At 60.2% G+C, this 40,492-nt stretch carries 32 protein-coding genes, 3 pseudogenes and 1 riboswitch; of the genes and pseudogenes, 16 read left to right on the forward strand and 19 right to left on the reverse strand.

Annotation, left to right across the window (positions count from 1 at the left end; genetic code table 11):
- Nucleotides 1–96: 96 nt before the first annotated feature.
- The 3 genes from FHS09_RS20620 to FHS09_RS20630 form a co-directional block, all read right to left on the reverse strand.
- Nucleotides 97–1,164 carry a saccharopine dehydrogenase family protein gene (locus tag FHS09_RS20620; RefSeq protein WP_343057536.1) on the reverse strand — a complete coding sequence of 356 codons (1,068 nt, stop codon included), beginning with the start codon at nt 1,162–1,164 and terminating at the stop codon, nt 97–99.
- A 66-nt stretch (nt 1,165–1,230) separates the two neighbouring features.
- A complete protein-coding gene (locus FHS09_RS20625; RefSeq protein WP_183463474.1) occupies nt 1,231–1,443 on the reverse strand; it encodes a DUF1653 domain-containing protein in 213 nt (70 codons plus the stop codon).
- An 11-nt stretch (nt 1,444–1,454) separates the two neighbouring features.
- Complete coding sequence (locus FHS09_RS20630) at nt 1,455–1,817, reverse strand: DUF3301 domain-containing protein (protein WP_343057537.1); 363 nt, start codon at nt 1,815–1,817, stop codon at nt 1,455–1,457.
- A 13-nt stretch (nt 1,818–1,830) separates the two neighbouring features.
- Here FHS09_RS20630 and FHS09_RS20635 point away from each other — a divergent pair, with 13 nt between their 5' ends.
- From FHS09_RS20635 to FHS09_RS20650, 5 genes and pseudogenes are all read left to right on the forward strand, one after another.
- Nucleotides 1,831–2,526: an SDR family oxidoreductase gene (locus tag FHS09_RS20635; protein ID WP_183463475.1), complete on the forward strand. Its 696-nt coding sequence runs from the start codon at nt 1,831–1,833 to the stop codon at nt 2,524–2,526.
- 466 nt (nt 2,527–2,992) lie between these two features.
- Nucleotides 2,993–3,325, forward strand: a pseudogene (locus tag FHS09_RS23455) (IucA/IucC family C-terminal-domain containing protein); the annotation flags it as partial.
- A gap of 37 nt (nt 3,326–3,362) precedes the next feature.
- Nucleotides 3,363–3,620 carry an aldolase/citrate lyase/malate synthase family protein gene (locus FHS09_RS22975; protein ID WP_246395180.1) on the forward strand — a complete coding sequence of 86 codons (258 nt, stop codon included), beginning with the start codon at nt 3,363–3,365 and terminating at the stop codon, nt 3,618–3,620.
- Between the two features lie 407 nt (nt 3,621–4,027).
- Nucleotides 4,028–4,933 carry a hypothetical protein gene (locus tag FHS09_RS20645; RefSeq protein WP_183463479.1) on the forward strand — a complete coding sequence of 302 codons (906 nt, stop codon included), beginning with the start codon at nt 4,028–4,030 and terminating at the stop codon, nt 4,931–4,933.
- Between the two features lie 108 nt (nt 4,934–5,041).
- On the forward strand, nt 5,042–5,923 hold the full coding sequence (locus FHS09_RS20650; protein WP_183463481.1) for a hypothetical protein: 882 nt from the start codon (nt 5,042–5,044) through the stop codon (nt 5,921–5,923).
- 91 nt (nt 5,924–6,014) lie between these two features.
- On the opposite strand, the gene FHS09_RS20655 is transcribed toward FHS09_RS20650, so the two are convergent.
- The 3 genes from FHS09_RS20655 to FHS09_RS20665 form a co-directional block, all read right to left on the reverse strand.
- Nucleotides 6,015–8,843, reverse strand: a complete 2,829-nt coding sequence (locus tag FHS09_RS20655; protein ID WP_183463482.1) for a serine/threonine-protein kinase — start codon at nt 8,841–8,843, stop codon at nt 6,015–6,017.
- The gene (locus FHS09_RS20660; RefSeq protein ID WP_183463484.1) at nt 8,840–9,412 is read right to left on the reverse strand and encodes an ECF-type sigma factor; all 573 of its coding nucleotides are present in this window, start codon (nt 9,410–9,412) and stop codon (nt 8,840–8,842) included. Before FHS09_RS20660 ends, FHS09_RS20655 begins: the two co-directional genes overlap by 4 nt.
- Before the next feature lie 485 nt (nt 9,413–9,897).
- The gene (locus FHS09_RS20665) at nt 9,898–10,656 is read right to left on the reverse strand and encodes an SDR family NAD(P)-dependent oxidoreductase (RefSeq protein WP_183463486.1); all 759 of its coding nucleotides are present in this window, start codon (nt 10,654–10,656) and stop codon (nt 9,898–9,900) included.
- A gap of 111 nt (nt 10,657–10,767) precedes the next feature.
- On the opposite strand from FHS09_RS20665, the gene FHS09_RS20670 reads away from it, so the two are divergent.
- A complete protein-coding gene (locus FHS09_RS20670) occupies nt 10,768–11,685 on the forward strand; it encodes a LysR family transcriptional regulator (protein ID WP_183463488.1) in 918 nt (305 codons plus the stop codon).
- 181 nt (nt 11,686–11,866) lie between these two features.
- Here FHS09_RS20670 and FHS09_RS20675 read toward each other — a convergent pair whose 3' ends face one another.
- Nucleotides 11,867–12,157: a GIY-YIG nuclease family protein gene (locus FHS09_RS20675; RefSeq protein ID WP_183463490.1), complete on the reverse strand. Its 291-nt coding sequence runs from the start codon at nt 12,155–12,157 to the stop codon at nt 11,867–11,869.
- 111 nt (nt 12,158–12,268) lie between these two features.
- Complete coding sequence (locus FHS09_RS20680) at nt 12,269–13,357, reverse strand: PA0069 family radical SAM protein (RefSeq protein ID WP_183463492.1); 1,089 nt, start codon at nt 13,355–13,357, stop codon at nt 12,269–12,271.
- Nucleotides 13,358–13,478: 121 nt separating this feature from the next.
- Between FHS09_RS20680 and FHS09_RS20685 the strand changes: the two genes are divergently transcribed.
- On the forward strand, nt 13,479–14,693 hold the full coding sequence (locus FHS09_RS20685) for a cation:proton antiporter (protein ID WP_183463494.1): 1,215 nt from the start codon (nt 13,479–13,481) through the stop codon (nt 14,691–14,693).
- Between the two features lie 71 nt (nt 14,694–14,764).
- On the opposite strand, the gene sodC is transcribed toward FHS09_RS20685, so the two are convergent.
- The 8 genes from sodC to FHS09_RS20725 all read right to left on the reverse strand — a co-directional run bounded on the left by sodC (nt 14,765) and on the right by FHS09_RS20725 (nt 23,425).
- Nucleotides 14,765–15,298 carry a superoxide dismutase family protein gene (gene sodC / locus FHS09_RS20690; RefSeq protein WP_183463496.1) on the reverse strand — a complete coding sequence of 178 codons (534 nt, stop codon included), beginning with the start codon at nt 15,296–15,298 and terminating at the stop codon, nt 14,765–14,767.
- 364 nt (nt 15,299–15,662) lie between these two features.
- Nucleotides 15,663–16,307: a GNAT family N-acetyltransferase gene (locus tag FHS09_RS20695; protein WP_183463498.1), complete on the reverse strand. Its 645-nt coding sequence runs from the start codon at nt 16,305–16,307 to the stop codon at nt 15,663–15,665.
- 33 nt (nt 16,308–16,340) lie between these two features.
- Nucleotides 16,341–17,072, reverse strand: coding sequence for an alpha/beta fold hydrolase (locus FHS09_RS20700; RefSeq protein ID WP_183463500.1), 732 nt, complete (start codon nt 17,070–17,072; stop codon nt 16,341–16,343).
- A gap of 145 nt (nt 17,073–17,217) precedes the next feature.
- Nucleotides 17,218–18,243 carry an L-threonine 3-dehydrogenase gene (tdh, locus tag FHS09_RS20705; protein ID WP_183463502.1) on the reverse strand — a complete coding sequence of 342 codons (1,026 nt, stop codon included), beginning with the start codon at nt 18,241–18,243 and terminating at the stop codon, nt 17,218–17,220.
- A gap of 101 nt (nt 18,244–18,344) precedes the next feature.
- Complete coding sequence (locus FHS09_RS20710) at nt 18,345–19,544, reverse strand: glycine C-acetyltransferase (RefSeq protein WP_183463504.1); 1,200 nt, start codon at nt 19,542–19,544, stop codon at nt 18,345–18,347.
- A 141-nt stretch (nt 19,545–19,685) separates the two neighbouring features.
- A complete protein-coding gene (locus tag FHS09_RS20715) occupies nt 19,686–19,901 on the reverse strand; it encodes a hypothetical protein (protein WP_183463506.1) in 216 nt (71 codons plus the stop codon).
- A 71-nt stretch (nt 19,902–19,972) separates the two neighbouring features.
- Nucleotides 19,973–20,109, reverse strand: a riboswitch (SAM-I-IV-variant riboswitch).
- A gap of 65 nt (nt 20,110–20,174) precedes the next feature.
- Nucleotides 20,175–21,608, reverse strand: a complete 1,434-nt coding sequence (locus FHS09_RS20720) for an aldehyde dehydrogenase family protein (RefSeq protein WP_183463508.1) — start codon at nt 21,606–21,608, stop codon at nt 20,175–20,177.
- Nucleotides 21,609–21,820: 212 nt separating this feature from the next.
- Nucleotides 21,821–23,425, reverse strand: coding sequence for a 5-guanidino-2-oxopentanoate decarboxylase (locus FHS09_RS20725; protein WP_183463510.1), 1,605 nt, complete (start codon nt 23,423–23,425; stop codon nt 21,821–21,823).
- Between the two features lie 221 nt (nt 23,426–23,646).
- On the opposite strand from FHS09_RS20725, the gene pdxH reads away from it, so the two are divergent.
- The 5 genes from pdxH (at nt 23,647) to FHS09_RS22980 (ending at nt 31,122) form a co-directional block, all read left to right on the forward strand.
- On the forward strand, nt 23,647–24,285 hold the full coding sequence (gene pdxH / locus FHS09_RS20730; protein WP_183463512.1) for a pyridoxamine 5'-phosphate oxidase: 639 nt from the start codon (nt 23,647–23,649) through the stop codon (nt 24,283–24,285).
- Nucleotides 24,286–24,521: 236 nt separating this feature from the next.
- Nucleotides 24,522–26,213, forward strand: a complete 1,692-nt coding sequence (locus FHS09_RS20735) for a molecular chaperone HscC (RefSeq protein ID WP_183463514.1) — start codon at nt 24,522–24,524, stop codon at nt 26,211–26,213.
- Nucleotides 26,213–27,466 (forward strand): RDD family protein, encoded by a 1,254-nt coding sequence (locus FHS09_RS20740; RefSeq protein WP_183463516.1) that lies wholly within the window; start codon nt 26,213–26,215, stop codon nt 27,464–27,466. The genes FHS09_RS20735 and FHS09_RS20740 overlap by 1 nt, the downstream gene beginning before the upstream one ends.
- Before the next feature lie 302 nt (nt 27,467–27,768).
- Entirely contained in the window at nt 27,769–30,006 is a 2,238-nt protein-coding gene (locus FHS09_RS20745) for a TonB-dependent receptor (protein WP_183463518.1), read from the forward strand.
- A 132-nt stretch (nt 30,007–30,138) separates the two neighbouring features.
- Nucleotides 30,139–31,122 (forward strand): NAD(P)H-quinone oxidoreductase, encoded by a 984-nt coding sequence (locus tag FHS09_RS22980; protein WP_246395181.1) that lies wholly within the window; start codon nt 30,139–30,141, stop codon nt 31,120–31,122.
- Between the two features lie 217 nt (nt 31,123–31,339).
- On the opposite strand, the pseudogene FHS09_RS20750 reads toward FHS09_RS22980, so the two are convergent.
- Both FHS09_RS20750 and xseA read right to left on the reverse strand, forming a co-directional pair.
- Nucleotides 31,340–33,286: pseudogene (locus tag FHS09_RS20750) on the reverse strand (transporter substrate-binding domain-containing protein); the annotation flags it as partial.
- Between the two features lie 148 nt (nt 33,287–33,434).
- Nucleotides 33,435–34,784 (reverse strand): exodeoxyribonuclease VII large subunit, encoded by a 1,350-nt coding sequence (gene xseA / locus FHS09_RS20755; protein WP_183463523.1) that lies wholly within the window; start codon nt 34,782–34,784, stop codon nt 33,435–33,437.
- A 160-nt stretch (nt 34,785–34,944) separates the two neighbouring features.
- On the opposite strand from xseA, the gene guaB reads away from it, so the two are divergent.
- The 4 genes and pseudogenes from guaB to FHS09_RS20775 all read left to right on the forward strand — a co-directional run.
- Nucleotides 34,945–36,432, forward strand: a complete 1,488-nt coding sequence (gene guaB, locus FHS09_RS20760; protein ID WP_183463525.1) for an IMP dehydrogenase — start codon at nt 34,945–34,947, stop codon at nt 36,430–36,432.
- A gap of 300 nt (nt 36,433–36,732) precedes the next feature.
- Nucleotides 36,733–38,310: a glutamine-hydrolyzing GMP synthase gene (gene guaA, locus FHS09_RS20765; protein WP_183463527.1), complete on the forward strand. Its 1,578-nt coding sequence runs from the start codon at nt 36,733–36,735 to the stop codon at nt 38,308–38,310.
- Between the two features lie 376 nt (nt 38,311–38,686).
- Nucleotides 38,687–39,529 (forward strand): YihY/virulence factor BrkB family protein, encoded by an 843-nt coding sequence (locus tag FHS09_RS20770; protein WP_183463529.1) that lies wholly within the window; start codon nt 38,687–38,689, stop codon nt 39,527–39,529.
- A 62-nt stretch (nt 39,530–39,591) separates the two neighbouring features.
- Nucleotides 39,592–39,753 (forward strand): annotated as a pseudogene (locus FHS09_RS20775) (glutamine amidotransferase-related protein); the annotation flags it as partial.
- A gap of 366 nt (nt 39,754–40,119) precedes the next feature.
- On the opposite strand, the gene FHS09_RS20785 reads toward FHS09_RS20775, so the two are convergent.
- Nucleotides 40,120–40,344 (reverse strand): helix-turn-helix domain-containing protein, encoded by a 225-nt coding sequence (locus FHS09_RS20785; protein ID WP_183463531.1) that lies wholly within the window; start codon nt 40,342–40,344, stop codon nt 40,120–40,122.
- Nucleotides 40,345–40,492: the final 148 nt, after the last annotated feature.

A 40,492-nucleotide genomic window follows, 5' to 3' on the forward strand; every position in this document is an offset into this window, starting at 1 on the left:
GCCGGCGGGGGGGGCGCGGGGGGGGGGGGGGGGGGCGGGGGGGGGGGGCCCCCCCCCCCCCCCGCCCCCCCCCCCCCACCGGCCGCTCCTACAGGGTCAGTCGATACCGATCTTAATCTGTCCGGAACCGGGCAGTCGCTCCACCAGTTCGTAACCGCAGAGTTTCGACGGCGTAAAGTAGCCACCGGGCCCCTTGTAGTCGAGCAGGAATTCCATCACCGCCAGGGAGCCGTGCACCGTGACATCGTAACCGTTGGCGGTGACCACCCGGCCGATCTTGCGCTCGCCGCGGCGGTCGTGGCGTATTTCGCCCCAGATCCAGGTCTGCTGTTCCGCGCGCTTTTCCTCGCCGGGCCCGCGTACAGATTTGTCCACCTTGCGCTTGAGCCAGTCCTGCACCCACTGCTTGCGCAGCAGCCAGCGGAATCTATTCATGCGCCGCATTTTTTTTGCGCGCCGCGGGCTCATGGGAATATATACGGCGATATTGGGAATTCCGGTGGAATAGTAGGCGGTGGCCACGTCGCCCCAGGGAATGGCGACGGCGAATTTTTCCCCGCGACCGAAATCGATGGTGCGGCTGAATTCGGCGTGGCCGGTAATCTCGATCTCGCCGTTGCGCCTTATTGCGCTGCCCACGCCCAGGCTCTCGATAGAGGTCTTGGCGGTACCGGGGCTGAGGGGGGAGTCGGAATCGAAACCCAGGCTCAAGTGGGTGGCGGTGGGAATCGCCTTGTGCAGCGCCGCCGCCAGGCAGTCCGTGGGAATCACGTCGAAGCCGGTTCCCGGGCAGAGCACCACGCCCGCGGCTTTGGCTTCCGCATTCATGCTGTGGGCCAGTTGGTAGACCGACATTTCGCCCGTGATGTCCTGGTAGTGGGTGCGACTGGCGATACAGGCGAGCATCATGGGTTCGGCGGTGGCGGAGAAGGGCCCCGCGCAGTGGATCACCACGTCGATATCCCGCAGGGTACGCTCCAGAGTTTCGCTGGAGTCGAGACAGACCGCCATGGCCGGCAGTCCCAATTCTTCCGCCAGCGGCTGCAGTTTTTGCGAACTGCGCCCCGCCAGCAGCGGGCGGTAGCCTTTGGCCACGGCTTCGCGGGCGATCAGCTCGCCGGTATAGCCGTAGGCGCCGTAGATCATTATTTTTTTATTGTTCACCGATGAGAGGCCTTATCTGTTGGATCGGTTGACGGGGTGCGGCAACATTAATGGCGCCCGGTCGCGCTAGTCAAATTCCTGTAACAGTTGGAAACGCGGCACCAGTTCGCCGTCCCTTTCCACTTTTTCCGCAAACATTTCCAGCGGTCGCACCCAGACGCCGTAGTCGCCGTAAAGTGCGCGGTAGACCACCAGCCGCTCTCCGGTTTCGCTGTGAGTGGCCACTTCCATTACCTCGTAGCGCTCGCCTTTGTAGTGGCGATAGATTCCGCGTTTCATCTGTGCTCCGTTCAGGCGAGGTGGTGGGGGGAAAGTTGTATCTGCGTTATGCGCCGCCCGTGCAGCACGGCGAGCCCGGCGTAGCGGTGCTCGCCGGTGGAGGTGAACTCGAATTCGTAGCTGCGCTGCAGGCGCACCTGACCGCGGCTGTCGCGCTTGAGGCGGGTGCGCATCAGGGCCACGGTGTCGTCCAGCAACTGTACGCCCAGTTGCGCGCAGTGGCTGGCGGCGGCCCGGCGCACCTGTTCCTTGGCCGCCATGCCGGCCCACAGGTACCAGCCGGCGAGGACGAACAGGAATAGCCAGAAGAGATCGCTCAGTGAGTAGTACATTGACAGGTAGTTGCTATCATCGGGACGGTGCAAGAATACCACTGAAGGAGTCTTTATGCCCGGTACTATCCTTATCACCGGCTGCAACCGCGGCCTGGGCCTGGAACTGTCCCGCCAGTTTGCCGCCGACGGTTGGCGGGTGTTGGCCACCTGCCGCGACCCGGGTTCTGCGGAAACACTGCAGGCTTTGCGGGAGCAGTATCCGCTGCTGGAGATTTTTCCGCTGGATGTCACCGACTCCCGGCAGATGGCGGAACTGGGCCGCGAGTTACAAGGCAGGCCCATCGACATACTGCTCAGCAATGCCGGTTACTACGGCCCCAATGGCGTAGCTTTCGGCCACGTGAATCTGGACGAGTGGCGCAAGGTGCTGGAGATCAACACGCTCGCGCCCTACAGGCTGGCGGAAACCTTTTGTGACAATGTGGCCGCGAGCGGGCGCAAGGTTATTGCAGTGATCAGCAGCAAGGTGGGCAGTATCGCCGACAACGGTTCCGGTGGCGGCTACCTTTACCGCTCCTCCAAGACCGCGGTGAACCAGGTGGTAAAGAGCCTGTCCGTCGACCTGCGCGAGCGGGGCATCATTGCCCTCGCGCTGCATCCGGGCTGGGTGCAGACGGATATGGGTGGGCCCAATGCGCTGATCTCCGCGGAGGAGAGCGTTGCCGGTTTGAAGAAAACCCTGCTCGCTGCCGACCTGGACGGGAGCGGCCATTTTTTCAATTACGACGGCAGCGAGATTCCCTGGTAGCCGCCCGGCTTCGAGTAATCGGCGGGAGAGAGTGGTTTCCCCGCTCAATTTTCTGGCAGATATCCAGTGCCCCTCCATCCGGTATCGGTCCTCCGATACCGTTCCACTTTTCCCTGATCTATTCCCTCTGAAGCTCCCGTGGGCTTGATAGTGGTTTTTGTTGTAAATGAGAATTATTGGCGTGTAGAATGCGCGGCAATCGTTAATGAGAATGTTTTTCTTTTGGTAATGTTTCTCAAGTTAACGTGAAGCCGCCTGGCAGGAAGGGTACTGACAGTGCCGAGTCCGAAAGGCTGTAAAACCAATAACTCCCCATTATCAAGCGTTCGGAGGGATTCATGGCGCCATCGACAGCCGATTTACGGAATTCCGCGCCCAGCTGGCCGGCACCCTGTTTGCCGAGGACGTGCACGGGTATTCGAACACTGCACCGCTGGTGCGCGCTTTCCGGCGGCGGCACCCGGACATGGACGAGGCGACCGCTGCCATCCGCTGGTTCGGGGATTACGTCCGGCAGTTGCTGCCGCCGGTGTTGCACACATTCTTTGAATACGGCGTGGCGTTCGAACCCCATCTGCAGAACGTGCTGGTAAAACTCGACGGCTGTTCCGTTGCGGGCATTATCCTGCGCGATATGGAGGGCACCAAGCTCGATCGCTCGCGCTGGTCCGACTCTCTCCGGCCTGACTCTCGTTGGCCTGAAGAGGCGCTGCCCTCTATAAGTGCAAGGGCACGCGAGAGCATGCTGTACGAACGCGATACCGCCTGGCGGCGCGTGGTCTATTGCCTGTTCGTGAATAACCTGTGCCAGGCCGGCCATTTCCGCACTGGTCCGCGTGCCGCTCGAGCGCGCGGACCTGTCCGCGGCGCTGGGCCTGCCCTGGCAGACGCGCCACCCCACGGTTATCGAGGGAATAGAGCGTATCGCCGCAGCCGCGGCGGCGGGCATCGCCTTCTGCGCGATTCCGAGAGAGGGCGCGGATTACCGGAAATGGCTGGATCAAAAGGTGTCGCTGGTCGTGCTGGGCACGGATCGGGGCGTTATTCGCAAGGGCCTGGCGGCGCACCTGGAAAAGTACGCCGGTCCCCGCTGATTCGCAAAGCCGCTGCGCAGCGGCCGTTGGCGCAGCGAGCGACCTGCAGGAACATGCCTCCCGATGCCTCGATACGCTGCCCATTGATCCAGCGATTCTCCTCCGACAGCAGTAAGGCGATAACGCCGCCGATATCCTCAGTTGCAGTACGGCGGTGCGGGCGCAGCGCTTTCGGCTACGCGCTGTGCTGCTGTTCGACAATTTGATAGAGAAGGCGGGTACAGCCGCCGAGAGTAGTGTCCAAACCCATCTTGCCCCCTCGGTTCTTTGGTCGTTTTTTGACCATTCAAAAATTTTCTTAGATCTTTGTCCGGATTTCCCTCCGATTTCTGTATACCCGAGTGGGCAAGGCGAGCCGGAGAGCCTGGACCCACAACTTTTTTAGTACAGAAAACAAAGGAATATTTATGAAGATCGCAATTGGACAAGGCCTGATGATACTGGGCTTAATGCTTGCCGGCCCCGCCCTTGGGTCGGAACTACTCTGGGACAATGGTGCGCCCAATGGCAGCGGCGGCCTCAACAGTCAGTATGAAACCGTCCTGGACGACTTCTACGTGCCCGGCGGGGGCTGGTTTATTAGCGGTGCCGAAACCGTGGGCATTTTCCTCAATCCGGGCAGGGTGGTCACCACTGTGGATGTCACGATTTGGGGACACGACTATGACACTGGTAAACCCAACGGAAGCGATACAGTCAACCTCAATGTCACCAACTTTACCGCCACGCCCACGGGAGAGCTCTGGTATGGCTATGAGAAAATTGAGATAGCGGTTGAATTCGACCTGACATTTCTAAAGGGCCAGGAGTACTACTGGATTGAGTTCGACGTGTCTGACCAGTACGGCGAGCGCATTATATTCCTGGATCGGGCGCCGGTTGCCTACCAGCCCGCCCATGCACGCTCCAATCCATATCCCTTCTCCCTGGAATACAAGGACCTTTCCTATTCGTTACACGGGACCAAAGTAGTGGTATTGAATCTGCCAGGGGCGAATGACTTCACCTTTAAGGGTTTCGACCAGGGCCGGGAAGCGCACACCATTTTCATTCCCTCGCAACTGGGAATCTTCCAGCGCGGTATCTACCAAATGCAATTGATCGACCGCCAGCCACAACTATTTCGGTTTGACCGCGACGGACGCAGCCGGATTGACTTCCCCCTACAAAAGCGAAGCGCCGACCCGGATGCTCAACCGTTCAGTACGCCTCTGGGTGATGATATGTGTAAAGACGCCCCCGACCTTATCCACGGGTTCTGCCAGAGCTTTGTGGCTTGCGCTGCCTATGAATTGTTTTGCCCTGGTTTTTAAACAGCCCCGGGCATAGGCAACCGTGTAATAGGGTGGCGTAGGCTGCCCTTAATTTGTCACAATCGGCGCTTCCCGCAACGGGAAAACTTAAGCAAAGGAAAGAAGCAAATGAAAGGAAGAGAAGTAATTCGCATGAGCTCGAAACACCGGTTATATCCGGGCGCGCACCTAGTGGCAAGCCTCACGCTCTGGGCCGCCCTCGTAGTACCCGGACTTGCCCAATCGTCCGGTTATTGGTCCGCGGTGCCCAACGTACAGCTTGCAGATACCCTGACAATAAATGCGGTAACTGCTTTAAACGACTTTGGTATTTGTGAGAAAGGCCACGAGAAACTCCCGGGGGTGAACTTTTGCATCGAAGCTTATTCACAAATTGCCATCGAAGATGGTCACTACTTGGTGAGCTCCCAGCATAACCAACACTGTGCGGCCGGCTTCGCTTATCCCTACGCCGGTTCCACGATCTGTGTCGCCGAAAATCTCGCCTTGGCACTTGTGGACGGGCAGTTAACCCTGGTTGAACAGCAATGCCCCTCCGGCTTTGTGGCGTTTGGCAATAAATCCGGCTGTACCCCAGCCGGCCAGGCGCCGGACGAAACCCAATTGTCCGACAACCCCGCTCGGTGCCGGCTGGGTTACATGCAGGTGGATGGCTATTCGATCTGCGTCGCCAACACCATCGCCTTGCGGACCAGTAGCGAGCAAAGCTTCGGTATCGACCCCAGCGCGGAGGTTTGCCGGCGCGGCCGGGAACGGGTGCAGCGAGGTGGTTTTTGCGTACCGATTCACAACGCCGTCCAGTGTGAACCGCGCCGTGATTCCACAACCGCCCATCTCCAGGCTGTTTGCTTCGTCAACAGTGAAGACCGGGAATGCAATTTGGAAAATGTGTACACGGAAGAACAATTGATACTGGACAGCGGCGACCTGGGGTTGAAGGCTGTAGACATTTTTATGTGTTCCCTGGGCCCCGGCCGTATCATACCGTAGGGCCTTTTTAACGCCCCAGAAGAAGTTTTTCCTTATATTTCAGCAAGGCTAGGTTTATGGATGGGAATTGGCGGGTGCAAGTATGCATCCGTTAGTTCGGCCTCGGCTTGTTCAAGGTGGTACTGACTGGTCTCCCAGGGCCCGCCTGCGCCAACGCCAGCAGCTTTTGCCGGCTTCCGAATTGGCTGGTGGCATAGCCCCTTAAAATCGGCAGACTTTCATTCAGGAGCGCCCGGCCCTGGGAATTCCCATTTTGCCGTGATAGGGCAATACCCAGTAGTACCTTGGCTTCCACCACTTTATTATGAGTTTCCGGGAAAAACCGCCGATGGACCGCCAGGGCTTCACGTACGGCGATCTCGGCCTCATCATACCGGTTCAACTCGAGCAGCGTTAGCGCATAACCCATTTGTGTATCGGCGGCATGTTTGGCGGTACGGGGCATTTGCTGCAAGGCCTCGCGAAACAGTGCCAAAGCTTCCTGGTGATCGCCTTGTAGGTAGCTGAGTTTCGCCAGTTGGCTGATCCCCCGGCCGAGGGTTTCACCGTTGTCCGTCAAGCTTTGAAACGTTCGTAACATACGATCGAAGCTGGCCCTGGCTTCTGAGAATTTTCCCGCATCCTGTAGAATTACGCCTTGCCATAGCAGGCTGGCCGCGCCCGACATATTCGATAGCTGTTGCAAGCCGGTCCTCAGCGCCAGATCCTCGGCTATGAGTCGCTCAGCGGCGGGGAGGTTGCCGGCGTAATAATTAAGAATCGCGAGGCTCCGCAGCGTATTGGCCACATAGAAGTGACGTTCGCCAAGCAGTTCCACTTGCAGCTGCAAGGCCTCCTCCGCCATCTTTCTCGCTTCGGCGTAATACTCCATGTCGGTTAAAACAACAGCACCATTGGACAGGGATACCGTATAGAAGGAATGGGTCTCGCCCAGGACCACCTTTTGAATAGCGATCGCCTGTTCGATATTGGCCCGGGCGGCGGCAAAGTCGCCCTGGGCATGCTGTATGGAAGCCAGGTTATTGAGTGCGGTGGCAAGCTCCTCGCTGTGGCCTTGATCAATGGGCCACGCCAGTTCAATCGCTTGGTCGATGTGGCGGCGAGCCGAGTCCAGCTCACCCTGCAATCGCAATAGTTGGCCGTAGGCGGCCAGCGCCTGGACCTGATAGCGCCGTTGTCTTTCATCGGTTTGAGTTAAGGTTGAATACAGGATTAGCGACTCCTTGAAGTAAGCCTCGGCTTTGGAGTATTTTCCCTCGTAGGTATAGGCGAAGGCCAAATGGGAGAGGGTGTTCGCCATGCCGGCCGGATCGTAAACTTGCCCCTGCTTGCGTTTTTGCAACGATGTTTCCAGTGCATCCGAGGCCAGGCGCCAGGATCCCTGACTTATGTAAATTTCTCCCAGAACAGTCAACAGGTGAGACTGGATCCCGGGCACGGTTTCGAGATCAAGCAGGATCCGCCGGTAGTTATCGTCGAGCAGCTGCTTTGCGGAAATGTCGTCCAACCCGGCAACATTGGGATCCGCAGCTTTGAATACATTGGCCAGCACAGTGGATACCTGCTCGGCCTTGCTCCTTTCAATCTCACTTTGTTGGAGTGCGCGCTCGATTCGCTTCGCCTGCCAAGTGACAGTACCGGCATAACCCACAACAAATACCAGAAAAAAACCGGCAATACTGACGGCTTGCCAATGTTGACGAAAAAATTTAGCCATTCGATAAGAAGATGTCTGAATCCTGGCTTGTACCGGCCGATTGCGGAAATAGGCATTGATATCCCGGGCCAGGGCTTCCATGGATGAATAGCGCTGCTCGGGCCTGCTCTGGAGCATTTTGATGACTATCGCATCCAGGTCACCGCTCAGGGCCTTGCGCCTGCGTTTTCGTTGCTCCGGACTTAAATCACCGAAGTTCGTGCCGGTTGGGTTTCCGCGAGTGCCGGGCGGCCCGGCCAGGACTTCACTGGGCGGTGGGGGTTCGCTGTGACATATCGCATTAACCAGATCTACCAGCGAGCCGGATTTCTGTTCGTAGGGTTTTTGGTCCGTCAATAATTCGTAGGTGACCAGCCCCAATTGATAGATGTCCGTGGCCACTGTCACGTTGTTGTTCTGCAATTGCTCTGGTGTGGCATAGCCGGGCGTCAACAGCCGGTCTCCTGTCCGGGTAAGATTCATCCGGTCCGGCTCATCAAGCAATTTGGCAATTCCAAAGTCCAACAGCTTGATGTCCCCAGAGGTGGTGACGAGAATATTGGATGGTTTAATGTCGCGGTGCACAATCAGATTTTTGTGCGCGAAGCTCAATGTGTTGGCCACCTGCAAAATCAGCCGCAGCCGCGATCGGACGCCAAGATTTTTTTCCTGACAGTATTTGTCAATGTGCTGGCCGTCAACAAGTTCCATAATGAAATAGGCCAGTCCTTCTTCCGATACGCCGCCGTCGTACAGCCGGGCGATATTGGAGTGCTCCAAGGACGCCAGCAGGCGCCGCTCCTGATAAAATCGTTCCTGCGCAATGTCCTGCCCCGGCTTGTCTGACAGTACCTTGATGGCGACTTGTTGCGTAAAGTCCCCCTTGGTTCGCTCGGCGCGATAGACGGCGCCCATTCCGCCGCGGCCAATCTCCTCGCGGAGTTCGTAGGGGCCTATCTGCAAGTGCGCGAATTTCGCGCCCGGGGCACTGTCCACGGCCGCTTCATAAGGCCTGTGTGCGCCGGCCAGGTGCATGGCGTTCCTGTCCAAAAAATTCGGCGATTCGGCGGCTAGCAGCAATGTTTCAACCTGTGCGGCCAGTTCGCCGTCGTCTTGGCACCGGTTACGGATATAAGAAATCCGCTCCACTTCCGGCAAATCCAGTACCGCATCCAGAATTGCCTCGACGAGCTTCCACTTTTCCCTGTCAAATTCGATGCTCATCCCCGGCCCTCGATGTTTAGTGCTTTACTGATCAAAGCTTTGGCTTTTAACCAGTTTCGACGCACAGTCCTTTCGCTAAGCCCTTGCACCTTGGCAATTTCACCCTCGGTCATGCCGGCGAAGAACCGCATTTCCACCAGTTCCGCCAAGCGCCGATCGATCTGAGTGATCGCTTCCAACGCGCTGTTAACAGATAACAGGGTATCCCAATGATGGTCGGAGTGGAGCAGTATTTCGTCGAAGGTGACCTGCTGCCAAGCTCCTCCTCTTTTCAAGGCCTGCTGCTGTTCCGCGTAGTTAATAATGATCTGACGCATGGCTTTGGCGGCAATTGCAAAGAAGTGGGCCCGGTTGGTGATTCGGCTATGACTGCCTTGAGCCAGTTTTAGCCAAACCTCGTTTACCAGGGAAGTTGTGCACAAGGTGCGCGAATCCCAAGCCTGTTTTAGCTGATTGCGCGCAATACGACGCAGCTCGTTATAGACCACCGGAAACAATCGATGCATCAGCTCCGCGGGACTGAGTTGGTGATCGTTCAGGATGTGTGTGATGTGGTTGTTGTCAGGCATTTAGGTGGCCTCGGAGTACAGGAAGAATAAACACCCTCTTTGTCCGGGTCTAGCGGTGATTTGCCGCCAACTGCCCGCTGTTTGTCCGTCTGCCGCGGTCTATTCATGGGTACGTCGGAGCAAACGCTAATCTGATGAAGATTATCTGTGCGGCGGCATCGATGCGAAGAGATGGCTGCCCAGGCCGATTACCACGGCGAGAGCACTGAACGCTTCAAGCAGTGCAATGAACATCGCAAGTTGCGGCGCCAACGGGAGATGCCGGACTCCTGTCATTGTGGTCATGCTGCACGAGTGCGAGGCCGATAGGCGTCGTGTGGTCTACCGCCTGTTGGTCAATAACCTGTGCCAGGCGGCGCTCCACTGTTCGTGCTGGGCAGGATAGGGGCGTTATTCGCAAGAGCTTGGCGGCGCACCTTGAAAGGTACGCCGGTCTCCGCTGATTTGAAAGGCCGCTCCGCGCCAGCCATTGGCGCGTCGCACGTCTACAGGAACATGCCGCCGGATGCCTCGATACGCTGCCCGTTGATCCAGCGGTTGTCTTCCGACAGCAGCGAGGCGATAACGCCGCCGATATCCTCCGGAAGACCCACGCGTCCCAGTGCCGTCTGCGAGGCGATAAGGGCATTCACTTCCCGGTTGTCTCGCACCAGACCCTCACCGAAGTCGGTTTCGATGGCCCCGGGTGCCAGTGCGTTGGCGGTGATGCCCCGCGGCCCCAGTTCCCTGGCCAGGTAGCGGGTCAGCACTTCCACGGCACCTTTCATCGCCGCGTAGGCGGCATAGCCGGGCAGAGAGAAGCGAGCCAGGCCGCTGGACAAGTTGACGATGCGCCCGCCGTCGGCGATCAGCGGCAGCAGTGTCTGGGTCAGGAAGAACACCCCTTTGAAGTGAACATTCATCAATTGGTCGAATTGTTCCTCGCTGGTTTCCACGAAGGGTGCCTGGACACCGATACCGGCGTTATTCACCAGGTGATCGAAATATCCGCGCTGCCAGCGGGACTGCAATAGCTCCCGCAACTGTTCGGCGAAATCGGCGAAACCCGCTGCGTTTGCGGTGTCCAGCTGCAGGGCGGCGGCGCGGGCGCCCCGCTGTTCGATTTCGCTAACCACCGCTTCCGCGTCTGCCCGACGGCTGTGGAAGGTGACGATCACGTCCACGCCTTTGTCTGCCAGTCGCAGGGCGGTATCCCGACCGAGGCCGCGGCTGCCGCCGGTAACGAGTGCAATTTTTCGATTCATGCTCAGTTCCTCCCGTGGGTTTGTTTTTACGGAGGGAAGCTTATTGGCTGGGAATTCATAGATAAATGCAGGTGGGCTGGCTAGACTGTTCACTATTCTTGAACAATTGAGATGCCGGACGTGAAGCTACTGGAATCCATGCAGATCTACCAGCGCGTGGCGGAGCAGGGCAGTTTTACCGCCGCGGCGGACAGCCTGGGCCTGTCCCGGGCCAGCGTGTCCGGCGCGGTGCGGCAGTTGGAGAACCTGCTCGGCACCCGGCTCCTGCACCGCACCACCCGCAGCGTGCAGATGACCCAGGACGGGCGGGTTTTCTACGAACGCAGCCGGGACCTGCTGGCGGATATGGACGAGCTGCAGAACCTCTTCCGCGAGGATGCGTCGGCGCTGCACGGGCGCCTGCGCGTGGATATGCCGCTGCCGGTGGCGCGGGACCTGGTGATACCGCGGCTGCCGGAATTCCTGCGCCGGCACCCGGACCTGGAGGTAGAGCTGAGCAGCACCGACCGCTTTGTGGATGTAGTGCGCGAGGGATTCGACTGCGTGTTGCGGGTCGGCACTCTGGAAGACTCCGGCCTGATCGCGCGGCCGCTGGGCCACTACCGCACGGTGAGCTGCGCCAGCACCGAGTACCTGGCGGAACACGGTACACCGCGCAGCCTGGAGGACCTGTCCGGGCATCGGCTGGTCCACTATGTGCCGTCCCTCGGCGCGCGGCCGCCCGGTTTCGAGTATATCGACCCGGATGAGCCGGACAGGGAGAAATCCCTGCCCATGGAGGGAGCGGTCACCGTCAACAATACCGCGGCCTACCTGGAGGCATGCCGGGCGGGGCTGGGGATTATCCAAGTGCCGGAGGCCGGCGTGCATCCCTATCTGGAATCGGGGGAACTGGAGGAGGTGCTGCCACAGTACCGGCCCGCGCCCATGCCGGTGTCCCTGGTGTACGCCAACCGCCGGCACCAGCCCAGGCGGGTGCAGGTGTTTATGGCGTGGATTGCGGAGATCATGAAGCCGCGGTTGATCTAAGGTTTCGGAGTTCAGATCGAGGCGTCGTCCGCCTGGTTGTGCACTGTGCCTGCTGTGGGAGCCTGCCCTGCAGGCGAAAAAGACGGTGCTGAATTGCAACGCCGTTATTCGCCAGCAGGACTGGCTCCCAGCGCTGTTCGACAGCTTCCCAGGAGTATACGGTAGTGGCCTACTGAGCGGATCAGGACGATCCGTTCTGGCATTCGACCAGCAGCGCGGTATCGCCGGCCACCAGTGCCTCTTTCTTTTCCTTGGGCCACTTTTTTATCCGCATCTCCAGTTGCAGGGCCTCCGATCTTTCGGCAACGGCGTGCTGGAATGCCAGGGTCAGCGGACCGCGCCCGCGCAGCGCCTTGGCGCCCCTGGGGCTGCCGCTGGCGTGCTCGGCGAAGCGGCGCTCCACATCGCGGGTAATCCCCGTATAGAGGGCTCCGCTGCGGGTGCGTATCAGATAGACAAACCAGTTGTTCAAGGGTGGCCTCGCGGAAATTCCGGCCGCCTATTGTAATGACTCGGGCTCAAGAATCGAATGGAGTTCCCTGTAGCCTGCTCGCAGGCGAGCGAGCGCAGCGATTTGAACCCCTCAAAACAGCGACTGCTGTTCGCCGCTTGCGGGAGGCGGCGAGAAGCGCCCGCAGTCCAGGGCCAGCCTGCGCCGGTTCAGCCCGAGTTTTTTAATCGCCACGCGGAAGCGCTGTTGCAGCAGTTGGGCGAAGACGCCGGTGCCTGTCTGGCGCTGGGAAAAGTCGCTGCGGTAGTCGCGCCCGTCGCGGCTCTGCTGCACCAGGCTCATCACATGGGTGGCGCGATCGGGGTAGTATTCCTGCAGCCACTGACGAAACAGTGGAGCCACCTCGTGGGGCAGGCGGAGGAGAATATAGGCCGCGAATTCCGCACCGGCCTTTTGTGCGGCACCGAGAACGGCTTCGAGTTCGCTGTCGTTCAGCGCCGGAATCATGGGTGCGGCCAGCACCGCGGTGGGGATGCCGGCGCCGCTCAGGGTCTCCAGTGTACGCAGGCGTGCGGCGGGACCGGCGGTGCGCGGCTCCAGTTTTCTTTTCAGATCGTTGTCCAGCGTGGTTACGCTGACGGCTGCCTGGGCGAGCCCGTCCTGTGCCATCTCCGCCAGTATCGGCAGGTCGCGCAGGATCAGTTGGCTCTTGGTCACTATGGTCACCGGCTGGTGAAAGCGCTGCATCACCTCGAGCAGCTGGCGGGTAATCCGCTTGTCTCTTTCCAGTGGCTGGTAGGGATCGGTATTGGTACCCAGGGCGATGGGGCTGCACACATAGTTGCGTTTGCGCAGGGCCTTTTCCAGCAGCTCCGGGGCGTTGGGTTTGAAAAAGATTGTGCTTTCGAAGTCCAGCCCCGGGGACAGGTCCATATAGGCGTGGGAAGGGCGGGCGTAGCAATAAGTGCACCCATGCTCGCAGCCTCGATAGGGATTGATCGACTGGCTGAAAGGCAGGTCCGGTGAGCTGTTGCTGCTGATAATAGTCCGGGCCTTTTCCTCGATGGCCTCGGTCAGCAGCCTCCCCAGTGGCTCCTCCTCCAGCTGCCAGCCGTCGTTCTCCCGCCGGCTTACCCGGGTGGCAAAGCGGCCGGCCAGGTTGCTGGCGGCACCCCGGCCCTTGCGGGCTTGTGGTGGGTTGGCGGTGTCCTCTTCGGCCATGACGGCTACACTTCATTGACTGTATATATGTACAGTCTAAATTGAGGGGCCGCTCCTGCGCAAGCGGGGTAAATCGAGCATACACTGAAGATCATGGACATAGCGGAGGGAACCGAATGCCATGGTGACAACCTTAGTCGGTCAAGTGCTCTATCTGCTGATGGCGGTGGCTTTTGGCCTGGTGCTGGCGCGCCTCCTGCACATTGACTATGCCCTGGGCTGCCTGGCGGCCGGGGTGCTCGCCGGGCTGTTGCCGCCGGTGATCGACTACGACGCAGTCCTGCGGGCGTACAACCTGAACCAGCTGGTGTTCTTTGTCATTCTGCCGGTGCTGATTTTCGAGGCCGCGTGGCAACTGGACCCGCGGGCGCTGAAGCGCTGGCTGGGGCCGGTATTGCTGCTGGCGATATTGGGCGTTGCCATCTTCACGATGATTGCCGCGACGTTGCTCTACTACGGTACCCATCACCCGGCGGGCTTTCCCTGGACGGCGGCGCTACTGACCGGCGCGGCACTGGCGACCACGGATCCGGTAGCGATGGTTGCCAAACTGCGCAGCAGCGGTGCGGGGGAGGATCTGCTGATCCTGATGGAGGGGGAGAGTCTATTTAACGATACCGCCGCGATAGTGCTTTTCGGCCTGTTGCTCGGCTTGGCAACCCAGTCAGTGGAGGGTGCCACCCAGCCGTTCGGCAGTGTGATGCTGCATTTTGCGTGGAGCTTTATCGGCGGACTGGGGCTGGGGGCGCTGTGCGGCCTGGCGACGGTGGCCCTGGTGCTGTTCCTGCATGCCGTGGGGTCGGCGCTGATGGTACTGGTGCTGGCCGCCTTCGGCAGCTTTTATCTGGCGGAACAGGTTGCGGGAGTGTCCGGTATTCTCGCGGTGATGGTGTGTGCCATCGTCGCCCGCGCCGGGCTGCAGTTGCGGGACAAAGGCCGGCTGGTGGGCGCGGCGTTCACCTGGGAATGGCTGGCGCTGGCGCTCACCGGCCTGGTGTTCGTGATCATGGGATTGACCATTACCTTTGAAATGTTCAGCCAGCATTGGTTCGCCATGTTGATTGCCATTGCCGCCGCCCTCGGCGGGCGTGCGCTGGCAATATTTACGGTTGCGCCCCTGGCGCGGTTTGTGGGGCCGCCAATCTCCAAGCCCTGGCGCCTGCTGCTGGGCTGGGGCAGCCTGCGCGGGGTGATTGCCATCGCGCTGGTGCTGTCCATCCCTATGGAGCTGCCCTACTGGTGGATAGTGCAGTCGATGGTATTCGGGGTGGTGCTGTTTTCCCTGCTGGTGCAGGGGACCAGCAGCGGCTGGCTGATTACCAGATTATCCGAATAGTTTGTGTCCGGGGATTTCCAGATTGGGCAAATCCCCGGCAGGTGACCCAAGTAGGGCGGGATTGCCCGATACTATTTGGAGGTACTGATAACCCCGCAAGCGACACGAGGGCCGCCTCCACCCAGGGGCTTCGGATGGTCCGAATAGTTGTCCCCTCCCTGGTGAACCATCAGTGAATGCCCCTTCAGGTCGGAAAGTTTCAGCCGGGGGGCCAATACCGGGCTGGTGGAACTTCCTTTGGGGTCGGCAAATAGAGCGGGAAGATCTCCGAGATGTCCGTCTCCCCAGGGAGGATCGTGACGCTTGGTTTTGGCCGGGTCATAGTGTCCGCCCGCCGCCAGCGCCGCTGTCATCTTGCCGTCCTTTTCCTTGGGCTCACAGCTGGGGAACTCGTGGAGATGGAAGCCGTGCAGCCCCGGCGTCAGCCCGGTGAGGGAGGGGGTAAACACGACGCCGTATTTCGTTTCGCTGGCGACTACCTGGCCGATCGGTTTTCCGACGCCGTCTTTGTTTACGGCGTGCATTTCAATGGTGATATCCGCCTGTACCAGGCCGGATAAAAGCAGAGTGGTAAAACCCAATAGTGTTTTGACTCGAGCATGCATCGTTCAACCCTCATGGTGTTGCTGTTTCGAGTGCCCAGCGGCCGCCGAAAAATCTATGGCGTTTCCGCCATCTTCTTTCCGGCTCTCTTTGTCTGCACGGTCACCGGAGTGCGGAGTCGCAGACTCGCACAAGTTTAGGCATTAACAGACGGGGTGCACATGCTTACCTGTCTGCCGCGGTAGATGGGAGAAAACGATCTCCAATTCCAATAGCGGATCGAAGTAAAAGTGATAGCTGTTATTTCCTCCGACTTCGGTTGTATAGCCCGCTGCCGAGGTATCCCCGATCCGCTAGCGGTCTGTGCCGGGTCTTGGAACCTGTTTGAAGTCTTAGAAAATGCGGTCTCGGTGCGGGGCTGGGTTTTTAGACTGGCTGTTTCCCGGAGTTTAAGGGAAGCTCCATATGGGTGTGATCCGGTACTCTGCCAAAGCGGGAATGTAGTCCGGTCGTGCGGGTGTGCTTCTCAGAAAAGCCCATGCATTTATAGAGGGACTTTGCCCGCGGATTGGTCTCCGCAACGTCGAGAGCGGCAGTTTCCAGGCCTTTCTCGTGAATTCGCCCCAGCAGTTTTTGCAGAAGCTTTTTACCGATACCGCGGCCGCGGTATTCCGGCACAACCCCGAGATGGTAAATAACTCCGACTCCGGATTTTGGCGGCTGTATTACCAGTTCGGCGCGCAGTCCGCGGGTAATGGTGCGCATGGCGGCCAGTGGAGGGTAGAAGCTTGCGATGCTGCGGAAGGCGGAGAGTGTGAATGCAAGGTTCTGTGTCGCATCGCGGATGGCGCCAACGCCAACCAGGGTGCCGTCCAGCAGCGCCGCGGTGTGTTGCCGGTAACCAAATTCGGAGTTGCCGGCTACAAATGCCTGGCGCAGGAACTCCAGCGACTGCTGTTCCGAGCAGTCGCAGAAGACGTAGTCGAATGCCGCGGGCCCGGAACTGTAAATCAATGGAACTGCCCGATCCACATCTCGGGGATGACAGGGGCGGAAGCTGATTTCAGGCATTGCTTTTTACCTATTTTTGCTGTGGAAAGCCTTTTATTGTGATGCCATATCGTCCGCTGGTTCGGCGAGCGGCCTTATCTTTCCTGCAATCCATTCCGCGCAGGCCTTGGGCCTGGTCTGCAGGAGTAAGTGTGGCCCTTCCAGTGAATCCAGTTGGCAGGATTCCAAATGTACCCCAAACCACCTGGCAGCAGTCGGCGGTACCAGCCGGTCCCTGGCTGCCTGAAGGTAGTGGCAGGGGGGTTGTTGTGGCTTTATTTCAAGTGGTTGGCAGCTCGCTATCAGTGACAGACGATGGCGAAGTATCGCGGGGTGGACCTCAGCCAGGGCTTCGCGAAGCAGGGATAGTTCTGTGGCGGATGCGTTTTTGCCGAGGCAGAAATGCTGCAACAGGAAGTCGGGGGCGATCCGTATTACCGAACCGGTGCCGGGCAGCCGGCGCGCGAGATTGAGAAGTCGCGGTCGTGGGGGGGCGGCGAAGGTGACGACAAACAATATCGATTTGAGTCCGGGTAATTTCCTGGCCATCAGCTCCAGGGCAACCAGGCCGGAAAAGGATTCCGCAAGCAGGGTGAACCCGCCGTGCGGCAATTGCCGGGCTACCAGATCGGCGTATTCTGCGATGGAGAGCTGCTGGTCTTTTGGATAGGCGATAACTCTGGGGCGGACCCATTTCGGCAGGGCGGCCAGCAGAGGGCGGAACAGAATACCTGTGCCGTCTAGTCCGGGCAGCATTACCAGGTTTGCCGGGTTATCTTTCTCCATATCCTGATTCTCTGCCGATGGCCGCGATTTATTGTTGTGGGGACGGGAAATTTAGTGGTGGTAGGGTCGCTGCTCCCGATTATGCCCGAAAAGGGCGGGCCTTGTGGCCCGCTTGCGGAGCTGGAGCTCCGCGGTCCCGGCGGCGTTACTGCCAGTTCAGGATGACTTTTCCGGACTCGCCGGAGCCCATGGTGTCGAAGCCTTTTTGGAAATCATCGATAGCGAACTGGTGGGTGATGATCGGGGTCAGGTCCAGGCCGGACTGGATCAGGCTGGCCATCTTGTACCAGGTTTCGAACATCTCGCGGCCGTAGATGCCCTTGATAATCAGGCCCTTGAAAATCACCTGGCTCCAGTCGATGGCCATTTCCCCCGGGGGAATGCCCAGCATGGCGATCTTGCCGCCGTGGTTCATGGCGCTGAGCATATCGCGGAAGGCGGCGCCCACACCGGACATTTCCAGACCCACGTCGAAGCCCTCGGTCATACCGATTTCCCGCATCACTTCCGGCAGCTTTTCTTTGCTGACATTGACCGTGCGGGTTGCGCCCATTTTCTTCGCCAGGTCCAGGCGATAGTCGTTGATATCGGTGATCACCACATGGCGCGCGCCCACGTGACGGGCCACCGCCGCGGCCATAATGCCGATGGGGCCGGCACCGGTGATCAGCACGTCCTCGCCCACCAGTTCGAACGAAAGGGCCGTGTGCACTGCATTGCCGAAGGGGTCGAAAATCGAAGCCAGGTCGTCGGAGATATTTTCCGGAATCTTGAATGCGTTCAGTGCCGGAATCACCAGGTATTCGGCAAAGGCGCCCTGGCGGTTCACGCCTACGCCATAGGTGTTGCGGCACAGATGGCGGCGGCCGGCGCGGCAGTTGCGACAGTGGCCGCAGGTGATATGGCCCTCGCCGGAAACGCGGTCGCCCACTTCGAAGCCGCGCACTTCCTGGCCCATGCCCACTACCTCGCCCACATATTCGTGGCCAACCACCATGGGTACCGGAATGGTTTTCTGCGACCACTCGTCCCAGTTGTAGATATGCATATCGGTGCCGCAGATGGCGGTCTTGCGGATTTTGATCAACAGGTCGTTGTGGCCCGGGGTCGGGGGTGCGATTTCGGTGAGCCAGATGCCGGGCTCGGATTTTAATTTCGAGAGTGCTTTCATTGGTCTGGTGCCAGCTATTGAGATCGATCGCGGCCAACGGCCGCTCCTACACGGATTTCTATCGGCTGTAGGAGCGGCCGTTGGCCGCGATCGGAATTGAATCAAATGATATTGAGTTCTTTGCCCACGTCCACGAAGGCATCGATGCACTGGTCGAGCTGCTCCTTCGTGTGCGCGGCGGACATCTGGGTGCGGATGCGGGCCTGGCCCTTGGGTACCACCGGGTAGAAGAAGCCGATTACATAGATGCCGCGCTTGAGCATCTTGTCAGCCATCTGCTGGGCGAGGGCGGCGTCGCCGATCATCACCGGGATGATCGGATGGTCTGCGCCGGCCAGGGTAAAGCCGGCCTCGGACATACGCTGGCGGAAGTAGGCTGAATTCTCCCGCAGTTGTTCGCGCAGCTCCCCGCCCTCCATCAGCATATCGAGCACCTTCAGCGATGCGGCGACAACGGCTGGTGCCAGCGAATTGGAGAAGAGGTAGGGGCGCGAGCGCTGGCGCAGCAGTTCGATAATTTCCCTGCGTCCGGAGGTAAAGCCGCCGGAGGCGCCGCCCAGGGCTTTGCCCAGGGTGCCGGTGATAATGTCCACGCGATCGATCACGTCGCAGTACTCGTGGGTGCCGCGGCCGTGTTCGCCGAGGAAGCCCACGGCGTGGGAGTCGTCCACCATTACCAGCGCGTTGTATTTGTCCGCGAGGTCGCAGATGGCCTGCAGGTTGGCGATCACTCCATCCATCGAAAAGACGCCGTCAGTGGCGATCAGCTTGGTCCTGGCACCGGCCTGATCTGCGGCCCGCAACTGGGCTTCCAGGTCCGCCATATCGTTGTTGGCGTAGCGGTAGCGGTTCGCTTTGCACAGGCGCACGCCGTCGATGATGGAGGCGTGGTTGAGAGCGTCGGAGATAATCGCGTCCTCCGGGCCGAGCAGGGTTTCGAACAGGCCGCCGTTGGCGTCGAAGCAGGAGGAGTAGAGGATGGTGTCCTCGGTGCGCAAAAATTCCGACAGGCGGGATTCCAGCGCCTTGTGGATATCCTGGGTGCCGCAGATAAAGCGCACCGAGGCCATGCCGAAGCCGTACTGGTCGAGGCCCTCTTTGGCCGCCTGGATCAGGTCCGGGTGGCTGGCCAGGCCCAGATAGTTGTTGGCGCAGAAATTCAGCACCTCGGTTTCGTTGCTGACCTGGATCTGCGCGGCCTGCTGGGAGGTGATGATGCGCTCGCGTTTGTAGAGGCCGTCCGCTTCGATCTGTTTCAGTTCATCGCGCAGGTGCTGGAAGAATTGTTCTGGCTTGGACATGGTATTGTTGTCAGCTCCTTATTTTGGCGCTTGTGGCGCGTAGGGTGGACAAGCGCAGCGCATTCACCACTCCCGGTGCGGGTTTACGGCGGATGCGTTGCGCTCATCCGCCCTACAGACCCTTTGGCACAAGTCTAGTTGTCATCCCGCCAGCTCGCAGGCCTTGTGGGCCGTTACCGGTTCGGCGCTGGCGCGACAATTGGTGGCGAATTTTAACGCTTCTTCGGCGGTATCGAACAGTAGTTGCCACAGCAGCTGCCGGTCGGTTCGCCGTACGGCGCGCACGGCGGTTCGGCTGCGCTGGGCGGCAATCTGAATTTCGATGACTTCGCTGTTGGATTGCAGTTCTGCGGACATGGTCCCTCCAATACTCATACCTTGAGTAAAACGCTTGGAGGGCTGACGTGGGAGCGGCGAACTTTCGTTTGCCTATCCGGTTGGATTACCCGATTAGTGCGGGTCCCATCTCTCTCATCGGTTCCGGGCATGGAATCGGTGAAGAGAAAACCACCTTGCCCCGGTCGGCAGGTTGGCGTTGGCGTCAGCCACTCTCTTGATGTGAGGGCAAAGATAGCCATGTCCGGATGGGCAGTCAACAGCGCCGCCTTCGAGTAGCGGCGTCGTGGAAGTTTATTCGGGCAATTGCACGGATTTCAGTTGGATAAACTCGTCCAGGCCGGCCTCGCCGAATTCCCGCCCGTTGCCTGAGCGCTTGTAGCCGCCAAAGGGAGCGTCGTAATTGAATTCGCCGCCGTTGACGAAGCAGAGCCCGGCCTCCATACGCCGCGCCACCGGCAAGGCGCTCTCCGCATCCCGGGCCCAGATGCCGCTGGACAGGCCGTACTGGGTGTCGTTGGCGATGGCGATGGCCTCGTCCATATCCCGGTATGGAATCAGGCAGGTTACCGGGCCGAAGATCTCCTCGCGGGCGATGGTCATATCGTTGGTGACGTTGGCGAACACCGTGGGCTTGACGTAGAAGCCTTTGGGGAAGTTCTCCGGTGTCTCGGCGCCGCCGGTCACCAGGCGCGCGCCCTCGGCGACACCTTTCTCAATATAGCTGCGCACTATGTCCCGCTGGCGCGCGGACGACAGTGGGCCCATAAGCGCATCCGGGCCGGTGCCCAGAGCCACTTCCTCCGCCATTTGTTTAGCGATGGCCACTGCCTCGTCGTAGCGCTCCGCGGGCACCAGCATGCGGGTCAGTGCGGTGCAGGTCTGGCCGGAATTGATAAACACATCCTCGCAGCCCCAGCGCACCGCCGCTTCCAGGTCTGCGTCCGGAGTGATGATCAGCGGCGACTTGCCACCCAGCTCCTGGGTCACCCGTTTCACGGTGGGAGCGGCGACCCTGGCCACCTCCACACCGGCGCGGGTGGAGCCGGTAAAGGAGACCATATCGATCTCCGGATGCGCGGCCAGCGCCGCGCCCACCACCGGTCCGGCGCCGGGCACCAGGTTGAATACGCCAGCGGGTAGGCCGGCATCGTGGATGATTTCCGCCATGACATAATCCTGCAGCGGTGTGTTCTCCGAGGGCTTGGCGATCATGGTGCAGCCCGCCGCCAGCGCCGGCGCCACTTTGCCCGCGAACTGGTGCAGTGGGTAGTTCCAGGGGGTGATAAAGCCGCACACGCCCACCGGTTCGCGCAGCACCAGGGAGTGGCCGGCTTTCTCGGTTTTCTCCATCAGCGCGGTGCGCTCGGCGTAGTAGCGCATTGCGTAGATGGGGCCGTCCACGTGCAACCACTTGGTGATATGCGCGGGACAACCCAGGGCCCTGGACACCGCCTGGACCAGATCCTCCCGGCGTTTCTCCATGCCGTCGGCAATGGCGTTGAGATAATCCCTGCGCTCGGAGGCGGAAGTGTTGCGCCAGGATTTGAACGCCCTGCGGGCTGCGGCCACTGCCGTATCCACGTCCTCGGCGGTGCCCTGGACCACCTGGCAGATTTCCTCTTCGGTGGCGGGGTCGATCACCGGGTGGCTGCTGCCGCCTTCGGAGGCCTGCCACTGGCCGTCGATATAGAGTTTGTCGGTGTGCAGTTTGTTGAAATCGGTCATGGATTTGCTCCGTGTTAGTTATTTCCGCATTCCCTTGTAGGAGCCTGCTTGCAGGCGAATGCTCGGGGCTTCGAGCTAACTCATACCCAAGCAGCCGTCCATGGAGCTGTCGCCGGCCCGGCCATCCTTGGCCGATCGCAAAAATGCGCAGCGAGCAGTGCTCGCTAAACGCGCATTTTTGCCCTGCAAGCAGGCTCCTACAGGGGGCCGAATCAGGGCGCGGTGATTTCAATCAGGGTGGGTTTGTTGTCCGCGAGCGCGGCGGCCGCCACCGGCCCCAGCTGTTCCGGCCTGTCGATCCGGCAGCCTTCGGCGCCAAAGGCTTTGGCCAGGGCGACAAAATCGGGGGTGTGCAGCTCAACGCCTTCCCGGACCACCTCGGCCTCATCCATAAAATCGCGGATCTCGCCGTAGCCGGTGTTGTTCCACACCAGTATCGGCAGCGGCAGTTGCTGCTCCACCGCAGTGGCCAGTTCGCCCAGGGTGAACATCAGCCCGCCGTCGCCGATCAGCGCCACCACGTCGCGCGGGCTGGCGAGCCTGGCGCCGATGGCGGCGGGCAGGGCGAAGCCCAGGGTGCCGTAGCCGGTGGTGCAGGTGATATGGCTGCGGGCGCTGTACAGGGGCAGGGCGCAGTTGGTGTTGTAGGCCAATTGGGTGGAGTCGGTAACCAGTATGCCGTCTTCCGGCAGCGCCTCCCGCAGGGCCTGGACCCAGGGGTAGCGGGCCTCTGAACCGGGCCACCACTCCTCGCGGCAGGCGCTGATCAGCTGTCGAACCTCGTCCCGGGCGGTTTTGCGTTTACCGGCGTCGCCTTCGGGCAGTGCGGCGTTGAGCTGTTTCAGGGTTTCCCCCGCGTCGGCGAGAATCGCCAGGTCCGGGTTGGCGTTGCATACCAGTTGCGCCGGGTCGATATCCACGCGGATCAGCCTGCCCTGAAAAGCGTAGTTGTCGCGCACCAGGTTGCGGTCGGTTTCCGCCAGTTCGGTGCCCACAGCCAGTACCACATCGGCATCCTCTATACGTTTGCGCACACAGTCGAAACTCAGGTTGGCACGGCCGCACAGCGGGTGGCGCTCGTCGACCACGCCCTTGGCGGCCAGGGACAGGAAGACTGGTGCGGCGAGCTTCTCCGCGATCTGCGTGGCATCCGCGCCGCAAGCCTGGGCGCCGCCGCCCAGCAGGATTACCGGGCGCTCGGCGCCTCGCAGCCACTCGGCGGCGGTGGAGATCGCCCCCTCAGCGGCGGCGGGCAGTTGAGCCTGCGGGCAGGCCCGGTAATCTTCCAACTCGCCGGGCATGGGGGCCGAAAACAGATCGATGGGGATCTCGATATGCACGGGGCCCGGGCGGCTGCTCGCCAACAGTTGGAAAGCCCTGGCCAGCACTTCCGGCAGCTGTTCCGCCACTGTGAGCGAGTGCTGCCAGATACAGTAGCCTCGGCTCACGTCACTCTGGCGCGGCAGTTCGTGCAGGCGGCCGCGACCCATTCCCAGGTCCTCGCGGCGATTCACCGCGGAGATCACCAGCATGGGCACCGAGTCGGAGAAAGCCTGGGCCATGGCGGTGGCGGCGTTGGTGAGGCCGGGGCCGGTGATCAGGAAGCAGACCCCGGGCCTGCCGCTGGCGCGGGCGTAGCCGTCGGCCATAAACGCGGCACCCTGCTCGTGGCGCGGGGTGATATGTTGCAGTCCGCTGCCCGGCAGGCCGCGGTACGGCTCGATGGTGTGCACGCCGGGAATGCCGAAGACTTTTTCCACCTGGTATTCGCGCAGCAGGCGCATCAGCACTTGGGCACAACTGGGCGCAGAGGACATGGCGGCTTTGTTCCTTCATCTTGTCCGAAAGTGCACAGGAGCCTAGCGGGCGCGCGCAGGGGGTGCAAGCGGCCGCAGAGTCTGCTTATTGTGGGACAAAATCGCCGGATAATTGACAATTGCTCCGGCCCGCGACGGGAAAAATTGCGCCGCGGGGACGGATTGGGAAAAATCCGCGGACTCAGTACACTAAGCCGCTCAGCAACGAAGGAAGTACAACGATGGAAATTGATCAGTGGCGCAGGGACTACCTGCGCGGCGGTTTGCGCCGCGAGGACCTGAATACGGACCCGATGGAGCATTTCACCCAATGGTTGCGCGAGGCGGTGGAGTCTGAGCTGCCGGACCCCAGTTCCATGTGCCTGGCCACCGCCGATGCCGATGGCCAGCCCACCCAGCGCATCGTACTGCTGAAGGGCTATGACGAGCGCGGCTTTGCGTTCTACACCAACCTGGAAAGCCGCAAGGCGCGGGACATCGCCGCCAACCCGAAGGTCTCCCTCCTTTTCCCCTGGCAGTCGCTGGAGCGGCAGGTGATCGTCTGCGGTCGCGCCGAGCAGTTGAGCCGCGAGGACGCCCTCATCTACTTTCGCACCCGTCCGCGGGACAGCCAACTGGCCGCCTGGGCATCGCGCCAGAGTGAGGCACTGCCGTCGCGGGATCAGCTCGAGAAGCAGTTCGAGGCGATCAAATCCCAGTACGGCGAAGGCGAGGTGCCGCTGCCGGATTTCTGGGGTGGCTACCGGGTGGTGCCGGAAACGGTCGAGTTCTGGCAGGGCGGCAGCCGCCGGCTGCACGACCGCTTTGTCTACCGGCGGGAAGAGAGCGGGCCCTGGGCGATAGAGCGGCTTTCTCCCTGACAGCAGGGTATTCCCATAAATAGCCCGAACTAAATAATTCCAAACATTTAACGTAACTACTCGCCTTCGGACTCGGAAAAAGAATACCGGAGCTTGATGCGAAGGCCCTGATACCGGGAGCGTTCGAGAGACGATTGCCGATGAGGCTGTTGAACGAACGGCTACCGGTGGCAGGGCCCCCAGGCCTCGGCTTAGTGTTACCGGGGGTGAGTAGTTACCATTTAACAAGGAAAACTATGGCTGTTATCGGTATCGACCTGGGCACCACCAACAGTGCCTGTGGCGTTCTGGGGGAAGAGGGGGTCACGCTGATTCCCAATCGCCTTGGTGATGTACTCACGCCGTCGGTGGTGGGGCTGGACTCCGCGGGCAAGCTGGTGGTGGGCAGGACCGCCAAGGAGCGGTTGATCAATCACAGCGATCGCACGGTGGCCGCCTTCAAGCGGCTGATGGGTACCGATCACAAGGTGGCGCTGGGCAGGCAGATGTTCAGCGCCACCGAGCTGTCCGCACTGGTATTGCGCTCCCTCAAGGAGGATGCGGAAGCCCACCTGGGCGAAACCGTTACCGAAGCGGTCATCAGTGTTCCCGCCTATTTCAACGACAACCAGCGCCACGCCACCAAGCTCGCCGGCGAACTGGCCGGGCTGAAAGTGGAGCGGCTGATCAACGAGCCCACCGCCGCGGCCATCGCCTATGGCCTGCATGACAAGCGCGAGGGCAACTTCCTGATCCTGGATATGGGCGGCGGCACTTTCGATGTCTCGATCCTGGAATTCTTCGACGGCATCATGGAGGTCCACGCCAGCGCCGGGGACAATTTCCTCGGTGGCGAGGATTTCGTGGAGGCGATGATCGACAGTGTACTGAAAGAGCAGGGAATGGGCAGGGATCAGCTGTCGCCGCGCCAACTGCAGAACCTGACCATGCAGATGGAGACCGCCAAGCGCCGCATCAGCCAGCACCCGGAGCAGCGACTGCAGCTGGAGGTCGGCAAGCAGAAGATCGAGTGGGCGGCGACCGCCGAATGGTTTGAAAAACTCGCCACACCGCTGTTGCTGCGCAGCAAGAGGCCCATCGAGCGCGCCATGCGCGATGCCGACCTGCCACCACAGAAGATCGACGAGGTAGTGCTGGTGGGCGGCTCGACGCGCATGTCCCTGTTCCGCTCGATGGTGGGCAGGATGTTCGGCCGCCTGCCGTCCTGTCACCTGGACCCGGATACGGTGGTGGCTATGGGCGCGGCCATCCAGGCCGGGCTCAAGTCCAGGAGCGCGGCGCTGGAGGATATCGTGCTCACCGATGTCTGTCCCTACACCCTGGGCACAGGGGTTATCAACGAGGACAGCCCGGAACAGGGCGAGTACTTTATGCCGATTATCGAGCGCAACACGGTGGTGCCCGTCAGCGTGGTGCGCCGGGTGTGGACTGCACATGAGAACCAGACCGAAGTCCGCGTCGATGTCTACCAGGGGGAAAACCGCCTGGTAAAGAAAAATGTGTACCTCGGTGAGACGAGTGTTCCCGTACCCAAGGGGCCCAAGGGCGAGGAGGCGGTGGATATCCGCTACAGCTACGATATGAACGGGCTGCTGGAGGTGGATGTCACCGTGGTTTCCTCCGGCAAGACCCACAACAAACTGATCGAGTTTTCCCCCGGTGCGCTGAATGAAGAGGAAAAGGCCAGCGCACTGCAGAAATTGTCCAAGCTGAAATTCCACCCGCGGGAGGACGAGGAGAACCGCGCGCTGATCGCCCGCGGTGAGCGCCTCTACGAATCCAGCCTGGGCGAGCGGCGGGAAACTATTGCCCGGCTGCTGGGCAACTTCGACCGGGTGCTGGAAAGGCAGAACCCCGCGGAGATCAAAAAGGCCCGCGCCCGCCTGCAGGAAGTCTTCGACGAACTGGACGGCGAGGACTGGATCTGATGGACCCATGGGCGCTGCTGGGCATCGAGCCCAGCGACGATGCGCGCGCGATCAAGCGCGCCTATGCGAAAAAACTGAAACAGACCAGGCCCGACGAAAAGCCGCAGGAATTCCAGCAATTGCACAGCGCCTATAAACGGGCGCTGACTATTGCCGAGAGGCCTCAGCCCATGATGGAGAGCCCTCAGCCCGTAATCGAGAGCCCTCAGCCCGTAATCGAGAGTCCTCAGCCCATAATCGAGAATCCTCAGCCTGTCGTGGAGCGCCCTCAACCGGCAATGGAAACTCAACAGCCGTCGCCGCAGGAAGAGACCGCCGTCGCGGAGCGGGAAGCACCGCCTGAACTTCCCCCCGAACAGGACAGCGCGGCTGCGGAAACCGAGCGACAGAAGCGCATAGACGAATACCGCCAGGTGCTGGAACAGGTGGACCGGGCCCTGGAGAGCGATCGCCTGATCGGCATGGAGGAGACCTGGCGCTTTCTCGCCGAGTGTTCCTATCTCCTGGAGGAGGAATTCAACTGGAACCTGGGACTGGGAGTCTTCGAGCGTTTTGCGCGCTTCAACAGCGAGGCGCCGGAAAAGGGCAGCCAAGTGGCCGCCAATATCCTGGTCCATGGCGATATGCTGTTCGGCTGGTCGGAAAGCCGTGGCTACCTGTACCGGGAGTTTGGTGAAGCCCTGTGCAATGCGGTATTCGACGTGATGGAGGGCGATCTCCAGTCAGTGGACCCACTTCAGGGCGTGCGCGGCGGCAGGAAGCTGGTGGAGCAGAAGCCGCGGCCCGCGGAAGAAAGCCTCGACTATTACTACTTCGGCAACCTGCTCGGCCGCGCTTTCGCGCTACTACTGGATGTTTTCCTGGTGTACGTGGTTGTGGGACTCACTACTTCGGTGGTCATGATCAAGGCCATGGGAAAGTCCGAGGGGGATGCCAGCTTCACGGCCCTGTCGGTGTCCATCCTCGGCTATCTGGTACTGGCATGGATCGCCGAGGGTTCCCGCTGGCAGGCCACGCCGGCCAAATACCTCCTGGGATACCGGGTCACCGATCGCCATTTCAAGCGCGTCGGCTACCCGCACGGTCTGTGGCGGATTTTCAGTTTTATGTTCACCCTGCCGCTGTTCAAGATCGGCTGGTTTATCAATTGTTTTCTTGGCGGCAATCTCCTTCACGACCGGTTGAGCCGGACTTATGTGATCGATTACCGGAAAAGCCGGGAGGAATACCTGAAGGGCAATGGCGGCCAGTAGGGTGTACTACTATTTGTAAAGCTGATGGGGGTTGGGTTCTTATACGGGATAGGAAATAGAGCGGGGAGGCAAAAACATTCTAACGCGTATAACCTGTATAAATTCACGCTAAATATTCTTTAGCAACGGAAAGTGATCCTGTAATCTTCAAGCGTTCGTTCGTGCCGAAGTGTATGAACCGATTCAAAATATGCGGTTACTGGTCGGTGCTCCAACAATAAAAACAAATGGAGCCAGGCTGTACCGGCCGTGGTGTTTCCGACTGCGATATAACAATAAAGCAGAGCAATGGAGAGAAAACCATGGAACGTCCGTTCAATCGTAAAAGCAATCTGACACTGATATCCGCCTGTTCACTGACAGTGCTTTCGCTTTCCTGTGGCGCGGGTTCGGCCCAGGCGGCGGAGGGCTCGGTAAGCACCATTATGGAAGAGGTGGAAGTCACGGCGCGCAAGCGCGCGCGGGCGGAGAAGTTGCAGGAGGTGCCGGTGGCGGCCACCGCTTATTCCGGTGAGCAGTTGGAGGCCCTGCAGACCAAGGATCTGGAAAGCCTCGCCTTCAAAATGCCCAATGTGCAGTTGGACGATATCGGCACTACCCGCAATACCGCCAATTTCACCATTCGCGGGTTGGGGGTCAACAGCTCCATTCCGTCTATAGACCCCACTGTAGGGGTGTTTGTGGATGGCATGTATATGGGTATTAACACCGGCGTGATAATGGACCTGTTCGACCTGGAAGGCATTGAGGTGCTGCGTGGACCCCAGGGTTTGCTGTTCGGGCGCAATGTCACCGGCGGGGCAGTGCTGGTAAAGACCGCAAAACCCAGCGATGAGTTTTCCTCGAAATTCAAAGTGTCCACCACCGACAGCCTGGACACCATTGTTGCGGGCAGCGTCAACGGCAGTATTTCCGAGAGCGTAAACGGACGTCTGACCGCCTATTACAACGACGACCAGGGCTGGTTTGAAAACCTGGCCTCGGACAACGACGAATTCGGTGCTTCCCAAACCTGGCTTGTGCGCCCCGCCTTCAGCTTCGATCTGGGTGAGGGCACTGAACTGCTGGTGCGCCTGGAGCGCGGTGAATCCGATGCCGACGGTGTGCCCGGGCAGAACCGCGGCGAACTGGCGCCGCTGATCGCCGCGTCGGTGGGGGTTACCGGCTGGGATAACAGCGACGACTCCTTCGAACTCGCCATCGACGAAGAGGGTTATTCCGATGCAGAGTGGAGCCAGGTGATCGCCGAGTTCAACCGGGACGTGGCTTTCGGCAACGGCACTGTGACCAATATCCTCGGCTGGCGCGAGTTTTACGGTGACGGCATCGGCGATATCGACTCCCTGCCGATCTTCGCCTTCCACGCCGCGACGGTGATCGACCAGAACCAGATCAGCAACGAGTTGCGCTATTCCGGTCGCTTCGGCGCCACCGCGTTGACCACCGGGGTTTACTGGTTCAGCCAGGAGCTGGAGTACTACGAAAACCGTATGTTGCCCCTCTCGGCGCCCGGTGGTCTGGACTGGACCGGCGGCGGTGTCCAGGACCATGAGGCTTTGGGAGCCTTCGCCCAGGCGGATATCGATCTGGGAGATGCCTGGGTCCTGACTCTGGGCGGGCGCTATTCTACCGAGGAGAAGGACGCCAAAATTGCCACCATCCCGGCGAATCTCTGCACTATCGACGACGGCTGTGTCGCCTATGATTTCGAGGACAGCGAATCCTGGAGCGCTTTCACCCCGAAAGTTGGTCTGCAGTGGAATCTTTCCGACAACACCCAGCTCTACGGTTTCTGGACCAAGGGCTTCCGCAGCGGCGGCTACAACATGCGCAATACTTCTCTGGTCTATCAACCGCTGCCCACGGACCAGGAGGAGCAGACCAGCTTTGAGATCGGCGCCAAGTCCGAGTGGTGGGGCGGGCGTCTGCGCGCGAATATGGCGCTGTTCCACAACACCATCGACGATATGCAGCGCGAACTGAACTTGCAGGACCCGATCGTGGGCGTGGTGCAGCTGATCCGCAACACCGCTGATGCCACCATTCGGGGAGCCGAGCTGGAGTTTATGGCGGCGCTTAGCGACACTCTGCTGTTTACCGCGAACCTGGGCTATGTGGATGGCGACTACGACGACGTCTGGTTTGATATCAGCGGCGATGGCGTAGTGGACGATACCGACCTGGGGCTGGATATTCCCCGCCTGGCGCCCTGGACCTACGGCGTCGGCCTGGTACATGACCTGGCGTTGGGTTCTGCCGGTACGCTCACTTCGCGGATCAACTTCAATCATCGGGATGCATCGCCCTACACGGACAACAACCTGGGTATGTTGAGCGAGGTGGATATGCTGGATTTCAGCATCGGGTACAGTCCCAATGGGAGCGGCTATCACTTGGCCCTGTTCGGCAAAAACATGCTGGATGAGGTCAGCGAAGGCAACGACACCCAGTTGCCGGTTACTCTGGGTGGTGCCGGTGCCACTTTTACTCCGCTGAACAAGGGGCGAATAGTGGGTGTGGAGTTGACCTACGATCTCTGATCCCGCATAAAATTATCCGCTAATCCGATCGCGGCCAGCGGCCGCTCCTACAAGAAGGCTTATCTCTGCTGTAGGAGCGGCCGCTGGCCGCGATCATTATTTGCAACGAAGAAATGACAGCTGAGAGAACCCATGCGCTATATCGACCTGCCCGAACACGGCGGCCCCGAAGTGATGCAACTGGCGGAGGGGGAGAAGCCGCAGCCCGCTCCAGGGGAGGTGCTGATCAAGGTCGCCGCCGCCGGCGTCAATCGCCCGGATGTCGTGCAGCGCATGGGCCTGTATCCGCCCCCTCCCGGAGCCTCAGCGGTGCTGGGGCTCGAAGTTGCCGGGGAAATTGTCGCACTCGGGGATAAGGTGCAGCGCTGGAAGACCGGTGACACAGTGTGCGCGCTGGCCAACGGCGGCGGCTACGCGGAGTTTGCCGCTGTGCCCGCTACCCAGTGTCTGCCGGTGCCCAAGGGGCTTTCGATGGTGGAGGCAGCGGCACTGCCTGAAACCTTCTTTACCGTGTGGAGCAATGTGTTCGATCGCGCGGAATTGAAAGCGGGGGAAATACTGCTGGTGCACGGCGGCTCGTCCGGCATCGGCACCGCGGCGATCCAGTTGGGTAAAAACTTCGGTGAGCGGGTATTCGCCACCGCCGGCAGTGCGGAGAAATGCGCCGCCTGCGAGAAGCTCGGGGCGGAAAGGGCGATCAATTACAAGTTGGAAGACTTCGTTGAAGTGGTGCGCGAGGCCACCGGCGGCCACGGCGCCGATGTGATCCTGGATATGGTGGGTGGGGACTACATCGACCGCAATATCCAACTCGCCGCCCGCGACGGCCGTATCGTGAACATCGCCTTCCTGCAGGGGGCCAGGGTGCAGGTGAATATGCTGCCGGTGATGCTCAAGCGCCTGACTCTCACGGGCTCTACTCTGAGACCGCGGACAGTGGAGGAGAAGGCGGCCATAGCCAGTGCCCTGGAAAAGAAAGTCTGGCCCTTGATCGAGGAGGGCAAAATCCGTCCCCAGATTGCAGCCACTTTTCCTCTGGGGCAGGCGAGCGATGCGCACCGGCTGATGGAGTCCAGTGGGCATATCGGCAAGATCGTGCTGACTCCAGGCGGATAATATCGGACATCAGCCACCGCGCCGCGACTTCGCTGGGAGCCACGTCCGTATAGGCTTTGTAGAGATTGCTGATGTTGCGCACATACTGCACCGGCTCGGCTCCGCGCACATAGCCGTAGCGCGCGTTGTTGAAATAGCGCGGTTCCGACAATTTGAGCATCGCCTGCTCGACGTTGCCGAACCATACGTTGGGGTCCAGTCCCAGCTCCCCGGCGAGCCGCTGGGCGTCCAGCAGGTGCCCGTAACCCGCGTTGTAAGAGGCGAGGGTAAACCACAGCAGGTTGTCCAGTGAGAGATCGGGATCGAAGCGGCCGCGCACCCAGTTCAGGTATTTGACCCCCGCCTTGATGCCCCGTTCGGGATCAAACAGCGGTGGGGGATAGCCCATTTCCTCCGCCGTGCGCGGCATTACCTGCATCAGCCCCTGGGCGCCCACCGGGGAAACCGCCTTGGGGTTGAAGTTGCTCTCCTGCCACATCTGCGCCACCACCATACGCCAGTCGAAGCTGTGTTCCGCGGCGGAGGTCTTGACCAGGGCATCGTAGGGGGAAAGGTCCTGGCCCGGTACGATACGCGCCTGTATTCTCTGCGCGAAGCGGTTGTTGGGCTTGAAATAGGCGTTGTATTTTTGTTTGTACTCGTCGCTTTTGCGGAATTTTTTTATAAAGTCGTTGACCTTTTCCAGCAACTCGGTGTTTTGCGCCAGCATCATCCAGGCCTGGGGCAGGGGGTCGGTAATCACTGCGCCGGGCTGTAGTTCCGAGAGCAGAACCGCCTCCACGGCGATGCCGCTGGAGTCCGCCAGGGTTGCGTCCACCTCGCCGCTCGCCACCATATCGATCAGCTGCTGGTAGGAGACTTCCGGGTCTGCGATTTCCACTTTGACATCGATGCCGCTGTCTCTCAGCACTTCCCCGTACTCGATGAAAGAGGAATGTGTGCGCATGGTGAGGGTGCGCCCGTTGAGGTCCATAAGGGTGGCGATCGGGGGGTCCTTTTTATTGCTGACGACCTGCAACGGCATTTCCAGGTAGGGGGTACTGAATGCCATTCCCCGGTCGATCCGCTCCTGGGTAATATTCAGGGCGGCACCGGCGATATCGCCGCGCCCCTCCTCGAGCCACTCTACGATGTCGTATTGGTAGGGCACTACCACCACCTGGAGTTCCAGGTCATGCTGGTCGGCAAAGGCCTTGGCCATATCGTAGTCGAACCCCATCAGCACACCTTTCCACAGGAAATAACTGAACGGGCTGTTGCGGGTGAGCAGGCGCACAACGCCGGATTCCTTGATGGCTTTCCAGTCGGAGACGCGCCTGTATTCTCTCCTGACCAGGTTCATGGTGAGGAAGTTGTTCAGGGCCAGGTGCATGAAAGGAGAGTTTTTCCGCGCGCCCCAGGCGATACGATCCAGTTCGGAGACATTGGCGATCACCTGAATATCGTCGCGGTAGTCGCGCATGCGATCGATCACATTGCTGTCGAATATGGCCAGGGTATTCCGGTGCTCCTGGGTGTAATCCATCAGCGCATCCACGTTGTCATTCAGTGACAGGGCTTCGACAGTGAGGTTCGCCTGGGGGAACTTCGCGATCAATTCCCTCGCCGTTTTCACATGCACACTGTCCTCGAGCACCACGATCCGGGTATTGCGCAGCTGTGACAGGTCGTCGATATCGGGCTTCTCTCCGGCGGTTACCAGCTGCTGGTAGACATGCATTACCGGCACCGAGAACTGAATGCGCTCGCGCCTTTCTTCAGTCTCGGTAAAGTTGTCCGCGAGGACGTCGGCATAGCCCTGCTCCACCATTTCGATGGCCAGCTCCGGCGTGTCCGCCTGTACCCATTTGGCCTCCAGCCCCAGGTGCTTGGCGAACTTGTTGGCCAGGTCGAAATGTTGCTGGGAGACAACCGCGGTTCGCGGAAGGTAATCCTCCCGGGGGCCGGTCAGGCTGACGAAGCGGATAACCCCGCGCTCCCGGATCTTGTCCAGGTCGCCGGTTTCACGGTAATTGGAAAAGGCGAAGCGCTCGCGGGGCGTGGGTTCCCGGACGGCTTCCTCTTCCGGGCCCAGGTCGAGTTTCAGCTTCGCCTCGCCGCAGCCGCCGAGCGCGGCGAACACGGCAGTAAACAACAGGCAGGCGAGGATACGGCGACCAACCATTTATGGCTCCGACAGCAGGGGACAGCCGAATTTTAACGTCGCTGCGGGGTGGTTGGTCGCTGGGGAAGGGGGGATTGATTCGTCATACCGGCGCATGCCGGTATCCACAGGTCCAGTGGCAAGGGGCGAACCTTGTGCCCGCTTACGGCTATCCCGGTTCTGTCACCTCGGCACTGAACTCGCCCCGCGCCAGGCGCGCGCGCACCCGGTCCCCGGGCCGCAGCTCCGCGGTGTCCTTGATCACCCGGCCGCGGTCGTCGCGCACTATGGCGTAACCGCGCTCCAGTACCGCCAGCGGGCTGACGCTGTGCAGCAATTGGCCGGTGTGAACCAGGCGGTCGCGGTCCTGGTCCAGCCGCAGCTGTATCGCCCGCTGCAGCTTTTCCCGGTGCGATTGCAGCTGCTCTCTCCGGTCCCGCAACAGGCGCTCCGGGTGGCAGCCGGCGAAGTCGCGCAGCCCCCTGTCCAGTCGGTGGTGCAGGGTGTCCAGGGCCCGGCGGGCGGCGACCCCCAGGCGCATCTCCAGGTGGTCGAGACGCTGGGCGCGATTCTGCAGTTGTTCGCGCGGGTGACGGAGGCGGTTGCCGGTGAGTTGCACCTGCTGGCGCAGATGGCGCAGCTGGTGGCGCAGGGCACGCAGCAGGTGATGGCTGGCACGCTGAACCCGCTGCGCCAGTTCGGCGGCGTTGGCGCTGGCGATTTCCGCCGCCGCCGACGGGGTGGGGGCGCGCAGGTCCGCGACCAGGTCGGTGATCGTGGTATCCGTTTCGTGGCCCACGGCGGAAATGGTGGGAATGGGGCAGTCGGCCAGGGCGCGGGCCACGATCTCCTCGTTGAAGGGCCACAGGTCCTCCAGGGAGCCACCGCCGCGGCCGACGATCAGCAGGTCGTGCCGGCCCGACTGCCCCGCCAGGCGGATGGCCCGGGCAATCTGTTCCGCCGCCCCGCGGCCCTGGACCTGTACCGGCCAGAGTTCGATTTCGGCGGCGGGGTGGCGCCGGCCGAGCACGTGAATCATATCGCGGATGGCGGCCCCGGTGGGGGAAGTGATGATGCCGATATTGGCCGGGAGCGCCGGCAGCAGTTTCTTGCGCTCCAGATCAAACAGCCCCTCCGCCCGCAACTTCGCTTTTAACTGCTCCAACTGGCGCATCAGCGCGCCGAAGCCGGCTTCCTCCATATGCTCAACGATCAGCTGGAATTCTCCGCGGCCCTCGTAGAGGCTGGCCCGGGCCCGCAGCAGTACCTCGCGGCCGTTTTCGGGGCGGAAGCGCACCGTGCGGTTGCGGCCGCGAAACATGGCGCAGCGGACCTGCGCGCGGCTGTCCTTGAGGGTGAAATACCAGTGGCCGGAAGTGGGAGCGGCAAAATTGGAGATCTCGCCACTCACCCACAGCAAGGGCACGCTGCCCTCCAGCAACTGCCTGACCTCCCGGTTCAGGTCGCCGACCGACAGGACGCTGCGGTTGCCGTGGGTTTTAGGCGGCGCAGTTGGCATTTTGGACTCTCGAATGGAAATTTGGCGGGCCAATATTGCAGCAATGTATAAACAGGTAAAGTGGTTTGCCCGAAAAGCACGATTGGGCTTTCTCCGGCATGGGGATTGCGGCTATAATCGCGCCGATACCCAATCCCGCTCCCTGAGGTTTGAGTGTCATATGTCTGAATCCGGTCTGCGCATCGCGCGCGAAGCTCTCACTTTTGACGACGTCCTGCTTGTGCCCGGTTACTCCGAGGTGACAGCCAAGGATGTGTCCCTGAAGACCCGCCTGTCCCGCAATATTGCCCTGAATATCCCCATTGTGTCCGCCGCCATGGATACCGTGACTGAGTCGCGCCTGGCGATAGCGCTGGCCCAGGAAGGGGGTATCGGCATCATCCACAAAAGCATGTCAATCGAGGACCAGGCGCTGGCGGTGCGCGCGGTCAAGAAGTTCGAGGCCGGGGTCGTGAAGGACCCCATCACCATCGAGTCCGATGCCACGGTGCGCGAACTGATCGCACTGACCACCCACCACAATATCTCCGGCGTGCCGGTGATGGAAAAGGGCAACCTGGTGGGTATCGTCACCAGCCGTGATGTGCGCTTCCAGACCGACCTGGACGCCAGTGTGGCCAGCATCATGACATCGAAGGAACGCCTGGTGACCGCCCCCGAGGGCGCGGCGCCGAAACAGGTGCAGGAGCTGTTGCACAAGCACCGGATCGAAAAGGTGCTGGTGGTCAACGACCATTTCGAGCTGCGTGGCCTGATTACCGTCAAGGATTTCAATAAGGCGGAGCAGTACCCCAATTCCTGCAAAGACGGCGACGGCCGCCTGCGCGTGGGCGCCTCCGTGGGCACCAGCCCGGATACCGACGACCGGGTCGCCGCCCTGGTGGAAGCCGGGGTGGACGTGCTGGTGGTGGACACCGCCCACGGCCATTCCCGCAACGTGATCGAGCGGGTAAGGCGCATCAAGCAGATGCACCCGAAGGTGGATGTCATCGGCGGCAATATCGCCACCGGTGAGGCGGCCCGGGAACTGCTGGAGGCCGGTGCGGATGCGGTCAAGGTGGGTATCGGCCCCGGCTCCATCTGTACCACCCGTATCGTCACCGGTATCGGCGTGCCGCAGGTTACCGCCATCGCCGAAGTCGCCCGGGCACTGGAAGGCACCGGTGTGCCGCTGATCGCCGACGGCGGTATCCGCTTTTCCGGCGATATCTCCAAGGCCATCGTCGCCGGCGCCCACTCGGTGATGATGGGCTCCATGTTTGCCGGTACCGAAGAGGCGCCCGGCGAGGTGGAGTTGTACCAGGGCCGGACCTACAAATCCTATCGGGGCATGGGTTCAATGGGCGCCATGTCCCGCACCCAGGGCTCCTCCGACCGATACTTCCAGGACGCCAGCAAGGGCGCGGAAAAGCTGGTGCCGGAGGGCATTGAGGGACGGGTGCCCTACAAAGGGCCGTTGTCGGTGATCGTGCACCAGATGATGGGCGGCCTGCGCTCCGCGATGGGCTACACCGGCAGCGTGGACATCGAGACCATGCGCACCAAGCCCCAGTTCGTGCGGGTGACTGCCGCGGGGATGGGCGAGTCCCATGTACACGATGTGCAGATTACCAAGGAAGCGCCCAACTACCCGATCAATGGACGATAGCCGGGAGCGCGGAGCTCCAGCTCCGCTTGCGGGCCGCAGGCCCGCCCCTGTAGGAGCCTGCTTGCAGGCGAATGCTCGGGGCTTCGAGCTAACTCGTACCCAAGCAGCCGTCCATGGAGCTGCCGCCGGCCCGGCCATCCTTGGCCGATCGCAAAAATGCGCAGCGAGCAGTGCTCGCTAAACGCGCATTTTTGCCCTGCAAGCAGGCTCCTACAATGAAACGCCTGATTTTTTAATAACAAACGGACCTCCGGGTCCGTTTGTGGTTTAGGAACTCACCTCGCAAATTCTGAGTAAGCCATGACCCAAGACATCCACGCCAGCCGCATTCTGATCCTCGACTTCGGCTCCCAGTACACCCAGCTGATCGCCCGCCGCGTGCGCGAACTGGGGGTGTTCTCCGAGATTCGCGCCTTTGATATGAGCGACGAGGAAATCCGCGAGTACAACCCCAGGGGCGTTATTCTCGCCGGCGGCCCGGAATCGGTCCCCGAAGAGGGCTCGCCGCGCGCGCCGCAGGCGGTGTTCGAACTGGGGGTGCCGGTACTGGGCATCTGCTACGGCATGCAGACCATGGCCCACCAACTGGGCGGTGCGGTGCAGGGCAGTAATATCCGCGAGTTCGGTTACGCCCAGGTCAAGGCGGAAGGCCAGTCGGCGCTGCTGCATGACATCAAGGATCATCTCGACGAAGAGGGCAACGCACTGCTGGACGTGTGGATGAGCCACGGCGACAAGGTCAGTGTAATGCCCCCTGGCTTCGAGCTGATGGCCTCCACGGAATCCTGCCCCATTGCCGGTATGTATTGTGCGGAGAAAAATTTCTACGGTGTGCAATTCCATCCGGAAGTGACTCACACGCTGCAGGGCATGCGTATCTACGAACACTTTGTGATCGAGTTGTGCGGCTGTGAAAAACTCTGGACTCCGGAAAATATCATCGAGGATTCCATCGCCCGCGTACGCGAACAGGTGGGTGGCGGCAAGGTGCTGCTGGGCCTGTCCGGCGGCGTGGACAGTTCGGTGGTGGCGGCACTGTTGCACCGGGCCATCGGTGACCAGCTTACCTGCGTGTTTGTGGACAACGGCCTGTTGCGCAAAAATGAAGGCGATCAGGTGATGAAAATGTTCGCGGAGAACATGGGGGTCAAAGTCATCCGCGCCGACGTCGAGGATGAATTTCTGAGCCGCCTCGCCGGCGAAGACGAACCGGAAGCCAAGCGCAAGATTATCGGCAACACCTTTATCGAAATCTTCGACCGCGAGGCGACCAGGATCGAGGATGTGAAGTTCCTCGCCCAGGGTACCATCTACCCGGACGTCATCGAATCCGCCGCCGCCAAGACCGGCAAGGCCCATGTGATCAAGTCCCACCACAACGTGGGTGGCCTGCCGGAGGAAATGCAGTTCGAACTGGTGGAGCCACTGCGGGAGCTGTTCAAGGATGAGGTGCGCAAGATCGGCGTGGAACTGGGATTGCCCTACGACATGGTCTACCGTCATCCCTTCCCGGGCCCGGGTCTGGGCGTACGTATTCTCGGCGAAGTGAAAAAAGAGTACGCGGATATCCTGCGCGAGGCGGACGCAATTTTTATCGAGGAACTGCACAAGGCGGACTGGTACCACAAGACCAGCCAGGCCTTTGTGGTATTCCTGCCGGTCAAGTCCGTGGGCGTGGTCGGCGACGGCCGCCGCTATGAATATGTGGTGGCACTGCGCGCAGTGGAAACCGTCGACTTTATGACCGCGCGCTGGGCGCACCTGCCTTACGAACTGATCGAGAAGGTCTCCAACCGTATTATCAACGAGATCGAGCATATCTCGCGGGTGACCTACGACGTGTCCAGCAAGCCGCCGGCCACCATCGAGTGGGAGTGACTGAGTTCGCTAGTAATGTCTGGTACTGATCGGCCTCACAGCTGAGGCTTCAAGATCCCGCCGTTGAGCGATAGACTGTATAAAAACGCAGTATTGCAAGGAGGCGGATCATGCCCCACACGGCGGCGACCAGGACGGCCATCCGGGAGATGGATGCTGGTCGTTACCAGCGCCACGTTGATCGACGAGGCGTTGCCCGAACAGCCATCGCCGGCGGGTGCTCAGCTTCCCTTTTCAACTGCGCTTTCTGTTCGCCAGCCGGCCGGACAGATACATCAGCCAATAACAGTCAATGCAAACTTGCTGGCCCCGTTATTGCTCCTCACTTGATAAAGTAGTGGGGCAGTAATCATTGGCAACCCACGGGAGTTCGACGATGGCGAAGATCAAGAAAACAGCGGTTGGCGTGAAAGGTCGTATCAAGGATGACCGTTTGTCGCTGGTTGCTGCCGGAGTTGCTTTTTATGCCTTTCTTTCTCTTTTTCCGGCGCTGGCAACAGTTATTTCCATTTACGGCCTCTTGGCTGATGCACAGACTGTGCAAAGTCACGTTGAGCGTCTCGGTGGTATAGTTCCAGATGAAGTGTTGGCCGTGATCTCCAGTCGTATGGAAGACCTGGCCACAACTCCAGATTCATCTCTCACTTTCGGTTTTGTATTCGGGATAATCATTTCTCTATGGAGTGCCAATAAAGCCATGAAGGCGGTTTCCGCGGCGCTCAATATTGCCTATGACATGGAAGAAGATCGCGGTTTCCTGAAGGTCAATGCGGTGACCTTACTGCTAACTTTGACATCGGCGATAGTCTTCATCGTTGCGATCGCCGTCATTGTTATTGTTCCAGCGTTGGTTTCAACCTTCTTGTCGCATCAGGCTGCCGCTACTTTCACCACATTAACAAGCTGGGTTATATTCATTCTTCTGCTGGTAGGTATGTTTCTGGTGTTGTATCGCTTTGCACCTGCGAGAAAGCGACGCCAGGCTTGGCGAAATCTACTGCCTGGTGCCGCGCTCGCCACGGGGTTATTTGTTATTGCTTCCCTAGCTTTTTCATTCTATGTGTCTAACTATGGTGAATATGACGCGCAGTATGGTGCTTTGGGGGCCGTAGTGGTTTTGATGCTGTGGTTGTTTATTGGAGCCTTTATTTTTCTGTTGGGGGCCGAGGTGAATGCGGAGTGTAATCAGCCGGAAGTTCGTCGCGCGGCCCAGCGTTGAGCGAGCCCTCAGCCTCTAAGCAGCGCGTTGTTGTTTCACAACAGATTTGGTGCCAAATGGGCTCGCCGCGCGCGCCGCAGGCGATATTCGAACTGGGAGTGCCGGTACTGGGCATCTGCTACGGTATGCAGACCATGCTTCACCAGTTGGGCGGCACGATGCAGGGCAGCAATATTCGCGAGTTCGGCTACGCCCAGGTCAAGGTGGAAGGGCAATCAGCGCTGGCGTTGTCCTCGCTGACGATTGCAGCAGGTGGACAGAAAAACGACAATGGCTGGACAAACTTGTCATCCCCTTAATCAACGAGGACTGGCCGAGAGAACGCCGATACAGAACCTCAGCGTCGATGAGGGCGTGGATTGGCCTGCTTGATGACACCGGCGATAGCTTCCGGGTCGTCTACGAGGCGGTAAAGAAGTTCTTGGTGCCGGTGGAGACAAATGACCATCCGTTCTACCGGTTCACCCGAGAGATCAGTGATGAAAAGCCGATTACAGCTCTATTCCCTAAGCAAATCGGAATGGTAGTGTTTGCACTCATTGCCCTTGGATTAACGTTTGTTTTGCACCAGGGAATGCATCGATCAATTCCTATTGATCTGGCAATAGTTCGGATATTTTGCATTTTAAACGGCTGCAAATAAGCTCCAGCATGTCGATGGTCACATTCTGCTCCCCGCTTTCGATACGGGCCAGTGTTGACTGGCTAATGGCCAATTTTCTGGCAAACTCCTGTTGACCCAATCCCATGGCCTTTCGTTCAGCTCGGAGCTGGCGGGCGAGGACGATGCGGAATTTAAGTTGATTGTTACCCATATGTGGGTTATAAGGCGGAGCTCTACCCACATGTGGGTAATTTCATACTAACTATACTCAAGTTTCGGAGTTCGAGGCGCCTGCCGGTGGCACAAGCTGAAGCGGGGTGCGCCTTTCCGGGACTGTCTGCGAGAGGGACCTCGCGGAC

This window comes from Microbulbifer rhizosphaerae (assembly GCF_014191725.1).
In the GTDB taxonomy this organism is placed as follows: Bacteria; Pseudomonadota; Gammaproteobacteria; order Pseudomonadales; family Cellvibrionaceae; genus Microbulbifer; species Microbulbifer rhizosphaerae.

Coding starts and splice junctions, on each gene's coding strand:
- FHS09_RS20625 (WP_183463474.1), bottom strand. CDS start 1,443: ATGAAACGCGGAATCTATCGCCACTACAAAGGCGAGCGCTACGAGGTA.
- xseA (WP_183463523.1), bottom strand. CDS start 34,784: ATGCCAACTGCGCCGCCTAAAACCCACGGCAACCGCAGCGTCCTGTCG.
- FHS09_RS20665 (WP_183463486.1), bottom strand. CDS start 10,656: ATGAATCGAAAAATTGCACTCGTTACCGGCGGCAGCCGCGGCCTCGGT.
- FHS09_RS20725 (WP_183463510.1), bottom strand. CDS start 23,425: ATGTCCTCTGCGCCCAGTTGTGCCCAAGTGCTGATGCGCCTGCTGCGC.
- sodC (WP_183463496.1), bottom strand. CDS start 15,298: ATGCATGCTCGAGTCAAAACACTATTGGGTTTTACCACTCTGCTTTTA.
- FHS09_RS20745 (WP_183463518.1), top strand. CDS start 27,769: ATGGAACGTCCGTTCAATCGTAAAAGCAATCTGACACTGATATCCGCC.
- guaB (WP_183463525.1), top strand. CDS start 34,945: ATGTCTGAATCCGGTCTGCGCATCGCGCGCGAAGCTCTCACTTTTGAC.
- FHS09_RS20645 (WP_183463479.1), top strand. CDS start 4,028: ATGAAGATCGCAATTGGACAAGGCCTGATGATACTGGGCTTAATGCTT.
- FHS09_RS20740 (WP_183463516.1), top strand. CDS start 26,213: ATGGACCCATGGGCGCTGCTGGGCATCGAGCCCAGCGACGATGCGCGC.
- FHS09_RS20695 (WP_183463498.1), bottom strand. CDS start 16,307: ATGCCTGAAATCAGCTTCCGCCCCTGTCATCCCCGAGATGTGGATCGG.
- FHS09_RS22980 (WP_246395181.1), top strand. CDS start 30,139: ATGCGCTATATCGACCTGCCCGAACACGGCGGCCCCGAAGTGATGCAA.
- FHS09_RS20635 (WP_183463475.1), top strand. CDS start 1,831: ATGCCCGGTACTATCCTTATCACCGGCTGCAACCGCGGCCTGGGCCTG.
- tdh (WP_183463502.1), bottom strand. CDS start 18,243: ATGAAAGCACTCTCGAAATTAAAATCCGAGCCCGGCATCTGGCTCACC.
- FHS09_RS20650 (WP_183463481.1), top strand. CDS start 5,042: ATGAAAGGAAGAGAAGTAATTCGCATGAGCTCGAAACACCGGTTATAT.
- FHS09_RS20770 (WP_183463529.1), top strand. CDS start 38,687: ATGGCGAAGATCAAGAAAACAGCGGTTGGCGTGAAAGGTCGTATCAAG.
- FHS09_RS20685 (WP_183463494.1), top strand. CDS start 13,479: ATGGTGACAACCTTAGTCGGTCAAGTGCTCTATCTGCTGATGGCGGTG.
- FHS09_RS20720 (WP_183463508.1), bottom strand. CDS start 21,608: ATGACCGATTTCAACAAACTGCACACCGACAAACTCTATATCGACGGC.
- guaA (WP_183463527.1), top strand. CDS start 36,733: ATGACCCAAGACATCCACGCCAGCCGCATTCTGATCCTCGACTTCGGC.
- FHS09_RS20715 (WP_183463506.1), bottom strand. CDS start 19,901: ATGTCCGCAGAACTGCAATCCAACAGCGAAGTCATCGAAATTCAGATT.
- FHS09_RS20785 (WP_183463531.1), bottom strand. CDS start 40,344: ATGGGTAACAATCAACTTAAATTCCGCATCGTCCTCGCCCGCCAGCTC.
- pdxH (WP_183463512.1), top strand. CDS start 23,647: ATGGAAATTGATCAGTGGCGCAGGGACTACCTGCGCGGCGGTTTGCGC.
- FHS09_RS20670 (WP_183463488.1), top strand. CDS start 10,768: ATGCCGGACGTGAAGCTACTGGAATCCATGCAGATCTACCAGCGCGTG.
- FHS09_RS20735 (WP_183463514.1), top strand. CDS start 24,522: ATGGCTGTTATCGGTATCGACCTGGGCACCACCAACAGTGCCTGTGGC.
- FHS09_RS20710 (WP_183463504.1), bottom strand. CDS start 19,544: ATGTCCAAGCCAGAACAATTCTTCCAGCACCTGCGCGATGAACTGAAA.
- FHS09_RS20655 (WP_183463482.1), bottom strand. CDS start 8,843: ATGAGCATCGAATTTGACAGGGAAAAGTGGAAGCTCGTCGAGGCAATT.
- FHS09_RS20680 (WP_183463492.1), bottom strand. CDS start 13,357: ATGGCCGAAGAGGACACCGCCAACCCACCACAAGCCCGCAAGGGCCGG.
- FHS09_RS20700 (WP_183463500.1), bottom strand. CDS start 17,072: ATGGAGAAAGATAACCCGGCAAACCTGGTAATGCTGCCCGGACTAGAC.
- FHS09_RS20660 (WP_183463484.1), bottom strand. CDS start 9,412: ATGCCTGACAACAACCACATCACACACATCCTGAACGATCACCAACTC.